The sequence below is a fragment of the Streptomyces sp. NRRL S-646 genome (genome assembly GCF_000720765.1).
Classification (GTDB): Bacteria; Actinomycetota; Actinomycetes; order Streptomycetales; family Streptomycetaceae; genus Streptomyces.
In genome coordinates this window covers 452758-508721 of record NZ_JODC01000003.1, presented here as the reverse complement: position 1 = coordinate 508721, position 55964 = coordinate 452758, and the positions used below count along the sequence as shown (strand labels likewise).

Here is a 55964-nt window from a genome sequence, read left to right as displayed (position 1 = left end):
CGGGCCGGACTTCTTGGCGGCGCGGCGCTTCGGCTTGGCGCCGGCGGCGAGGCCGGTGCGGGCCAGGGACATGCCCAGCGAGGACGGGAGGGAGACCTCCAGGCGCTTGCCGCCGACCTCGACGACGATCGTCTCGCGGTCCGTGTCGTCCTCGGCCTCGGTCTCGGCCGGGGCGGCGAAGGCGGGGATCTCGTTGACGAACTCGGTCTCGATCCAGCGGGTGTGGACCGTGAACGGCTCGGCGCTGCCGGTGAGTTCGGGGGCGAAGGCCGGGTCCTTGACCACGGCGCGGTGGAACGGGATCGCGGTCGCCATGCCCTCGACCTGGAACTCCTCCAGTGCGCGGGCGGCGCGCTGCAGGGCCTGCTGGCGGGTGGCGCCCGTGACGATCAGCTTGGCGAGCAGGGAGTCCCAGGCCGGGCCGATCACCGAGCCGGACTCGACGCCCGCGTCCAGGCGGACGCCCGGGCCGGACGGCGGGGCGAAGGTGGTGACGGTGCCGGGGGCCGGGAGGAAGTTGCGGCCCGGGTCCTCGCCGTTGATGCGGAACTCGAAGGAATGGCCGCGCAGTTCGGGGTCGCCGTAGCCGAGTTCCTCGCCGTCGGCGATGCGGAACATCTCGCGGACCAGGTCGATGCCGGCGACCTCCTCGGTGACCGGGTGCTCGACCTGGAGGCGGGTGTTGACCTCGAGGAAGGAGATCGTCCCGTCGACGCCGACGAGGAACTCCACGGTGCCGGCGCCGACGTAGCCGGCCTCCTTGAGGATGGCCTTGGAGGACGAGTACAGCTCGGCGACCTGCGCGTCCGAGAGGAACGGCGCGGGGGCCTCCTCGACCAGCTTCTGGTGGCGGCGCTGCAGCGAGCAGTCACGGGTGGAGACGACGACCACGTTGCCGTGGCTGTCGGCCAGGCACTGGGTCTCCACGTGCCGCGGCTTGTCCAGGTAGCGCTCGACGAAGCACTCGCCGCGGCCGAAGGCGGCCACCGCCTCGCGGACCGCGGACTCGTAGAGCTCGGGCACCTCTTCGAGGGTGCGGGCGACCTTCAGGCCGCGGCCGCCACCGCCGAAGGCGGCCTTGATGGCGATCGGCAGGCCGTGCTGCTCGGCGAAGGCGACGACCTCGTCCGCACCGGAGACCGGGTCGGGCGTGCCGGCCACCAGCGGGGCGCCGGCCCGCTGGGCGATGTGCCGGGCGGCGACCTTGTCACCCAGGTCGCGGATGGCCTGCGGCGGTGGGCCGATCCAGATCAGCCCGGCGTCCAGGACCGCCTGCGCGAAGTCGGCGTTCTCGGAGAGGAAGCCGTATCCGGGGTGGATGGCGTCCGCGCCGGATTCGCTCGCCGCGTTCAGGATCTTGTCGATCACCAGGTAACTGGTCGCCGGGGTGTCACCGCCCAGGGCGAACGCCTCGTCCGCGGCGCGGACATGCAGAGCGTCGCGGTCCGGGTCCGCGTAGACGGCCACGCTCGCGATCCCGGCGTCCCGGCAGGCCCGGGCCACGCGGACAGCGATTTCGCCACGGTTGGCGATGAGCACCTTGCGCACGATTGAGGCTCCCTCCTTGAAACAAGCCGAGTTTAGGGACTGGCTACACGGCACTACGACCCGTCCCCAGTGGTGAGCTTGCCCACACGGAGCGTGATGCGAGGCTTGCTCGACCCGCGAAATCCCTTGTCGCACCTCGGTACGCAGGACTCCTCCCGGAAACCCTAGCTCTCCCATGTGGTCAAGGTCTCTGTGAGAGCGTGCTGCGGGCCACTCGGTTTCTTTGTGGAGTCCCTACGAATGGCCCAACGAATCTTTGCCGCCCGCAGAACCCTTGTCCCGGGGTTTACCCGTTAGTAGCGTTCGCGATGTCTCGTACGCAGTCGAGACAGCAGCATCCTTGGCCGACCCGCTCGGGCGGCAGTCGAGAGTGGGTGGGGACCGGTGGTGCGCAGACCGGTGGCGTGGATCGTGGCGGTCGTGCTCTTCGTGGAGGCGTTCGGCGTCGCGGCGCTGAACTGGTTCCTTGGGGTCGTCGTCGACCGGCAGGACATGTCGCTGGCGGGCCTCGACCCCGACATGATGTCGGCGTCCTCGAAGATCGGCGGCATCGTCTTCGGCCTGTACTACGCCCTGTGCGGCCTCGTCGCGCTCCTCGTGGCGGTCCGCAACCGCCCGCCGGCCGGCTTCGGGCGCATCCTGCTGATCAGCGCCGCGGTCGTGCACGGGCTGCTGGGGGCGTTCGTGTGGGGGCTGGTGGGCTGGACCGCGTTCCTGTTCATGGTGGTCGTGCTCGCCCTCATCGTGCTGCTTCTGATGACGTACGACAGCCCGGCCGAACCCACCGACGCGGTCCCGCCGACGGCACCCGGTCCCGAAAACGACGGCGGCACCGACGACGGGGGCAGGGACGGCGGCAGCAAGGACGAAGGGGGTTCCCCCGTCACTTCTCCGCCGGCGCCCACAACTCCGTGATGCCGACGCCCAGCTGGGCGAGCAGCCGGCGGACCAGGGGCAGGCTGATGCCGATCACATTGCCGTGGTCCCCGTCGATTCCCTCGATGAACGGTGCGCTGCGGCCGTCGAGCGTGAACGCGCCCGCGACGTGGAGGGGTTCGCCCGAGGCGACGTAGGCGGCGATCTCCTCGTCCGTGGGGTCGCCGAAGCGGACGACGGTGGAGGCGGTGCCGGACGCGTACCGCTTGTTGGCCGTGTCCCAGACGCAGTGCCCCGTCTGCAGGATGCCCGCCCGGCCGCGCATCGACTTCCAGCGGGCCGTCGCCTCCTCGGCGTCCGCGGGCTTGCCCAGGGCCTGGTCGTCCAGCTCCAGTACGGAGTCGCAGCCGATCACCAGAGCGCCGTGTGCCTCCGGCCTGGCGGCGACGACGGAAGCCTTGGCCTCCGCGAGGGCCAGGGCGAGTTCGGACGGGGTGGGGGCGGTCACGGCGTCCTCGTCCACACCGCTGACGATCACCTCCGGTGTGAGGCCTGCCTGGCGCAGGAGGTTCAGCCGGGCGGGGGACTGGGAGGCGAGGATGAGGCGGCGGCGGGGCGCGTCTGTCATGCGGTCAGGGTAGCCGCGCGGCGCCACGCGGCGGAGCCGCACATCGATGCAGCGGGGGCGGTCACCTCAGGCCGATCACGATCATCGCGAGGATCATGGCCAACGCCATGAGGAGGCCGAGCCGCCGCAGCATCTCCTGCATGTCACGGAGTTCTTTGGGCGGCTCGTTCTCAGGGTCGGACCACAGCATGCCACCAGCGTGGGGCTTGGCCGGGGGACGGCGCCTGAGTACGGGTACTCAAAAGGTGCCGGTACTTGTGGTGACGTGCGCGGTTCCTCGCGCCCCTTAAGAAACGCGCAGTTCCCCGCGCCCCTCAAAGACGCCCGCTGCCCCCGCCCCTAAAAGGCTCACCCCGGCCAGTAGGTGCGGGTCCACGCCGTCGGCCCGGGCTGGGGCAGGCGGTGGGACGCGATCCTTGCCGGGTCCGACCAGGAGTCCCTGTCTCGTGCCGCGCCCGGCGGGATCGATGCCTCCGCCGCGGCGCGGGCGCGGACCACCGCCAGGGCGGCGGCCAGCTCCTCCGGGGTCGGGTTGCCCCGTACGACCTTGATCGTCATGGCGGCTCCTAGAGGGGGATGTTGCCGTGCTTCTTCGGGGGCAGGGATTCCCGCTTGGTGCGCAGTTGACGCAGGCCGCGGACGACGTGCCGGCGCGTCTCGGACGGCATGATCACCGAGTCGATGTAGCCGCGCTCGGCCGCGATGTAGGGGTTGAGGAGGGCGTCCTCGTACTCCTGGATCAGACGGGCGCGGGTCGCCTCCAGGTCGCCGTTCGCCTCGGCCTCCGCGATGGTGCGGCGGTGCAGGATGTTGACCGCGCCCTGGGCGCCCATGACGGCGATCTGGGCGGTCGGCCAGGCGAGGTTGATGTCCGCGCCGAGGTGCTTGGAGCCCATGACGTCGTAGGCGCCGCCGAAGGCCTTGCGGGTGATCACGGTGATCAGCGGGACGGTCGCCTCGGCGTAGGCGTAGATGAGCTTGGCGCCGCGGCGGATGATGCCGGTGTGCTCCTGGTCGACGCCCGGGAGGAAGCCCGGCACGTCGACGAAGGTGATCACCGGGATGTTGAAGGCGTCGCAGGTGCGCACGAAGCGCGCCGCCTTCTCGCTCGCGTCGATGTCGAGGCAGCCCGCGAACTGCATGGGCTGGTTGGCGACGATGCCGACCGGGTGGCCCTCCACCCGCCCGAACCCGGTGAGGATGTTCGGCGCGAACAGCGGCTGCGTCTCGAAGAACTCGGCGTCGTCCAGGACGTGTTCGATCACCGTGTGCATGTCGTACGGCTGGTTCGCGCTGTCCGGCACGATCGTGTCCAGCTCGAGGTCCTCGGCGGTGACCGCCAGGTCCGCCTCCTCGGCGAAGACCGGGGCCTCGGAGAGGTTGTTGGACGGCAGGTACGACAGCAGCTGCTTGACGTACTCGATGGCGTCCTTCTCGTCGCCGGCCATGTGATGGGCCACGCCGGACGCGGAGTTGTGGGTGCGGGCGCCGCCCAGCTCCTCGAAGCCGACGTCCTCGCCGGTGACCGTCTTGATGACGTCCGGGCCGGTGATGAACATGTGCGAGGTCTGGTCGACCATGACGGTGAAGTCGGTGATCGCGGGGGAGTAGACCGCGCCGCCCGCGCAGGGGCCGACGACCAGGGAGATCTGCGGGATGACACCGCTCGCGTGCGTGTTGCGGCGGAAGATCTCGCCGTAGGCGCCGAGCGAGGCGACGCCTTCCTGGATGCGGGCGCCGCCGGAGTCGTTGATGCCGATGACCGGACAGCCGGTCTTCAGCGCGAAGTCCATGACCTTGACGATCTTCTGGCCGTAGACCTCGCCCAGCGCGCCGCCGAAGACGGTGAAGTCCTGGGAGAAGACCGCGACGGGGCGGCCGTCGACGGTGCCGTAACCGGTCACCACGCCGTCCCCGTAGGGGCGGTTGTTCTCCAGCCCGAAGTTCGTCGACCGGTGCCGGGCGAACTCGTCCAGCTCGACGAAGGAGCCCTCGTCGAGCAGCAGCTCGATCCGCTCACGGGCCGTCAACTTGCCCTTGGCGTGCTGTTTTTCGACGGCGCGTGCGGAGCCGGCGTGCGTCGCTTCCTCGATACGACGCTGGAGATCCGCGAGCTTGCCCGCGGTGGTGTGGATATCGATCTCTTCCGGCTCGGACATCGGGATCGCGGCTCCCTGCCTGCTCAAAAGGGGGGACGGTTACTCATCCGTAGAGTAGTGGGGGCGCTACGAATCAGCAGTGCGGCGTTTCACACACCTAGGGTGGCTTGCATGACGCCGCGAGATGCTTCAGACGACAGCCGCTGGTCCGACCTGGACCGGCCTCCGCTCAACGCCGCCGCGCTGCGTCGCGGGCTCGTGCAGGAGGGCGGGCTGTGGCGCGAGGTGGAGGTGGTCCAGAGCACCGGCTCCACCAACTCCGACCTGGTCGCCCTGGCGGGCGCGGGCAAGGTAGGCGAGGGGTACGTCCTCGTCGCCGAGGAGCAGATCTCCGGGCGGGGCCGCCTGGACCGCCAGTGGACGGCACCGGCCCGCTCCGGCCTCTTCTTCTCCGTACTGCTGAAACCGGCCGAGGTGCCGGTCGCCCGCTGGGGCTGGCTGCCGCTGCTCACCGGGGTCGCCGTGGCGACCGGACTGTCCCGCTCGGCGGGCGTCGACACGGCACTCAAGTGGCCCAACGACCTGCTTGTTTCCATCGGCGGCGAGGAACGCAAGGCCGGCGGCATCCTCGCCGAGCGGGCGGGGGACGACGGGGTCGTCATCGGGGTGGGCATCAATGTCACGCTGCGGGAGGGCGAGCTGCCGGTGCCGACGGCCGGTTCGCTGGCGCTGGCGGGGGCGGTGAGCACGGACCGCGATCCCCTGCTCAGGGCTGTGCTGCGATCCCTGGAGGAGTGGTACGGCCGCTGGCGCGAGGCGGGCGGCGATCCGTCGGCGAGCGACCTGCAGGAGACGTACGCGGCGGGGTGCGCGACGCTGGGCAGGAGGGTGCGGGCCGAGCTGCCGGGGGACCGGTCGATCACCGGGGAGGCGGTGGCGGTCGACGGCGACGGAAGGCTGGTGATCGCGACGGAGGACGGGGTTCAGGAGCCGGTGGGTGCCGGGGACATCGTGCACCTGAGGCCCCTCTGACCGAGGGTGGATGCACGGCTGCCTGCAGCTGTGCGACTCCCGGGAGTGAGCTAGGGCACACCTGCCGTACAGTTGAGGCCGGTCGATACCTGACCGTGGCAGATCGGAAGGGCAGCAGGCGTGACCGTCGACGACACGGGCTCCGGCACGGGCGCGGACGGCCGGGTGGACCCCCACGCCGCCGATCCCGGCGAGGACCCGCTCGCCCTGCGCCTGGAACACCTGATCCTCGGCGCGGAGCGGCGCTACACCCCCTTTCAGGCGGCCCGCAGTGCGGGCGTCTCGGTGGAGCTGGCCACCCGCTTCTGGCGGGCCATGGGCTTCGCCGACATCGGGCAGGCCAAGGCGCTCACCGAGGCCGACGTACTCGCGCTGCGCCGCCTGTCCGGCCTCGTCGAGGCCGGGCTGCTGAGCGAGGCGATGGCGGTGCAGGTGGCCCGCTCCACCGGCCAGACCACGGCCCGCCTCGCCGAGTGGCAGATCGACTCCTTCCTGGAGGGCCTGACCGAGCCTCCGGAACCCGGGATGACGCGCACCGAGGTCACGTACCCGATCGTCGAACTGCTCCTGCCCGAGCTGGAGGAGTTCCTCGTCTACGTCTGGCGGCGCCAGCTCGCCGCCTCGGCCGGGCGGGTCGTGCAGGCCGCCGACGACGAGGAGATGGTCGACCGGCGCCTGGCCGTCGGCTTCGCGGACCTGGTCGGCTTCACCCGCCTGACCCGCCGTATGGAGGAGGAGGAACTCGGCGAACTCGTCGAGGCCTTCGAGACCACCGCCGCCGACCTGGTCGCCGCGCACGGCGGCCGGCTGGTCAAGACGCTGGGCGACGAAGTGCTCTACGCGGCCGACGACGCCGGGATCGCCGCCGAGATCGCGCTGCGTCTCATAGAGACCATGGCGAACGACGAGACGATGCCGGAACTGCGCGTCGGCATCGCCTTCGGCACGGTGACCACTCGTATGGGCGATGTCTTCGGTACGACGGTGAACCTCGCCTCCCGGCTGACGTCCATAGCTCCTCGCGACGCCGTCCTCGTCGACACCGACTTCGCCCAGGAGCTCATCCGCACCGGGGAGGCGCCGGCCTCCGAGGCCGACGCGGCCGAAGCCGCCGCGGCGGCGGAGAAGGAGGGCGAGGAGCCCCCGGTGTACCGGTTTGCTCTGCAGCCGATGTGGCAGCGGCCGGTGCGTGGGCTTGGTGTGGTGGAGCCGTGGCTGCTCACTCGACGGAGCTAGGCGCTCCGCCGGGATTTGCCGTCTTTCTTCTGCAGCTGCGTTGTGGCTGGTCGCGCCCACGCGGCGGAGCCGCATATCGATACAGCCCCGCGCCCCTAACGGGGCGCTCCTCAGCGGCTGGCTGGTGAGTCCACGCACAGGCCGACGACCGGTACGCACAGGCCGGGCTCGTCCGGCTGTGGTGCGGGCGGAGGCGTCGTCCGCGCGGGTGTCGGAGTCGGGCGTGGGGCGGGAGCCTGTGTCGCAGGCGGGGGGTGAGTGGTCGTGGGCGCCGGGCTGTTCGGTGTGACCGGGGTGGTCGTGGTGCCGAGGGTGGTCGGGAGGCCCGGTGACGTGGTTGCCGTGTGCAGGGGGACGGGGCTCGTAAGTGGCGTCGGTGTCGTGCTTGCCCCGCCCATTGCGGAGGCCGATGACGGGCTCACCCGGGGTGCGGCCGCGACGGCGGCGACGGCATGGTCCGATGCGTCGGCGACGGTATCGGTGCGCGGGTCCTGCCGGGCGTCGGCCTCCGCGGTGCCGACCCCGCTGGTGCCTGAATCGGGTGCCATCCGTACGAGGCTCAGCGCGCCGGCGGCCAGCGCCAGCCCGCCCACCGCGAACAGCACCTTGCGGGGCCGCGGCCTGCGATGGCGGCCGCGCCTCACCGATGTCTCCGCCGTCACCGTCATCTTGTTCCCTCCCCCTTGCGCCCGCGCCCCCTGTGCGCCGTGGCGGACGCACCGTATGCGCTCCCGTGGGCGGTGCGGCGGGAGTTGGGCGGAATGTCACCCGAACGGGGACAACGGAACGAAAGCCTGCGATGATCGGGCCGACGGTTGTTAACCCGCGTTAACCGGAGGGTGTCATGGGCGAGGAGCGGTTCGGCGAGTTCGTGGTGGTGCGGCGGCACGGCGACGGGGACGTCGGGCATGTCGCGGAGCTCGTCCTCGACCGGCCCAAGGCCATGAATGCCGTGTCGAGCGAGATGGCGCGGTCGATCGCGGGGGCCTGCACGGCGCTCGCCGCGGACCGTGACGTACGGGTGGTCGTGGTGACGTCCACGCACGAGCGGGCGTTCTGCGTCGGGGCGGACCTCAAGGAGCGGAACTCCTTCACCGACGCCGATCTGCTCCGGCAGCGGCCGGTCGCGCGGGCCGCGTACACCGGGGTCCTGGAGCTGCCGGTGCCGACGATCGCGGCGGTGCACGGGTTCGCCCTGGGCGGGGGCTTCGAGCTGGCGCTGTCGTGCGACCTGATCGTGGCCGACCGTACGGCCGTGGTGGGGCTGCCGGAGGTGTCCGTGGGCGTCATCCCGGGCGGCGGCGGTACGCAGCTGCTGCCGCGGCGGGTCGGGGCCGCGCGGGCGGCCGAGCTCATCTTCACCGCACGGCGCCTGCAGGCCGCGGAGGCACGGGAGTTGGGGCTCGTGGACGAGCTGGTGGAGGAGGGCCGGGACCGGGAGGCGGCACTGGACCTGGCCGCACGCATCGCCGCGAACTCACCGGTCGGCCTGCGTGCCGCCAAGCGCGCGCTGCGCCTCGGCCACGGGCTCGACCTGCGGGCCGGTCTGGAGGTCGAGGATGCGGCGTGGCGGTCGGTGGCGTTCTCGGGGGACCGGGCGGAGGGCGTGGCGGCGTTCAACGAGAAGCGTCGGCCCAACTGGCCGGGTGAGTGAAACCAGCCTGTCGTGGGGGTCCCCCCGCTCGAGCGAAGCCGAGAGTGGGGGAGTTTGAGGACGAGGCCGTTCAGGCCGACACGGGGGTCTGGGGGCAGTGCCCCCAGGGCCGGTCACCCCACCGCCGTATCAAGAGAACAAACCAGTGGAAACCTCCCTAACCTGGAGTAATGGGTGAGGACAAACGGCTCGCAGCAGTCGTCGCGCTGGCGCAGGGCATGGCGGCAGCCCACGGCTCGCGCGAGGCGTGGCGGGCGGCGGCGGCCGGGGGATGCCGGGCGCTCGGCGGGAGCTTCGCCGCGTTGTCGGTGTGGGAGCGGGAGCTCGGCCGGCTGCGGGTCCTCGCGAACGTGGGGGAGCGGACCGAGGGGGAGGAGGAGTTCCCGGAGGACGAGTCGTACCCCGTGCACCAGTTCCCCGAGATCACCGAGTTCCTGCACGAGCGATGGGCCGGCGGCGGCGAGCCCGACGCCTGGGTCGAGACGGCGCACGGTCCCGCGGCGGGCGGCCGCCCCGGTTACGTCCACCAGCGCGTCGCCGCCCTGCGCCGCCGGGGTCGCGGTTGCTGTGTCGTCGCCCCGATCGTGCTGCACGGGCGCGCATGGGGCGAGCTCTATGTCGCCCGCCCTGCCGGTGCTCCCGTCTTCGACCGGGGAGACGCCGACTTCGCCACCGTGCTGGCCGCCGTCGTCGCCGCCGGGATCGCCCAGGCCGAGCGGCTGGAGGAGGTGAGGCGGCTCGCCTACACCGACGCTCTCACCGGCCTCGCGAACCGCCGTGCCGTCGATACGAAGCTGGACGAGGCCGTCGAGCGGCACCGCGCGGACGGCACGGTCGTCAGCCTCGTCGTCTGCGACCTCAACGGCCTCAAACGCGTCAACGACACCCAGGGTCACGCCGTCGGCGACCGCCTCCTCGAGCGTTTCGGTTCCGTCCTGTCCCTGTGCGGCGCGATGCTCCCGGGCACGCTCGCCGCCCGCCTCGGCGGTGACGAGTTCTGTCTGCTGTCCGTCGGCCCGTCCGCCGACGAGGCCGTGAAGGCGGCCGACGAACTCTGCCGCCGCGCCGCCGAGTTGGAGCTCGGCGACGGGGTCGCCTGCGGGGTCGCTTCCACTGAGGATCCCATCGGGCCCGTGCGGTCCGCCCGGCGGCTGTTCCGGCTGGCGGACGCCGCGCAGTACCGGGCGAAGGCGCTCCGCGCGAGCACTCCCGTGGTGGCGGGGCGGGCGGGGCCCGACGACCCGGTCGTGCGGTTGGCCGACGAGCCGTCGCCGCAGGTTGCCGCGGAGCGGCGGCGGTTCCGGGGGCGGCCGGGGTGACGTGCCGGGGGCTCCGCCCCCAGGCCCCCGTATCGGCCTGAACGGCCTCGTCCTCAAACGCCGGACGGGCTGAAATATGCCGACCGGCGGCTGAAAGGTGCCGACCGGAGTGGGAAGGGCAGCGACTGGCGGCGTAAGGGGCCCACCCGCAACCCGGTAGTGACATCTTCGTCTTCACTGCGTACGCTCCTGAATATGGATATGCACACTGTGGTGGTGGGGACGTCCGGGGTGACCGCGTCCGACGTTCTCGCCGTGGCGCGCGGCGGCGCCCGGGTCGAGCTCTCCGCGGAGGCGGTGGCGGCCCTGGCCGCCGCCCGGGAGATCGTGGATGCGCTGGCGGCCAAGCCCGAGCCCGTCTACGGCGTCAGCACCGGCTTCGGTGCCCTGGCGACCCGGCACATCAGCCCGGAACTCCGCGCTCAGCTGCAGCGCAACATCGTCCGCTCGCACGCCGCCGGCCTCGGGCCGCGGGTGGAGCGGGAAGTCGTACGGGCCCTGATGTTCCTGCGGCTCAAGACCGTCTGCTCGGGGCACACGGGCGTGCGGCCCGAGGTCGCGCAGACCATGGCCGACGTGCTCAACGCCGGGATCACCCCGGTCGTGCACGAGTACGGCTCGCTCGGCTGCTCCGGCGACCTCGCGCCTCTGTCCCACTGCGCCCTCACGCTCATGGGCGAGGGAGAGGCGGAAGGACCGGACGGGGCCGTCCGCCCGGCCGGTGAGCTGCTTGCCGAGCACGGGATCGCCCCCGTCGAACTGCGTGAGAAGGAGGGCCTCGCCCTCCTCAACGGCACCGACGGCATGCTCGGCATGCTGGTCATGGCCCTCGCCGACCTGGACGCCCTCTACAAGTCGGCCGACATCACGGCCGCCCTGTCGCTGGAGGCGCTGCTCGGGACGGACAAGGTCCTCGCCCCCGAGCTGCACGCCATCCGCCCGCACCCGGGGCAGGGTGCCTCCGCCGCCAACATGCTGGCCGTGCTGAAGGGTTCGGAGCTCACCGGGCACCACCAGGACGGCGCGCCGCGCGTCCAGGACGCCTACTCGGTGCGCTGCGCCCCGCAGGTCTCCGGTGCCGGACGGGACACCATGGCGCACGCCCGGCTCGTCGCCGAGCGCGAGCTGGCGTCGGCCGTGGACAATCCCGTCGTGCTGCCCGACGGGCGTGTGGAGTCCAACGGCAACTTCCACGGTGCCCCGGTGGCTTACGTCCTGGACTTCCTCGCCATCGCCGCCGCGGATCTCGCCTCGATCGCCGAGCGGCGCACCGACCGGCTGCTCGACAAGAACCGCAGCCACGGTCTGCCGCCGTTCCTGGCCGACGACGCGGGTGTCGACTCGGGGCTGATGATCGCCCAGTACACGCAGGCCGCGCTGGTCAGCGAGATGAAGCGGCTGGCCGTACCGGCGTCCGCGGACTCGATCCCCTCCTCGGCCATGCAGGAGGACCACGTCTCCATGGGCTGGTCGGCCGCCCGCAAGCTGCGTACGGCCGTCGACAACCTCACGCGCGTTGTCGCCATCGAGTTGTACGCCGCCACCCGCGCGATCGAACTGCGCGAGGGCCTGGCCCCGGCGCCCGCTTCGCAGGCCGCCATCACGGCCGCACGGGCGGCGGGGGTGCAGGGCCCCGGTCCGGACCGGTTCCTCGCCCCCGACCTGGCCGCCGCGGACGCGTTCGTGCGCGACGGGCGTCTGGTCGCCGCGGTGGAGCGAGTGACGGGACCGCTCGCCTGACCGCTCTGGTGGGTACGAGGGCCGCCGCTGTCTCCCCCCGGCGGCGGCCCTCCCTGCACGTCAGCTCCGTGCGAGCTTGGCCGCCTGTGCCTTGACGATCTCGGCGGGGACGCTGTACTTGCCCCCCTTGCCGGCCAGGGCCGCCAGGCTGATCGAGTAGTACGTGGCGATCGTGGAGCCGTGCCGCACCACTTCGCCGTGCACCGTCGTCGTGTCGCCCTCGGTCTTGCCGGTCACGGCGAACGCCACCGACTCGTCACCGCTTCCGGAGGACTTCTCCTCGGCGACCTTCGTGAACTTCTGGGTGTCCTGGCCCTTGGCCGAGACCGTGAAGCCGTTCGCGCAGCCGCTCACCGCGTCCGACACGGACTTCATCGTGTCCTGGGCGCCCCCGCCGCCGTACGAGGACAGCGAGACGATCGTCAACTTGGACTCCAGGACGTCCTGGAGGCCGTTCATCGCGGCGTCGAGGTCCTCGTCCGAGGTGCCCGTGGGCGTGGGCTCGTCGCTCTTCTCCGTGGCCATCCGGTTGACGTACGCGCTCGTGTCGCCCGGCGCGAACCCGGTGAGGACGTAGGCGAGCGGCGCGCACTTCGCGTCGGCCACCGTCACCTGGTCCTTGGAGGCGGCGAACTTGCCGCCGGTGTCCGCGGACTTGACGTCGTAGCCGTCGAGGTCCGCCCCGCTGATGATGAGCTTCTTCAGCTCGGCCGCGCTCAGCGCCTTCGCGGCCGCAGTCGACGAGGAGGACGAGTCCGTGGAGCCGGAGCCCTTGGAGTCGCCGGAATTCCCGCCGCAACCCGTGATGAGGGCGAGCGACAGCACGCTCACGGCAACCGTGGCGCCCGCGCGCACCCTCGATGATCTCTTCATGGCCGGACTATGAAGGTCACGTCAAAGGAACGTCAAGCGAATTCAAAAACCGAGGCGCTCCCGGCGCACCGAATACGCCACGAACCCGGCGCCGATCCCGAGGAACAGAGTGCCGCCGACGACGTAGGGAGTGGTGTCGGGGCTTCCCGTGTCGGCGAGTTGGGCCTGGGGACCGGAGCTGTCCGTGGACTCCGAGACGGCCCGTGCCTGCGCTGTGACCTGCGAGGTCGGGGCCGTCGACGAGGCTGTTCTCGCCGGTTCTTCCCCGGTCGCCTTGGCGGAGGGAACGAACCACAGGGCGCACAGGACGGTGCCTGCGGCGGTGGCGGTCAGCAACGGACGACGAGCGGATGACACGGAATATCGATCCCCTTGTGGCGCTGGCGAATTGGCCGTGTGGAGCGATGTTAGTGAAAGGCGCGGGTCACAGGAAAGTCACGGGAGCCCCGGGCCTTACGCTCCGGGCATGAACATTGAAGAGACATCACGTTTTGTCCGCCTTCGGGTGGAACTAGTCCTCGAAATCGAGGACCCCGGCGCACTGACCAAGGCGGCACTGCGGCGCCTCGCCGCCGAAACCGACATGCCGGCCGACGAGCGGGTGCACGCCGAGGGCGCTGTGACGGAAGACACGGCGGAGGCCCTGGCCTCTCTGATCGACCCGTTCGACCTGGTGAGCGAGGTGCCGGGGGTCGACCTCGCGCAGGCCTCCTGGTCGAGCGAGCCCATCGACTACGACCCCGATTCGCCGGATTGGGACCTGGACGAGGATGATGTCGACGAAGACGACGAAGACGAGGGGGCCGACGGCGTCTCCTGAGCGGCTTGGGAAAACGTGACCCCGGGTGGCAATCGCCGTCCGGGGTTTTTTCGTCTCGCGCCCGCACCAAACGCCTCGGCGGACGTGGTGTGCCCCACACCTACGGGATATGTGGAACGGGACCAACCGGTCGTAGCGTTGAAGTTCGTTAACGGGGACTCTCGGGGTTTTTTGGGGATACGGCAACGATGGAGAAGCGTGTGATGACGAACAGTAAGCGGCGCAAGGGCCTGGCGGCCGCGTCCGCGCTGCTCGGCGGGGTTCTGGTGCTCTCGGCGTGCTCGGGCGGCAGTGACAAGGCCTCCGGCGGGAACAACGACACCTCGCAGGCCAAGGCCGACGAGGCGGCGGCCAAGAAGCCGTCCGAGGCCGACATCAAGATCACGCCCAAGGACGGCTCCGACAACGCCTCCATCAACAACTCCGCGGCCGTCACCGTCAGCAAGGGCACGCTCACGGGCGTGACCATGACGACCGAGAGCGGCACCGCCGTCGCCGGCACGCTCTCCGCCGACAAGACCAGCTGGAAGCCGAACGCCCAGCTGGAGCGCTCGACCACCTACAAGGTCGCGGCGGTGGCGAAGGACTCCGACGGTCGCGTCGCGCACGAGAACGCCTCGTTCACCACGGTCGCTCCGGCCAACAGCTTCATAGGCACCTTCACGCCGGACGACGGCACCACCGTCGGCGTGGGTATGCCGGTGTCGATCAACTTCGACAAGGCGATCGCCAACAAGGCCGCGGTCCAGAAGGGCATCACGGTCTCCTCCAGCAGCGGCCAGGAGGTCGTCGGACACTGGTTCGGCGCCAACCGCCTCGACTTCCGCCCGGAGAACTACTGGAAGGAGAACTCCACCGTCACGCTGAAGCTCGCGCTCGACGGTGTCGAGGGCGCCTCCGGTGTCTACGGCGTGCAGCAGAAGACGGTCACCTTCCACATCGGCCGCAACCAGGTCTCGTACGTCGACGCCAAGACCAAGCAGATGAAGGTCACGCAGGACGGCAAGACGATCAAGACCATCCCGATCTCGGCCGGTTCGCCGGAGCACACGACGTACAACGGCGTCATGGTGATGTCTGAGAAGTACAAGCAGACGCGGATGAACGGCACGACCGTCGGCTTCACGGACAACGACGGCAAGGCCGAGTACGACATCAAGGACGTGCCGCACGCCATCCGCCTCACCAACTCCGGCACCTTCCTGCACGGCAACTACTGGGGCGCGAAGTCCATCTTCGGCTCCGTGAACACCAGCCACGGCTGCGTGGGCCTCTCGGACACCAAGGGCGCCAACGACACGGGCACGGCCGGCTACTGGATGTACAGTCACTCGATCGTCGGCGACGTCGTGGTCATCTCCAACACCGGCGACAAGACGGTCCAGCCGGACAACGGCCTCAACGGCTGGAACCTCAGCTGGGCGGACTGGAAGGCCGGTTCGGCGGTCTGACACCGCAACCTCGTTGAGCCTCGCTCGATTTCACCGACACAAGGCGGCCGCCCTCGGGGCGGCCGCCTTTGCGTTGCCGACGCACCTCAAGCGCGGCACCGGAGTTGTGCGTCGAGCTGGGCGGCGGTCCTGGGGCCGTCGTACGTCCAATAGCGTCCCTCGGGGACATGGGCGGCCCTGACCTCGCGGAGGTCGAAGGCGTCTCCCGTGCCGTCCCCGTCCGTGTAGGTGACGGAGACATCGAGGTTCGTCGGGAAGCGGGCCGGTGGTGTCCGTGGAGCCGCCTGCCGGAAGTCGTCCGCCTTCCAGAGTGTCAGCGAGCCCCGGATCCCCTCGGGCGTCTTGGGACCGTGGGCCCGCCAGAGGAGCCGCTCGGAGCCGCTGTCGTACACCTCGACCGTGGTCACCTCGTCCGTGGGGCAGGTGGGAGCCTTGACCGAGATGCGGGAGCCGTCGACCCGGATGCCGAACAGGAGGGACGTGGCCGGGTCGGACATGCTGTAGACGCCGTACACCCACAGGCCGGCGGCGGCGAGGACCACCAGGCCGCACACCGTGCCGAGCAGCACAACGGGCCACACCGGCCGTCTTCGGTACGGGTACTGGTATGCGTATCGGTGCTGCACGCGGCGAGTCTGACACCTGGCTGCGTCTGCTGACAGCCCCGTGCGGGCTCACTCCTGGCCTGCGGACAGCCTTCTCATGCAGCTCTTATGCCGGGCTTATCGAGTCATCACGGGGCGTCCCTAGCTTGCGGCGCATGTTCTTCACCTACCTGAGGCGCGAACTGCGCCGCCGCAGAAAGGCGGCCCTCGTCGTCGCCTCCGGTCTTGCCCTCGGCATCGCCCTCGTCATCGTGGTCAGCTCCGTGTCGTCCGGCATGGGCAAGGCGCAGGACAAGGTCCTCCAGTCGCTGTACGGGCTGGGCACGGACATGACGGTCACCAAGGCGGCGACGCCGACCGCGAGCAACTCCCAGCGTCCGCGCTTCCAGTTCGACGCGCGGGGCAACGACGACGACTCGACGCAGAGCAGCGACCGGGTCCTGGTGCAGGGCTTCACGACCCTGGCCTCCTCGACCGTCACCAAGGTCGGGGACCAGAAGGGCGTCTCCTCCGCAGTGGGCGGACTGAGCCTCAACGTGGTGAAGGTCGACGGCCAGTTCACCCGCGGGCAGTTCCAGCAGAACCAGAACTCCGGCAACGGTCAGGGCGGTCGTGGGGCGGGCGGCGGCACCGGGCTCCCGCAGGGCGAAGTCCGGGGCGGCGGCGCCGACTTCGACATCAACCAGTACACGGTCTACGGCACCGACGTCACCAGGACCGCGCTCGGCCCGCTGACCTCGTCGAAGATCACCAGTGGCCGTACCTTCAAGACGACCGAGACGAACGCCAAGGTCGTCGTGGCGGACTCCGCGTACGCCAAGGAGAAGAAGTACAAGGTCGGTTCGACCGTCACCATCAAGAGCGTCAAGTTCAAGGTGATCGGCATCGCGACCGCGGACAGCGGTGACGCGGCGGCCAACCTGTACATCCCGCTGCAGCAGGCGCAGACGCTGGCCGGCGAGAAGAACAAGGTCACCACGGTCTACGTGAAGGCGACCGACTCGCAGCAGATCGACTCCGTCAAGTCGACCATCCAGAAGAACGTCTCGGGTACGACGGTCACGACGTCGGCCGACCTTGCGAAGACGGTCTCCGGGTCGCTGTCCACGGCGTCGTCCCTGGCGACCAACGTCGGCAAGTGGCTGTCGATCGCGGTGCTGGTGGCTGCGTTCCTGGTGGCGGGTCTGCTGACGTCCTCTGCCGTCTCGCGGCGCGTGCGGGAGTTCGGCACGCTGAAGGCGCTGGGGTGGAAGTCGGGGCGGGTGACCCGGCAGGTCGTGGGTGAGGCCATGGTCAACGGACTGTTGGGCGGTGCGCTGGGGATCGGGCTCGGTCTGGCGGGGGCGTATGCCGTGACCAGCGTCAGCCCTACGCTGCAGGCGCAGTTGGGGGGCGGTACGGGCGGTCCCGGTGGCCCTGGGGGCGGCTTCGGCGGGCCCGGGCGACGGGCGGCGAAGACCCTGGAGGTCGCCCTCACGGCCCCGGTGAACCTCACGACCATTGCGCTGGCGGTGGCTCTGGCGGTGGCCGGCGGTTTGATCGCAGGCGCGTTCGGCGGCTGGCGGGCGTCGCGGTTGCGTCCGGCGGATGCATTGAGGCGCGTCGAGTAGCCGGCGCCGGCTGCGCTGGGGGAGGGCGGTGTGCGGCCCGCACTTGCGGGGTGCCGCTCTCTTTGGGTCGGGAGCCGCCCCAAGCGGCACGACTGCCCGCAGCCACGCGAGACGGCGGCTTGCGGCTGCCGGCAGCAAGGCGACTTTTAGGGGCGCGGGGCTGTATCGATATGCGGCTCCGCCGCGTGAGCGCGACCAGCCCCCACTCACCCGCAGCCGAAAAGCAACCCGCACCACCCCCGAACCGATCCCAGGAGCCCCCATGTACGAACTGAGAAATCTCACCAAGCGCTACACCCGAGGCAAGGACACCGTCCACGCCCTCGACGGCGTCGACCTCTCCATCGCCGACGGCGACCGCCTGGTCATCCAGGGCCCCACCGGCGGCGGCAAGTCCACCCTCCTCCAGATGCTCGGCGGTCTGGACCGCCCCACCTCCGGCGAAGTCGTCCTCGACGGCACCGATTTGGCCAGGCTCTCCGAGGCCAAGCTCACAAGGGTCCGCAGCGAGAACATCGGCTTCGTCTTCCAGTCCTTCAACCTCATCCCGACCCTCACCGCCCAGGAGAACGTCGAGACCGCTCTCGTACCCCTCGGAGTGAAGGTGAAGGAGCGGCGCGAGCGGGCCGCCGAGGCGCTGACCTCGGTCGGTCTCGGCGAGCGGCTGGGGCACCTGCCCGGCGAGATGTCCGGAGGACAACAGCAGCGCGTCGCCATAGCCAGAGCACTCGTCAAACAGCCGAAGGTGCTGCTCGCCGACGAACCCACCGGAAATCTCGACGAGTCGATGCGCGACGAGATCATGGAGGTGCTGGAGCGCATGTGGAAGGAGCTCGGGCTGACCTTCATCATGGTCACCCACGACTCCGCGATCGCGAGGAAGGCCCCGCGGCTGGCGACGATCCGCAAGGGCAAGCTCACCGTCAAGGAGAATGCGGGCGCGTAACCACGCGGAACGGCAACGGCTTTGGGACCGGCTCGTAACAGTCCTCGGGCCCGCCTCTTACCTTCTTCTCATCTATTGAGGTGCCTGATCACCCCCCGGCATACTGCGTATCCCGGGGGGTGCATGCGTTCATGCGTGCGTGACTGCCCCCGGCCGGGTGACAGGGGAAAACACCCGGTACTTCATCTCCAGGGGGAGACTTGCGCAGACAAGTGAAAAGAGCATGCGCGGGAACCGTTGCCACGGCGGCCGCCGTGGCCCTTGCGGCGGGCATGACCAGCCCGGCGTCCGCGAAGCCGGAGCAGTCGACGACTGCTCCGCAGACTCAGCTCACGTCCAAGCACCGCATCACCCTGATCACCGGCGACCGCGTGGTCGTCGACTCCAAGGGCCGTGTCGTCGGCCTGGAGCGGGCGAAGGGACGCGAGCACATACCGGTTCAGTTCCGCAAGGCCGACGGGCACACTCTCGTCGTACCGGCGGACGCGGCCCGGCTGGTCGCCACCGGCAAGCTCGACCAGCGGCTGTTCGACATCACCGAGCTCGACAAGTCCGCGACCCGCAGGTCCCAGGCCAACGGCCTGAAGGTCATCGTCGGCTACCAGGGCGCGGCAACCGGAGCGAAGGCCGACGTCCGTGACGCGGGCACGCTCCGCAGGACCCTCAAGTCCCTGAACGCGGACGCCGTTCAGACCCCGCAGAAGGAAACGCCCGAGCTGTGGGACGCCGTCACCAACGGAGGCAGGACCGCCTCGGGCATCGCGCACGTCTGGCTCGACGGCACCCGCAGGGCCAGCCTCGACAAGTCCGTCCCGCAGATCGGCGCACCGAAGGCATGGGCCGCCGGCTACAACGGCAAGGGTGTCAGGATCGCCGTACTGGACACCGGTGTCGACGCGACCCACCCGGACCTGGCGACCCAGGTCATCGAGTCCAAGAACTTCTCCGCCGCCGCCGACGCCACCGACCACTTCGGGCACGGCACGCACGTCGCGTCGATCGCGGCGGGCACCGGCGCCAAGTCGGGCGGCAAGTACAAGGGCGTCGCGCCCGGCGCGAAGATCCTCAACGGCAAGGTCCTCGACGACACCGGCTCCGGTGACGACTCCGGCATCCTCGCCGGCATGGAGTGGGCGGCCGAGCAGGGCGCCGACGTCGTGAACCTCAGCCTCGGCGGCCAGGACGCGCCCGGCATCGACCCGCTCGAGGCCGAGGTGAACAAGCTGTCCGAGCAGAAGGGCATCCTCTTCGCGATCGCCGCGGGCAACGCCGGCCCGGAGTCGATCGGCTCGCCCGGCAGCGCCGAGGACGCGCTCACCGTCGGCGCGGTCGACGACCACGACAGGCTGGCCGACTTCTCCTCGACCGGGCCGACCGTCGACGGCACCATCAAGCCGGACGTCACTGCGCCCGGCGTGGACATCACGGCGGCCGCGGCCAAGGGCAGCGTCATCGACCAGGAGGTCGGCGAGAACCCGCCCGGCTATCTGACCATCTCGGGTACGTCGATGGCGACCCCGCATGTGGCGGGCGCCGCGGCGATCCTGAAGCAGGAGCACCCGGACTGGAAGTTCAGTGAGCTCAAGGGCGCGCTGACCGGTTCCGCGAAGGGCGGCAAGTACTCGGCGTTCCAGCAGGGTGCGGGCCGTATCGCCGTCGACAAGGCCATCAAGCAGACGGTGATCGCCGACCCGGTGTCGGTGAGCTTCGGTGTGCAGCAGTGGCCGCACACCGACGACAAGCCCGTCACCAAGCAGCTGACGTACCGCAACCTCGGTACGAAGGACGTCACGCTCAACCTGTCCGCCGCTGCCACGAACCCCAAGGGCCAGGCGGCCCCGGCGGGCTTCTTCAAGCTCGGCGCGACGAAGGTGACCGTCCCGGCGGGCGGCAAGGCCTCCGTGAATCTGACGGCCAACACCAAGCTGGGCGGCACGCTCGACGGCGCGTACTCCGCGTATGTGAAGGCAACCGGCGGCGGCCAGACCGTGCGGACCGCGGCCGGTGTGCAGCGCGAGATCCAGTCGTACAGCGTGACGTTCAAGCACATCGGGCGTGACGGGCAGCCGACCGGAAACTACAGCGACCTCCTGCTCGGCTACTCGGGCCTGGCCAACGGCCGCGGCTACCAGGTGACCGTCTCGGACTCCGGTACGACGACGATGCGTCTGCCCAAGGGCGACTACCTGCTGGACGCCTGGATCGCCAAGGACCTCGTGAACTTCGAGGGCGGCCTCGACTGGCTGGTCCAGCCGAAGCTGAGCGTCACCAAGAACACCACGGTGACGATCGACGCCCGTAAGACGAAGGCGGCCGACATCACGGTGCCGGACGCGCGGGCGAAGCAGCAGCTCGGCACGGTCAGTTACACCTATGATCCCGTGGGCTTCCCCTTCGGCTTCGAGGCGAAGTCCTTCGCCGACATACGCATGGCGCCGCTCGGCGGCGAGGTCTCGGGCCTGCACCAGACCTGGAACGGCCAGTGGACCAAGGGCGACGACGCCGAGTACGACGTGGCCACCACCGCCAAGGTCAAGAAGATCCAGGGCGGCAAGGTCCGCCACTTCAAGGCGAGCGAGCTCGCCACGGTGAAGAACAACCTCGGTTCGGGCGCCCCCGGCAAGACCGGCGCCCTGCTGCCCGTCGGGCTGTTCCCGGAGGACGCCGCCATCGCGGGCGGCATCGAGCAGAAGCTGCCGGGCGTACGCACGCTGTACCTGTCGACCTCCGACAAGATCCAGTGGACGTGGGACTTCGTGCAGATCAAGGGCCATGACGCGAGCGGTCTCCCGATCCCGGAGGCGTCCTCCACGCTCGGCGACCCGCAGACCTTCAAGGCGGGCCAGAAGTACACGAAGACCTTCAACACGGCGGTCTTCGGCCCGCACCTGAACAAGTACTTCGGGCTCTTCCGCGACGGCAACAGCATCTACGGCTCCCTGCCGCTGTTCACCGACGGGGCGGGGCACGCCGGCTCCTCGGACCTCACCGCGGTCGCCACGACCCTGTACCGCAACGGCACCAAGGTCGGGTCCAACGACGACCCGCTGTTCGGTGAGAAGGAGTTCAAGGTCCCGTCCGCCGAGGCCGAGTACAAGCTGACGACGTCCGTGAAGCGCAGCGGCATGGTCGCGGAGGCCTCGACCCGCATCGACGCGAGCTGGACGTTCCGCTCGAAGAAGACCTCCGACCCGGCGACCCTGCCCGCGTCCACGGTCCGCTTCAACGCGGCCACCGGCCTGGACAACAAGGTGGAGGCCGGCAGGACGGTGTCGATCCCGGTCACCGTCGAGGGCGCGGCCAAGGGCAGCAACCTCAAGTCGCTGTCCGTGTACGTGTCGTACGACCACGGCCGGACCTGGACGAAGCTCGACGTCGTGGGCGGCAAGATCAAGGTGAAGAACCCGGAGAAGGGGAAGGCCATCTCCTTCCACGCCAAGATCACCGACAAGAAGAACAACAAGTCGACGATCTCGATCTACAACGCGTACTACGCGAAGTGAGCCGCAGGTTCGCTGAGCGCTGAGCAAACCGCCCGCCGGAAGTGCAGCTTCCGGCGGGCGGTCCGTGTTTCCGTGGGCGCATGACCACACACACCGTCGAGTACATCCGCTACCGCATCCCGGAAGACCGCTCGGCGGAGTTCCTCGCCGCCTACACGCGAGCCGCGGTCCAGCTGGCCGCGGCACCGCAGTGCGTGGACTACGAACTCGCGCGCTGCGAGGAGGACTTCGAGCACTACGTCCTGCGCATCACCTGGACGTCGACCGAGGACCACATGAAGGGTTTCCGCAGCTCGGACCTGTTCTCCGACTTCCTCGCGGAGATCCGCCCGTACGTGGAGAACATCGAGGAGATGCGCCACTACAAGCCGACGACGGTACGAGGCACGGGCTCGTCGGTGCCGACGCTGTACGACTGGGCGGGTGGCGCCGAGGCCTTCTCCCGTCTGACGTCGGTCTTCTACGACAAGGTCCTCAAGGACGACCTCCTCGCCCCGCTCTTCGCCGACCTCGCCCCCGACCACGCCGAGCACGTCGCCCTCTGGCTCGGCGAGGTCTTCGGCGGCCCCGCCACCTACTCCCTGACCCAGGGCGGCCACGGCCACATGGTCGCCAAGCACTTCGGCAAACACATCACCGAGCCGCAGCGCCGCCGCTGGGTGAATCTGATCGAGGACGCGGCGGACGAGGCGGGCCTCCCGACGGATGCCGAGTTCCGGTCGGCGTTCGTGGCGTATGTGGAGTGGGGGACACGGCTCGCCGTCTATTTCTCCAGCCCGGATGCAAAACCGCCGGCGGAGCAGCCGGTGCCGCGATGGACGTGGGGGACGATGCCGCCGTATCAGGGGTGACATCTACTAGCGCCGGCTGGGGCTAGATCTTTCAGCGCGGGCTTGGGCTAGATCTTTCAGCGCCGGCTGGGGCTCGATCTTTCAGCGTCGGCTGGAGTTTGATCTTTCAGCCCGTCCGGCGTTTGAGGACGAGGCCGTTCAGGCCGAAAGCGGGGGTCTGGGGGCGGAGCCCCCAGCAGGGCTGCGCCGACCGCCGGGCAACGGTTCAGGAAGACGGCGCCGAATGCCCCGCCCGAGTAGCATCCGCGCCCCAGCTGGCCAGCAACCGCAACGCCTCCGCCGACGCAGACCCCGGCTCGGCGTGGTACGTCGTCAGCGCCTGCCCGTCGTCGTCGGCCGACCGGAACGACTCGAAGCTGAGCGTCAGATCACCGACCAGAGGATGGTGCAGACGCTTGACGCCGTACCCCTTCTCCTTGACGTCGTGCGTGGCCCACAGCCGCCTGAACTCCTCGCTCTTCACGGAGAGTTCGCCCACCAGGGCGGACAGCCGCGGGTCGTCCGGGTAGCAGCCCGCGTCCATCCGCAGGTAGCTCACGACGTCGCTGGCCTTCTGCTCCCAGTCGAGGAACAGCTCCCGGTACTCCGGCCTCAGGAACACCAGCCGCGCCCAGTTCCGCTCCTGTGCCGGCAGCTCCTCCCAGTCGCCGAAGACGGCCGAGGCCATCCGGTTCCACGCGAGGATGTCCGAACGCCGCCCGGAGACGTACGCGGGCACCCCGTCCATCGAGTCCAGCAGCTGCCGCAGCGCGCCCCGCACCTGCTGCGACCGCGCCGCCGGCTTCTTCTTGTGCTGCTTCGGCTTCGCGAGGTGCGTGAGGTGGGCATGCTCGGCGTCCGTCAGCCTGAGCGCCCGCGCGATGGCGTCGAGCACCTCCACCGACACGTTCCGCCCGTTGCCCTGCTCGAGCCGCGTGTAGTACGCCACCGAGACACCCGCCAGCTGCGCCAGCTCCTCGCGGCGCAGCCCGGGCACCCGCCGGTGCCGGCCGAAGTCCGGCAGCCCCACGTCCTCCGGCTTCAGCCGGGCGCGCCGGGTGCGCAGGAACTCGCTGAGCTCGGCACGCCGGTCCAGAGCCCCGGCGGGCTCGTGTACGGCATCGGGCTGTTCGTCCATGTCTCAAGTATTCACTGTCGTACGCACACCATCCTGACCCCGCCAGTGGTAGGCACAGTGGACGTATGCAGAAGCGTGGCCTGGGTGAAGCGCGTACGGTCCGGCATGCTGAGCAACATGCCCGGTCAGAAGGCAGCCGGGCGCGTAACCACAGCTAGGAGACCCCTCGGCATGACCACTGTTGCCGCTTACGCCGCCCCCGCCGCGAAGGCTCCGCTGGAGCGCACCACCATCGAGCGCCGCGAGGTCGGCGAGTTCGACGTCCTGATCGACATCAAGTTCGCCGGTATCTGCCACTCCGACATCCACCAGGCACGGGAGGGCTGGGGCGAGGCGATCTTCCCGATGGTCCCCGGTCACGAGATCGCGGGCATCGTCTCCGAGGTCGGCGCGGGCGTCACCAAGTACCAGGTCGGCGACCGCGTGGGCGTCGGCTGCCTGGTCGACTCCTGCCGTGAGTGCGAGAGCTGCAAGGCCGGCGAGGAGCAGTACTGCACCGGCGGCAACGTCGGCACGTACAACGCCGTCGGCAAGGACGGCGAGCCCACCTACGGCGGCTACTCGGAGAAGGTCGTCGTCGACGAGAACTTCGTCGTCCGCATCCCCGACGCCCTGTCGCTGGACGTGGCCGCGCCGCTGCTGTGCGCCGGCATCACCACCTACTCCCCGCTGAAGCACTGGAACGCCGGCCCCGGCAAGAAGGTCGCCGTCCTCGGCATGGGCGGCCTCGGCCACATGGGCGTCAAGATCGCGCACGCCCTGGGAGCCGAGGTCACCGTGCTCTCGCAGTCCCTGCGCAAGAAGGACGACGGCCTCAAGCTGGGCGCCGACCACTACTACGCGACCAGCGACGAGCAGACCTTCAAGGACCTGCAGGGCTCCTTCGACCTGATCCTCTCCACGGTCTCGGCCCCGCTCGACTTCGGCGCGTTCCTGTCGCTGCTGAAGAGGGACGGCGCGCTGGTGAACGTCGGCGCCCCCGAGGAGCCGATCGCCCTCAACCTCTTCTCGGTGATCGCCGGCCGCAAGACCCTCGCCGGCTCCATGATCGGCGGTATCGCCGAGACCCAGGAGATGCTCGACTTCTGCGCCGAGCACGGTTTCGGCGCCGAGATCGAGGTGATCAGCGCGGACCAGATCAACGAGGCGTACGAGCGGGTGCTGGCGAGCGACGTCCGGTACCGCTTCGTGATCGACACGGCGACGATCTGACAGGTCTGCAGGTCTGCAGGTCTGCAGGTCTGCAGGTCTGGCAGGTCTGGCAAGTGGGGCCCCGGCGGAAGGCGACGCCGGGGCCTCCCGCCGTTGTGAGGCGAGGCTTACCTGGTCTGCCCTTCGGAGTATCTTGGGCATGAGGAGGCCCACACGATGAACGTGCAGCTGAACCACACCATCGTCGCCGCTCACGACAAGAAGGCGTCGGCCCAGTTCCTCGCCGACATCCTGGGGCTGGAACCCAGCCCGCCGTTCGGCCCCTTCATCCCCGTCCAGATCCCGAACGGCGTGACCCTCGACTACATGGAGACGGACGGCGACATCACGCCGCAGCACTACGCGTTCCTGGTGTCCGAGGACGACTTCGACATCATCTTCAGCCGCATCCAGGACGCGGGACTGACCTACTGGGCGGACCCGTACCACCACCGCGGCGGCGAGATCAACCACAACGACGGCGGCCGGGGTGCGTACTTCGACGACCCCAACGGCCACAACCTGGAGATCATCACCAGGCCGTACGGCAGCGGGAGTTGATCTGCCGCTTCACCCGGCGGGAATGAACCCGCCACCCCCGATCAGGAACGTACGACTGCTGCCACCGTCCATCAGTGCCCCCACCTTCTTCCCGTCAGGCCCGCAGTCCCACGAGACCGTCGTAGGCGGACATGACGATCTCCAACCCCCGGTTGTCGTCGGCGGGTTCGCGCATCTGGTTCGTCACGTACGCCACCACCATCCGGGCCTCGGGTTCGATCATCACCAGCGAGCCGCCCCAGCCGCCCCAACCGTAGGTGTTGCCGAACAGTCCATAGCCCAGGCCCCAGCGCACCGGCATGCCCAGCACCCGGTCGTCGCCGCTGAACTGCTCCTCCCAGGCCCGGTCGCACCCCGCCTGCGACAGCAGCCGCACTCCGTGCAGCGCCCCTGAGCAGGCCATCGCCGACTGCACCAGCGCAACCGACCTGGCGTTGCCGAACCCGCTCGCCGCGGGGATCTGCGCACGGCGCCAGGCCACGCTGTTGCCGTCCCGGACCCGCAGGGCGGTCCCCGCGGCAGGCGTCGAACCCCTGCCGGGCGCACTCGCGGTGTACTCCTCGTCCCGTCCCGGCGGCGGCACCGTGAGCGCCACGCGCCGGTCGTGCTCGGCGGCCAGCCCGATATGGAAGTCGGCCCCCAGCGGGCCTGCGATCTCGTCCGCGAAGAACTCACCCACGCTCCGCCCGCTGACCCGCCAGATGACCTCGCCGACGAGGAACCCCTGGGTGAGCGAGTGATACCCGGCCGCGCTGCCCGGCTCCCACTGCGGAGCCTGCGCCACCAGCCGCGCCGTGGCGGACGGCCAGTCGTAGATCTCCTCGACCGGCCCGTCCCAGTCGGGCAGACCCGCGGTGTGCGAGAGCAGATGCCGGACCAGGACCCGCTCCTTGCCCGCCGCGGCGAACTCCGGCCAGTACCGGGCCACGGGCGCGTCCAGGTCGAGCTCGCCACGGTCGGCCAGGACGAGCGCACACAGCGCCGTCATGGTCTTGGTGACGGAGAAGACGTTGACGATCGTGTCCCGCTCCCACGGCACGGTGCGCTCGGCGTCGGCGAACCCGCCCCACACGTCCACCACCGGCTCGCCATCCACGAAGACGGCCACCGAGCCGCCCGTGTCCCCGGCGTCCAGCAACTCCGCCAGCCGGTTGGGCACCGCGGTGAACAGACCGTCGTACGAGCCCTGAATGTCAGCCATGCGTGGCATTAGCCCGCATCGGCACGCGCTGCGGCAACCGAATTTGCGGCCGTGCGCCGTTGCCCGTCGAGCGGGCGGCCGGATCCGGCCGCCGGACGCAGATGGGCCAGGAGCTCGTCCGCCGCAGGGTACGGGCGCTCCTGCGGGAGCAGCCGGGCCGCCGAGTCGAGGTCGCCGCTGCCCACATACGCGCGTATCTCCTGGGCCGGCGGGGGCACATCACTGACGGCGACCGTCCACTCGTCCGCATACCGTCGTACGGCCTCACCGGAGAGGCCGAGCTGCAGCGACCGGTACGGCAGAGGCTGCAGCCGCAGATCCCGCTCGGGGTCCCACTGCACACGAGCCGGCGCCGTCCTCAACTCACGCTGCCAGGCGGCACGGTCGGCGTGCACCGCGGGGACATGGCTCGACAGACACGCGTGGCGCAAGGCCCACTCGAAGCCGTCACGGGCGATCTCGACAGCCGGCACGGTCTCCTGACCGGCCTTCGTGCCCCAGCCGCAGCGGTACATCATCCACAGGAACGACGGCTTGATCCATGTCAACCAGCGCTCACAGTCCTCTGACAGCCGCTCAAAGCCTGCGTTCCGCGGTCGAGCAGCCTGTCACAGCAGACTCTCGTCCCGGACGATCCAGCCCGCCCCCAGCTCGCGGCGCAGCACGTGCAACGCGGCGAGGGCCTGCTGCTTGAACAGTTGCAGTTCGTCGTCGGACCATGGCGACGGACCCGACGGATTCTTCCAGTCGAGGGAGGACTGGTACCACTCGCTCAGCCTCGCCAACTCGGCCCGGGTGTCCGGGCTGACGGGCAGGCGTGCGAGGTCGGTGGGGTAGCCGTATGGGCTGTCCATGTCCTCCGGCCACAGCGGAGTGTCCACACCGAACTCGAAGAAGAACCGCAGATAGTGGATCATGCGGCACCTTTTCACAGACTTGCTCATTCTCACCTGGTGAAAACGTAGCCGGGCCGCCGGGCCGGCAATGTCGTTGAGGACTGTGAGCGCGGCTTGATGACCCACGTCATCCGATCCCGCTTCCACGCGGCGGGGAAACGTCCCTTGCGGACCGCGGGCCCGCCGATTTCCGGCGCGTACGCCTGGTAGACGGTGATCGTGGACTCTGCCCCGCACGGATGCCGCGCTGTGGATCTTCCATGGCATGCAGCGTGGGGGACGGCCGCCCCGGACGGCGACCGGTTTTCGACCGGAGGGCCGGCGGGGCGGGCACGGAATCGCCTGGAACCCTCGCGCGTTGAGGAGGGTGGGCACGGGATGCCGATGGTGTGCGAGCAGCGTCGCCCGAGTGACCGAGCTGACAGATATGGGAGGACTGCAATGGCTGCGCAGACGCAGAGGGCCGTGCTGGCGGGCGGATGCTTCTGGGGGATGGAGGAGCTGATCCGCCGACTTCCGGGCGTGACGGCGACCCGGGTGGGATACACCGGGGGCGACGTGCCGAACGCGACGTACCGCAACCACGGCACGCACGCGGAGGCCATCGAGATCCTTTTCGACCCCGAGAAGACCGACTTCCGCGCGCTCCTGGAGTTCTTCTTCCAGATCCACGACCCGAGCACGAAGAACCGCCAGGGCAACGACATCGGCCTCAGCTACCGCTCGGCGATCTATTACGTGGACGACGAGCAGAAGCGGATCGCCGAGGAGACGATCGCGGACGTGGACGCCTCCGGCCTGTGGCCGGGCAAGGTCGTCACCGAGGTGGAGCCGGTCGGCCCCTTCTGGGAGGCCGAGCCCGAGCACCAGGACTACCTGCAGCGTTACCCGGACGGCTACACCTGCCACTTCCCGCGCCCGGGATGGCGGCTGCCCGCCCGCACGCAGGGCTGACCGACAGGCCTCGACGCCCGGGCGGGCCTCAGTGCGGCAGCGTCGCCGGGCTGCCGCCGTTCGCCTCGTAGCCCGCAACCGCCAGCGCCCGGTAGACCGCGAACTCGGCTGCCGGGTCGGCGGACAGGGTCCAGGGGAGGGCGCCGACATGGCCGTCGATGTATATGAGCTGGTTCATGGCCTCCGCCCAGCGCTCCGCGCGGACCAGGAAGAAGACCAGCAGGTGGCGTACGTGCGCGAGCATCGGGTCGTCGGGGCGGGCCGAGTGGACGGCGTGCAGCGCTCCGTGGATCGCCTTCGTCACGGCCTCGCTCCGGTAGAAGCTGCTGACCAGGTTCACCTCGGGGAGGTGCTCGAAGACCGCGAACAGGGGCATCGCGGCGAGGAGGGAACCCTGGGGTGCGCGCGCTGCCGCCGCCTCTGCGAAGGAGTTCGCCAGCTCGCGCGAGCCGTGCCACTTCTCGCACCAGTAGTGCAGGGCGGCCAGGTGGGCGCCCATGTGGGCGGGGGCGCGGTCCAGGATCCTCAGCCAGAGCTCCTCGAACTCCGGCCGGGGGTACGCCAGCCCGCGGGCCACCGACAGCTCGATGATGTACGGGACCGGGTCACCGGGGGCGAGCAGCGCCGCATCGCCGCACGCCGCCTTCGCCTCCTCCATGATGATCCGGAACTCGTCCGTGCCCGGCGTCGACGTCCGCCACGCCTGTTGGACCAGGAACTCCGCGTGCACCGCGGCGCCGCCCGCGTCCTTGGGCTGCTCGGCCCGCCACACCCTGAGCCACTGGCCGCCCGGGGTCTCGCTGACCCCGCCGGGCCGCTGCTGCAGCTCCAGCGACGCGGCGCCCGCGAAGGCCTGCACGCGCTGCCAGCGCAGCTCGCCCTCCGCCTCCGTGCCCGCCAGCAGCTGCGAGGCCGCGCGGTAGTCCTGCGTGCGCTGCACCAGGTCCAGGACGTCCAGCAGGTCCTGGTCGGGGCCGGGCATGCGGACATCCAGCTCCTCCTCCCGCACGAATCCGTAGTTCGCGGGGTCGGCGGCGTCCGGGTGGCCGGCCGGGACCTGCTCGATCATGCCCCGCCTGCGCCGCAGGACGGGGAGCAGCACGAAGCCCAGCATGACGGCGGCGATCAGGACCCAGAGAAATTCCATGGCTCAAGCGTTCCAGACGCCGGTGACAATTGGCGAACCCGGTCGGCGGCCTGTGGAAAACTCCGTGAACCCGGTGCCGGGACCGAGGGAAAACCCGGCAGTACGGCCTCCCGCGCCTCACCGTCCGGCGCGCGCCCCGCAAGCGCACTACCCTCGGTGCCCATGAGCGACAGGCACATCAGTCAGCACTTCGAGACTCTCGCGATCCACGCGGGCAACACCGCCGATCCCCTCACCGGCGCGGTCGTCCCGCCGATCTACCAGGTCTCGACCTACAAGCAGGACGGCGTCGGCGGACTGCGCGGCGGCTACGAGTACAGCCGTAGCGCCAACCCCACCAGGACCGCCCTGGAAGAGAACCTCGCAGCCCTCGAGGGCGGCCGCCGCGGCCTTGCGTTCGCGTCCGGACTGGCGGCCGAGGACTGCCTGTTGCGTACGCTGCTCAGCCCCGGCGACCACGTGGTCATCCCCAATGACGCGTACGGCGGCACGTTCCGTCTGTTCGCGAAGGTCGTCGCCCGGTGGGGGGTCGAGTGGTCGGTCGCCGACACCAGCGATCCGTCCTCCGTACGGGCCGCCATCACCCCGAAGACCAAGGCCGTGTGGGTGGAGACCCCCTCCAACCCGCTGCTCGGCATCACCGACATCGCCGCGGTCGCCCAGATCGCCCGGGACGCGGGCGCGAAGCTCGTCGTCGACAACACCTTCGCCACGCCGTACCTGCAGCAGCCGCTGGCGCTCGGCGCGGACGTTGTCGTGCACTCGCTGACCAAGTACATGGGCGGCCACTCCGACGTCGTCGGCGGTGCGCTGGTCGTCGCGGACGAGGCGCTCGGCGAGGAGCTCGCGTTCCACCAGAACGCGATGGGCGCGGTCGCCGGGCCCTTCGACTCCTGGCTGGTGCTGCGCGGCGCGAAGACGCTGTCGGTGCGCATGGACCGGCACAGCGAGAACGCCACCAAGGTCGCCGACATGCTCACCCGGCACGCACGCGTGACGAACGTTCTCTACCCGGGCCTGCCCGAGCACCCCGGTCACGAGGTCGCAGCCAAGCAGATGCGGTCCTTCGGCGGCATGGTCTCCTTCCGGGTGGAGGGCGGCGAGGAGGCGGCCGTCGAGGTCTGCAACCGCGCCAAGATGTTCACGCTCGGCGAGTCCCTGGGCGGCGTCGAGTCCCTGATCGAGCACCCCGGTCGCATGACGCACGCGTCCGTGGCCGGCTCCGCCCTGGAGGTGCCCGCCGATCTCGTACGCCTCTCCGTCGGCATCGAGAACGTCGACGACCTCCTGGAGGACCTGCAGCAGGCGCTCGGCTAGTCGCTCCGCGGGCTGTGTCCATGTGCAGCTCCGCTGCGCGGGCCATCATGGCCCATACGAGGAACGCGACGCTTGCGGCGCACAGGAGCAGCCACATCAGTCGGCGGGCGGGCCATCATGGCCCATACGAGGAACGCGACGCTTGCGGCGCACAGGAGCAGCCACATCAGTCGGCGGGCGAGGGTCCTGCGACGCAGGCTGCGGGCACCGCGGCGCACGACCTCCCCGTACAGGTCCGGCGGCACCGGCGGCGGCACCTGCTCCATGATCCGCCGTGCGGCGGCCTCGCGCTCGGCCCGGTTCATGAGCGTCCCCCTCCGCCTGCGCGCCTCATGACGGCGCCACCTTCGCCCCGCCGACCGCCGGTGCCTGCTTCCGCGGCGGATGCAGCAGCGCCACCGTGGCCCGTTCGCAGATCGCGCGGACACGTTCCGCCGGCAGGCCGAGCAGCGCCGCCGTCTGCTCCTCGCCGACCCCCTCGTACAGCCTGAGGACCAGGATCAGACGCTCCTGCGGCGCCAGCCGGGCCAGCGGGCTGCCGGGGTGCGGGCGGGCCCGCCCCAAACCGCCGTACTGGTGCCATGCCCCGCGCGCGAAGCGGGTCGCCAGGTACTGGCGGGCACGGTCGTACGGGTCCTCCCCGCGCAGCCGGTCCCAGCACGCGTACGTGTGCGCGAGGGCCAGCGTCAGCAGGCGCCGCGCGCGGGGGTTGTCGTCCGGTGCCTCCGCCGTGAGCAGCGTGGCGGCATGCAGCAGCCGCCCTGCCGCGCCCGCGACGAACGCCTCGAACTCCCGGGCCCGGCGGGCGCCTTGGAACGCCTGCCGCTGTCGCACCGCGCCTCCCGCCCTGACGCGACCCTGACCGATCGGGACCCGGCCGCGTACGGGGTGCAGAACCGCGTACGACGGGGCCCGGTCTCATCTGAGGCCAGGGGTGGCCTTTCGGTCAAGAGCTGCGCGGCACGCGCGCGTACCGAGCATGGCGGCCACGCGTGCGGACGGCGGCTACGAGGCCGACGACGCCTCCGGCCCCGGCATCCCCTGGGCCGCCATCCGCGAGGAGAGCGCGCTGTTGAAGCGCGTGAGGAGCGTGCAGAACGCCTCGCGCTCCTCCGGCGCCCAGTCGTGTGTCAGCTCGGCCATCAACTGACGCCTCGAGGAGCGCACTTCCTCCAGCCGCGACTGCCCTCGCGGGGACAGCTGAAGCACCACAGCGCGCCCGTCCTCGGGGTGCGAGGTGCGCTTGACGAGCCCGGTGTCCACGAGCGGAGCCACCTGCCGGGTGACCGTCGACGAGTCGATGCCCATGCTCGCCGCGAGCGCCTTGACGCCCATGGGGCCTTCCTTGTCGAGGCGGTTGAGCAGCAGGTATGCGGCGCGGTCCATGGAGTTGCGCACCTGCCCGACGCCGCCGAGCCGGGTCTGTTCGGCACGGCGGGCGAAGACCGCCACCTCGTGCTGCAGCGTGTCGAGGAGGCCGGTGTCACCGACGGTCGTCATGTCCATCGACATTTCAGGTGTTGTGGGCATGGCCGGAGGCTCACTTCATGAAGGGGGGCTGTCTGGAATGGGGGACAGAGTACGCGGCCGGGGGGCAAGCCGTACCGGCGCTGCGCAAACCAGTCTCGGACGTTGGTCACAGCGACCGTGCGCGCCTGTGAACTGCGATGCTGGAGTCATGAGCTACAGCACGGCTGACTCCTTTCGGCCCGTGACCCTCGACGACGTGCGGGGCGCCCAGAAGATGCTCTCGGGCGTGGCGCGGGTGACGGCGATGGAGGGCAGCAGGCATCTGTCCCAGCTGGTGGGCGCCCCGGTGCACTTCAAGTGCGAGAACCTTCAGCGCACGGGTTCGTTCAAGCTGCGCGGCGCCTACGTCCGGATCGCCGGACTGCTGCCCGAGGAGCGGGCCGCCGGGGTGGTGGCGGCGAGCGCCGGCAACCACGCGCAGGGCGTCGCGCTGGCGTCCGCGCTGCTCGGCGTGCGGGCGACGGTGTTCATGCCGCAGGGCGCCCCGCTGCCGAAGATCAGCGCCACCCGCGAGTACGGCGCCGAGGTGCGCCTGCACGGGCAGGTGGTCGACGAGACGCTGGCCGCCGCGCAGGCGTATGCGGCCGAGACCGGCGCGGTGTTCATCCACCCCTTCGACCACCCGGACATCATCGCGGGCCAGGGCACGGTCGGGCTGGAGCTCCTGGAGCAGTGCCCGGAGGTGCGCACCGTCGTCGTCGGCATCGGCGGGGGAGGCCTCGCGGCCGGTATCGCGATCGCGGTGAAGGCGCTCCGGCCGGACGTGCGGATCGTGGGTGTCCAGGCGGACGGTGCGGCGGCTTACCCGCCCTCGCTCGCGGCCGGGCGCCCGGTGTCGGTCGAGCACCCGGCGACCATGGCCGACGGCATCAAGGTCGGGCGGCCCGGCGACGTGCCGTTCGGCATCGTCCGCGAGCTGGTCGACGAGGTCCGCACGGTCTCCGAGGACGCACTGTCCACCGCGCTGCTGCTGTGCCTGGAGCTGGCCAAGCTGGTCGTCGAACCGGCCGGTGCGAGCCCGGTGGCGGCGCTGCTGAGCGAGCCGGAAGCCTTCGAGGGCCCGGTGGTGGCGGTGCTGTCCGGCGGGAACGTCGACCCGCTGCTGATGCAGCGCGTCCTGCGCCACGGCATGGCGGCGCAGGGCCGCTACCTGGCCGTACGGCTGCGCCTGACGGACCGGCCGGGGGCGCTCGCGACGCTTCTCGGGGTGCTGTCAGTGGTGGACGCTAACGTCCTCGATGTGAGTCACGTACGGACCGATCCACGGCTCGGGCTCACGGAGGCGGAGGTCGAGCTGCACCTCGAGACGAAGGGGCGGGAGCACTGCGCCGAGGTCGGCCGGGCGCTGCGCGAGGCGGGTTACACAGTCATCGACTGAGCCGCCGGGCGGCCCGGACTGAGAAAGAAGACCAGCTCAGGGGCTCTTCGTTGCCCGATCGAGTAAATGCGTTGAGAGACGCGATACATCGCGTTATGGTCTGTGTCGTGGCCGCCTGCCACGCCACCCGACAGGCGGAGCAAGTGCGCAAACCAAGGCTTTCCGAAGAATCCCCGACGACGTGGAGACTCATATGCCAGGCGCCATCTATGCCGAAGGCCTGGTCAAGACCTTCGGCGACGTAAGGGCTCTGGACGGCGTCGACCTCGATGTCCCCGAGGGCACCGTGCTGGGCCTGCTCGGGCCGAACGGCGCGGGCAAGACGACGGCGGTCCGCTGCCTGACCACTCTGCTGCGCCCCGACAGCGGCAGGGCGGTCGTGGCCGGCCTCGACGTCCTCAAGCAGCCCAACGAGGTGCGGCGCTCCATCGGCCTGTCCGGCCAGTTCGCCGCGGTCGACGAATACCTGACCGGCCGCGAGAACCTCCAGATGGTCGGCCAGCTCTACCAGATGAAGGCCAGGGCCGCGAAGGCCCGGGCCGGCGAGCTGCTGGACCAGTTCGACCTCGCGGACGCCGCCGACCGGCCCGCGAAGACCTACTCCGGAGGCATGCGCCGCCGCCTCGACCTCGCGGCGGCCCTGGTCGTCTCACCGCCCGTGATGTTCATGGACGAGCCGACGACCGGCCTCGACCCCCGCAACCGCCAGCTGCTGTGGGAGGTCATCAAACAGCTCGTCTCCGGCGGCACGACCCTGCTGCTCACCACCCAGTACCTGGAGGAGGCCGACCACCTCGCGCACGACATCGTGGTCGTCGACCACGGCCATGTCATCGCCCGCGGCACCTCCGACCAGCTCAAGGCCCGCACCGGCGGCGAGCGCGTCGAGGTCGTGGTGCACGAGCGCGAGCACATGACGACCGCCGGCGAGGTCCTCACCGGCTTCGGCAAGGGCGAGCTCACCGTCGAGGAGCACACCCGCAAACTCACCGTGCCTGTCACCGGCGGCGCGAAGCTGCTCGCCGAGGTCATCCGGGAGCTGGACACCCGCGGCATCGAGATAGACGACATCGGCCTGCGCCGCCCCACCCTCGACGACGTCTTCCTGTCCCTGACGGGACACGTGGCAGAGGCCGAGGCCGAGGAGAACGGCACGACGACGGACACCAAGGACCGCAAGCAGAAGAAGGAGGCAGCCAAGTGAGCGCCGTCACCGACGCCGTGCGGGTCGCGCCGCCTGCGAACCCGGTCAGCCAGTCGATCCGCGACTCGCTGGTCGTCGCCAAACGCAATCTGATCCGCATGTCCCGGATCCCGAATCCTGTTCGCTCGTATCGGCCAGGATCCATCTCGTCGCGGACCCGAGATCTGCACGTGAGCGCTGGGAAGGAGCGGGCGGAGTGAGCATGATGAGCGACTCCCTGGTCATTGCCCGGCGGAACTTGATTCGGATGTCCCGGATTCCCGAGATGGTTCTGTTTGGCCTGATCCAGCCGGTGATGTTCGTGGTGCTCTTCACCTACGTCTTCGGCGGCTCGATGAAGATCGGTGACACCACAGATCCGCAGGTCTACAAGAACTTCCTGATGGCGGGCATCTTCGCGCAGACGGTCACCTTCGCCACGGCGGGCGCGGGTGCCGGTATCGCAGACGACATGCACAAGGGCCTCATAGACCGGTTCCGCTCGCTGCCGATGGCGCGCGGTGCGGTGCTGACCGGTCGCACGGTCGCGGACCTCGTGCAGACGGCCCTGACGCTGCTCGTCCTCGCGGTGGTCGCGCTGCTCGTGGGCTGGCGCCCTGGCTCCGTGGAGCCGACCAACTTCGGCAAGATCTTGGGCGGTTTCGCCCTGCTGCTCTTTCTGGGGTACGCCTTCACGTGGATCGGCGCCTTGATCGGCCTGACTGTGCGCACCCCGGAGGCGGCAACCTCGGGGGGACTGATCTGGCTCTTCCCGGTGACGTTCATCTCGAACGCGTTCGTGGACTCGGGGCAGATGACGCCCTGGCTGCGACACATCGCAGAGTGGAATCCCTTCAGCGCGACCGTGCAGGCATGCCGCCAGCTCTTCGGCGACCCGGGCCTGTCCCATTCCGGCGCTTGGCCGATGCAGCACCCGGTGTGGGCGTCGCTGATCTACTCGGCACTGATCGTCGTCATCTTCCGCACGCTCGCGGTCCGCAAGTACCGCCGGGCAGACGGTTGATGCGCCGCCTTCCCGCTGGCCCCCGCTCCCATGGGCGGGGGCTTGTTCATGTTCCGGGGCCTCTCACTGGAGGAACAACTTCCAGTAGGCCCAGCGTCGTACGCTGAACTGGAGGTGATTCGATGTCGTCGCTCGGAGAGAACGTCAAGAACTACCGCCGCCTGAAGGGCTGGACACAGGAGCAGCTTGCCGAAGCTGCGGGTGCCTCGGTCGGTACCGTCCGCATCGTCGAGCAGGGCGGGAACGCTTCCGTCGAGATGCTGAACTCCTTCGCCCGTGCGCTGGACACCACGACATCGAGCCTGTTCGCCACGGAGGTGCCGTCACCGATTGAGGTGGACTCCAGCGAGGGCCCCAGGCTCATGGAGCTACGCCGTGCCCTCATGCCGCCGGTTGGCCTGTCGGAGACGATCATGGAACCGGACCAAGCCGTCGCGCTGTCCATGATCGAGCGGGACATTGACGACCAGCACGCTCTCTACCGCACTGACCGCTATGACAGCGTGGCGAAGAAGCTGCCGGGGATCCTGCGCGCCGCCGAGACTGCGGTAGCAACCAGCGACGACGGAGAGGACCGCCAGCGCGCCGTCATCGTGCGGGCCAGGGCCTTCCTGCTCGCGGGCAAGTACCTAACCCAGGTGAGGCGCTACGACATGGCGTACCACGCCCTCTCGCGCGGCATCCAGGACGCACGGGAGACCGGTCAGGTCCAGCTCGCCACGAACGGTGTCGTCGGCATGGGCTGGCTGCTTCTGCGGCAGGACCGCTTCGACGAGGCTGAGCAACTGGCTACCCGAACCGCTGACAGTGTCGAGCCGCGCATGTCGAAGGCCACGCCTGGCGAACTGGCCGTCTGGGGTGAACTGCTTCAGCGCGTGGCGTCCGCCTCGCTCCGCAACAACCGTCCGGATGTCGCCAGGGAGGCCCGCCGTATGGCGACGACGGCCGCGAGTGCGCTGGGACGGGAGCACATGGACTTCCGGGAGCACTGGGCTACGTTCGGGCCGGTGACTGCTGAGACCAAGGTGATTGAGGATCTGGCGCTCATCGGTGACGCGCGGGGTGTCCTCAGCCGGGCCGACGATGGCCCCGTGGGTGGCAAGGCGCTGAAGAAGCTCGGTCGGCCGAGTTCAAACAATTGGGACAGGCATCGCTTGGACGTTGCGAAGGCTCACGTCCTGCTCGGGTCGCACCAGGATGCGATGGACGAGCTGACCGGTATCAAGGCGTCGTCTCCGGAGTGGCTGAAGCATCAGTCCATGGCCCGGCGAATCATGCGGGAGATCCTCGGCAACCGGAAACGGACGCTGACTCAGGACATGCGCGACATGGCCTCCCACCTGGGAGTTGCGGGGTAACTACCAAGCAAATTGGTAGTACTTGACGGGACGTCGGGTAACTACCAACGTTGCTGTCTGGAGCTGGGTGGTTGCGGCTCGTAGTTTCGAGACATGGCCACGACGGAGAGAGACCAGACGGCCGTGGACCCGGAAAGCTGCGCGCTCGACAGCCTGGTGATGGACATTGAGACCGGCAAGGTCGGCGTAGTGATGGGGCATCACGGCCCGGATCGCGTACAGCTCCGCCCCGCTCGCGGGGGGCGGGAGTGGGATGCCTTCCGAGTGAGGCGTCTGACCCCACGCGAGGAGCTATCGGTTCGCAACGACATACGAAATGCCATGTCCAAGGCGGGTCTGTGATGTGCAGCCCGATCATCACCCGTTTATGGCGCACTTGGCGGCAGACGTGATGGGCCGCGCGGTGGGCTGGTTAGCCCGCTTCACAGGTCCGCTGCTGATCGTCATGGTTTCGGGCTCGTGCGGCTTTCTGCTGGGCGTTGCTGTCGCATCCGGAGCCGCGCTCCCCAAGTAGCTGTTCCCCCCACTACCGGATTCGTTCTGGTCGTCGCGTACGTGACGGCGAATCCCTGAGACTGGCCTTGCCCGAGCAGCGTTCCCCCGTGCGCTCGGGCGAGGCCGCCCAACCCCCGCCTCGCCGCTCCTGTTCGTCTTTATGCGAGGCGGGTCGGCAAGTGCAGAGCACCATCCCTACGGAATCGAGGAGTGTCACATGCGCGACGAGCGCCCCTGGATCGTGCGCGGCGGCGAGGACGACAGCAACTCGGGCAACAAGCACGGTGGTGGAGGCAGCGAGGGTGACGACTCGGGCCACAGCGACACGAACGGCGGCTCCAGCCGGTGACTGAGCACGAACTGAGGGAGGCCAGCCTTCACGGGCTGGCCTCCCGGCTCAAGGAGTCGGGCGCGCTGACCTCGGACTGGCTACCGGCCTTCGCCGCCGTGCCGCGTGAGTTGTTCGTGCCTGATCTGATGTGGCCGGGCCAGAGCAAGGGCACGGGACAGGGCGATGCGATCGACCGCAATGAGGACCCAGAGGCGTGGTTCCGTGCGGTCTACTCGGACGTGTCCCTGACGACTCAGTGGGATGACGGCCAGCACTCGGGCACCGGTAAGGGAAGGGTGCCGACGTGCTCGAACTCGCAACCATCCATGGTGTTTTCGATGCTTGCGGCCCTTGACGTCCAGGAGACCAGTCGAGTCCTGGAGATCGGTACCGGCACGGGGTGGAATGCCGCGCTCCTGTCTGAGCGTGTCGGTCCGGGCAACGTCTGCTCTGTCGAGGTCGACGAGGAGAACGCGAAGTCGGCGCGGGAGCGAATCGAGTCAGCGGGCTACCACCCGACACTCGTCGTGGGCGACGGCTTCGAGGGGTACCGCGAGGGCGCGCCTTATGACCGTGTCCTGGTCACGGCTGCGCTGACCGAAGTGCCGCACCGAGTGATCAGCCAGGTTCGGACGGGAGGGGTCATCGTCGCCCCGTACGCCACGACGTACGGGGGCGAAGGCGTGGTGCGGCTGACCGTGCAACGTGACGGGTCCGCTGTGGGGCCATTCGTCGGCTCGTCGGCATTCATGCGGCTACGTCGGCAACGCCAGAAGCGGCGGCATGTGCGTGAGTACCTGGGCGGCGAGCCTTGGCCGTCCGACGGCGTGAAGTCCATGACGTCTCTCTCGCCCGAGGACATCGGGGACTGGCTGCCGATGTTCGCGATCGGTCTCCAGACCCAGGGAGTCTTCCCGTGGGCAGAGACCTACGACGACGGCTCATACACCCTCTGGCTGCGTGATACGGCGGTCACCTCGTGGGCCACGGTCGACTACGAGCCGGGCCGAGAGGAGTTCGAGGTCTACCAGTCCGGTCCCCGGAAGCTCTGGGATGAGGTCACCGTTGCGTACCTGCACTGGGATGCCATGGGCAAGCCCGGGTGGGAGAGGTTCGGCCTGACGGTCGACGGCGAGACCGGCGAACATACGCCGTGGCTCGATCATCCGAGCAGCCCCTGTACTCGATCGGCTGACTAGCTGCCGAGTCCCCAACCACTCAACAGACATAGCCAGTTGGGGTGGTTGGGGATTCGCATTTCCGCTGGTAGTGGCGCGGTTTGGGCACGCCGCCGGCCGTAGAGGCTTTGGGCGGGAGCTGCCATGGGGCGAGTGAACAGGGGGCCTTACGCTCGCCAGCGGATCGGGCAGGTTTTGGAGCCTGCCCGCAATAGCCCGATCGGCCCCCTGTTCTTCGAGGCTCGCCCCATGGTGGCTGCCTAAAGCCTCGTAGGCCGTCGGCCCCAGCCAAAGAGGGTTGCGAGCATTCCCGGCCGAGGCTCGGGTGAGTGCTGGCCGGTGAGGGCGCCGTGGTCCGGATCGGTGGCTGTGGTGCTGGGGCCGTGAGCCACGGGCCAGAGCCCATGGGAGCGGAGCGGGTGAGGTGGGCTGTGGGGACGTTGGCTCACTTCTGGTGCCGCCTGGTGTGCGCCGGGGCGGCGGCGCCCCGGACCGGACCCGCCGAAGGCGGCACGCCGGGCCGGGGTGCGGCAAGCCGCCCCGGCGGCGCGCCGAAGGCGCGCCTTCAAAGAAGTGAAGACAAATTACTCCCCATGCTTCACACCTACGTCTGCTCCGCATCCGGTGAGTACCTGGACCCGCGACGCAACCGGCTTCCCGGCACCTCAAGATCACCGCATCTGGCTCGCTGCGCACTCGTCCCGGCTGCTTACGCTGATGCGGCTCGTCGGCGGGTGGCGTGCTTGGCGGGGGCTTTGGTCGGCGTCAGTGAGTAGCTGAGCTGGCATGCGTCGGCGGGGGCCTTGAGTTCCTCGCACAGTAGGGGGCGGCCCTGGTGGGCGTCGGCGGTGATGCGGTAGGTGACCAGGAGGGGGCTGGCGTCACTGGTGATCGACAGAGAGGTGCGCTCGTCTGGGTAAGGAGGACGGGCGGTGACGTGCTCGGTGAACTCCAACGACAGTCCGGCGTCGGCAAGCTGCTGGTACAGGTCGCTGACTTCGGCGTCGGGCTGTTCGGCGAGGGAGGGAACGTCGGCTGCGGTCGCCATCGGGATCAGGACCCGGTGGGCCATCCGGGCGCCGGTCTCCTGGTCGTAGAGCACGCGGTCGACGCTGATGGCGTCCTGGTCCTGCTGGTCCAGCAGCATTGCCGGGGGGCCGTCGAGTGAGACCCGGCTGACGGCGGTCGCCTCGCTCTGCGATACCTCAGGCAGGCTCCAACTCCCCTTGCTGGTCTGGCGGATGGAGCGGTCAACAGAGGCGGCGGGGAGGAACCCGCCCCCGGTGGAGAGCACGATGGTCCCCTTGCCCTGGCGGGACTCGACCAGTCCCATGCGGCGCAGCTCGGCGACGGCGGACCGTGCGGTGTGCTTGCCGATCCCGTACATGATGACCATGTCCGCCTCGGACGGCAGAAGCTCGCCGGACTTGTAGCGGCCTCGGCGGATGTCATCGGCCATGCGTTGGGCTACCTGCATGTACATGGACGGGGCGCGTTCGATGTGCTCTCGGACTGGCATAGCTGGTGCCCTTCTCAGGCCGCCCGGTCGGGTGCTGGCGGGGATTCGCAATCATGAGGATAAGTGGCTGACCACTCATCGGGCCATCCCTTACACACTCATCCGAATAAGTGGTTGACCTGGCCGGATCGACGGGTTGACCATGAACCCTCCAACCCATCCGCATAAGTGGATGGGTCACATTCTGGAGGCGCCTTGTGTTCAACACTCCGCACGAGCCGACCATGTCGGACGGCCGCTCTGCCGAGCTGGAGCGTGAGAAGCGGCTCCTGTCGCTCTCCGATGCCGACCGTGACCTTGCCCGACTGGTCAATGACCCGAAGTTCTCGCGCTGGCTAGCGCAGATCAAGGCCATCGGCGGGTGCGCCCATCCGATCTACCTGTCCGGCTCCACGGTCACCAGCAACGCCGTAACCGGTGAGGTGATCTCGTCCTACTCGACCGCCGACGAACCCGGCGAGCGGCTACCCGTGCGCTGCGGCAACCGCCGGGCCTCGGTCTGCCCGACCTGCTCCTACCTGCACGCCGGGGACACCTATCAACTGGTCCGTGCGGGCCTGACGGGCGGCAAGGGCGTGCCCGGTGCCGTGGCGGAGCGCCCCCGTCTGTTCGTGACGCTGACGGCCCCCTCGTTCGGCCTAGTGCACCATGCCATCGAGGGCGAACGCTGCCGACCGCGCCGGGATGATCCGGTCTGCGAGCACGGCAAGCCCCTGGGGTGCAGTCGTATCCACGGCGAGGATGACCGCCTGGTGGGGCTGCCGCTTTGCCCGGACTGCTACGACTACGTGGGCCACGTGCTGTGGCACGCGCACGCCGGGCGGCTGTGGAACCTGTTCACCACCGCCGTACGGCGTCGCCTCGCCTCCGCCGGGGGCATACCGCGCTCCAAGCTCCGTGAGCACCTGGTGGTGTCCTTCGCCAAGGTCGCCGAGTACCAGAAGCGCGCGGCCATCCACTTTCACTGCGTGGTGCGTCTCGACGGACCGGACGGCCCCGGTTCCGTGCCCGCCTCCTGGGCGAGTGAAGGGCTGCTGGTCGATGCCGTCACGCGTGCGGTGGCGTCGACCTTCGTCACGGTCCCCGAGTCGGACGCGTACGGCACCGAACGGCTCGGCTGGGGCGGGCAGTTCGACGCACACCCGATCTATCCGACCCCAGGTACTGACGGCCCGTCAGGATCGGCGGTCGCCGGATATGTGGCCAAGTACGTCACCAAGGGAGCGGCCGAAACCGGCGCCGGACTCGACTACCGCGTCACCAGCCTGGACGACATCCGTGCGGCGGCCGTGACGACCCACGTAAGGGCGCTCATGGCGACCTGCTGGCGCTTGGGCGGCCTGGTCGAGCTGGAGCACCTCCGAATACGGAGGTGGGCTCACAGTCTCGGCTTCCGGGGCCACATCCTCACCAAATCCCGCCGCTACTCCACCACCTACGGCGCCCTGCAAGAGGAACGGGCCGACCATCGCCGGGGCGACACCAAGCCCGAGAACGGCCCCACGGTCACGCAATCGAACTGGCGCTACGCCGGATCCGGCTACACCCCCGGAGAGGCTGACATCGCTCTCGGTATTGCCGAAGACCTGGCAAGCCTGCGCGAGATCAAACGGGACATGATCGCTGAAGGGTGGCGATATGCCGGGTGAGGAGCGTCCTAAGGAGAAAGCAAGGGAACCGCGTCCCGGTGAAGTGAGTTCCCGCTGGCGGGCCGTTGAGTGGACCGAGGCGCAACGGAGCCGCCTAGCTGCCCTCTTGATCGGGTCGACGCCCAACGACCCATATTGTCAAGGCAGTTGAGCGATTCGCGCTAGATCGTGAGGCCACCTCACGAGTTACCATGTGCAAAAACAACGCGACCCCGGCGGGAGATTAGGGCCTGCCGCTGGGGTCGCTGGCCAGTCGTGGAGGACTGACTATGGCGAAGCGTACCGTTGCGCGGTCCGTTCAGAGGACCCTTCGGGTAGCCATCTATCTGCGGGTATCGACGGCGCAGCAGCTCGAAGGCTACGGGCTGAAGGTCCAGGAGGAGCAGTGTCGCGCCTGGCTGGCCTATGCCCTGCGCAAAGTGCGCCACACCATCGTTGACGTCTACGTGGACGGGGGTGTGTCGGGCAAGCTTGCCAGCCGCGAAGACCTCGACCGCCTCACCGCTGACGCTCTCGGCGGCCGTCTGGACTTGATCGTCTTCGGCAAGCTGGACCGCATCGGGCGCACGATGAAGAACATCCACCGTTGGGTCTACGACGTGACCGACAAGGGTGTCCGCGTGGCCACGGCGGACGGCCGAATCGACTCCGACGACGACATGTTCGGCATCCAGCTCTCTTTGCTTGCCTACCTGGCCGAGGTGGAGCATGCCCTGATCTTGGAGCGTACGTCGGGCGGTCGGATACAGAAGGCTGCCGTCGGGGGCTGGCCCCTGGGTGAGCCGCCCTTCGGTTACATGCTCGCCTCTGACGGAAACCCCGTGATCAACCCGGCAGAGGTCGAGCAGATCGAGAAGTTCGCAGACTTCATGATCGACTCGCCTGAGCCCGTGACGCGGGAGGACGGCGCTCGCCACCTCAACGCCCTCGGGTACCGAACACGTCGAGGCAAGGAGTGGGAGGGCGGAAACCTCGTCGCCCGTGTCATGGCTGCACTCAAGGGTTACGTGGACTTCGTCTTCGCCGGAGAGAACGAGGACGGCGAGGAGATCACCACCACCTTCCGCATCGACCTGCCCAAAGCCCTGAGTGACCAGCGAGCCGAGGAGTTGAAGACTGCTCTTGCACGAGGTGCCCGCGTCAAGGGCAAGGCCAGCAAGTACCTGCTCTCCAATCGACTCATCAGCGTGTGCGGGGTGCATCGGACTGGAGCCGACGCCGGTGAACACGGGCGGTACTACCGCTGCATGGCGGGTAAGCAGGGCAACCCTGTGAACGAGCGCCACGAGGACTGCTGGGAGATTCCTGTTGATGAGGTCGAGGTCGCAGTCTGGGCTGAGGTCAAGAAGCTGATGTCTGACAAGGACAAGCTGCGCAGGCTGGTTGAAGAGTCTTTGGGGACTGCGCCCCAGCGCGCACAGTCCTACCGCCGACGGCTGGCAGAGCTTGACGAGCAGATCGACAAGAAGCGGAGCAGCCGGAAGCGCAAGATCAGTCTTCTGTTGGCATCCGTCGACGACGACAGTGAAGACGATGCTCAGCTTGTCGCGGAGTTGAAGGACGAACTGCACAAGCAGGAAGCCGACCTGGTGGCAGAACGGGAACGCGTCGCTGAGTGGCTGTACGACGTCGAGAGGCAGGCAGACGGCGCCAAGGGCCTGCTCGCCAGGATCGAGAAGGTTGACGCCCGTCTGGACGACTTCACCTTCGAGCAGAAGCAGGACCTGTTGGAGCTGCTTGACGTGCGTGTGCAGATCACCGGCAAGGGTGAGCCTCGCCACAAGGGGCTGACAGACCCGATCGCCGAATGGCACCGGGAGACCGGCGTGACGATCCCTGTCGAGATCACAGACGAGCAGTGGTCGAAGATCGGGGACATCGTCTCGCCCAGTCGCCAGTGGAAGGACGTCCGGGACGGGTTCGAGGCGATGCTCGACAAGATCCGCACCGGAAAGAATTGGACGGACTACGACCGCTCCGAGCGAATCGGCGGACGAGGCTGGGCGGCCCTGTATCGACGTGCACAGCACTGGTGGGGCAGTGGGGAGTACGAACGAGCGCTAGAGGCCCTGGCGCCCTTTGAGGGCGTCGCGCCGCCGCCCCTCTACGTGCTTCCGCCTATGGAGGTGACGGGCGATGCTGACCCGAACTACAGCGCCGAGCGGGCAGGCCAGGGCGGTAGCGGCCTGAAGTGCAACCAGGCGAAGACCGCCGAACATGTTTCCCCGAGATGGTGATCTTCGGCCTCATCCAGCCGATCATGTTCGTGGTGCTGTTCAGCTATGTGTTCGGCGGTTCCATGAACATCGGCGGCACCACGGACCCCGTCGTCTACCGCAATTTCCTGATGGCCGGCATCTTCGCCCAGACGGTCACCTTCGCCACCGCGGGCGCAGGGGCGGGCATCGCCGACGACATGCACAAGGGCCTCATCGACCGTTTCCGCTCGCTGCCCATGGCACGCGGCGCGGTGCTGACCGGACGGACGCTGGCCGACCTCGTGCAGACGGCGCTGACGCTGTTCGTACTGGCCCTGGTCGCCCTGCTGGTCGGATGGCGTACCCACACCAGCGTGGGTGAGGTACTCGGCGCCTTCGGCCTGCTGCTCCTGACCGGGTACGCGTTCACCTGGATCGGCGCTGTCATCGGCCTGTCCGTCCGCACGCCCGAGGCGGCCACCTCCGGCGGTCTGATCTGGCTGTTCCCCGTCACGTTCATCTCGAACGCGTTCGTGGACTCCAGCCGCATGACCCCCTGGCTGCGCCACATCGCCGAGTGGAACCCCTTCAGTGCGACGGTCCAGGCCTGCCGCAAGCTCTTCGGCAATCCCGGCGTCTCGCCCTCGGACGCCTGGCCCATGGCGCACCCCGTGTGGGCCTCGTTGATCTACTCGGTCCTGATCATCGTCATATTCAGGACGCTGGCGGTACGGAAGTACCGCTCGGCGACGGCATGACCGACGGAATGACGACGCCCCCGGCGTCACCAGGACGCCGGGGGCACCACAGGACGTGCAGACCGGTTCAGCCGGTGTAGGGCTCGGCCTTCAGGATCGTCACCGAGGCCTTCTTGCCGTTCGGCAGCTCGTACTCCGCGTCCTCGCCGACCTTGTGGCCGATCACGCCGGAACCCAGCGGGGACTGCGGCGAGTACGTCTCGATGTCCGAGCTCGCGTACTCGCGCGAGGCGAGCAGGAAGGTCATCGTGTCGTCCTCGTCGCCGTCGAAGGCGATCGTCACGACCATGCCGGGTGCCACGGCGCCGTCCGCCGACGCCGGGGCCTCGCCGACCTTGGCGTTCTCCAGAAGCTGGGTCAGCTGGCGCACTCGGAGCTCCTGCTTGCCCTGCTCTTCCTTGGCCGCGTGGTACCCGCCGTTCTCACGCAGGTCGCCCTCCTCGCGCGCGGCCGCGATCTTGGCGGCGATCTCCGTGCGCGCAGGACCAGACAGGTACTCCAGCTCGGCCTTGAGCTGGTTGTACGCCTCCTGGGTCAGCCAGGTGACGTTCTCGCTGGTCTGGGTCACAGGTGCTCCTCGTAGGTACTGGGAATACAAAGCATCGCCCTACCCAGAAGAATGTTCCTTCACGGATGGGCGAAACCACGAGCCTAACAATTCAGCGGCTGAAGGGGGAGGACATAAGCCATCAGAATTGCATCAACGCAGGTCACGGCCCATGTATTCCGACCGGGGCCGGACGGGGCGGGGTCAGTCGGCGTGGCAGCCGAGCAGTTCCGCGGTGGTGCCCTCGGATGTCGTACGGAGCGTGACGACCCGGTCGATGCGTGTGGCGTGCCCGCCGAAGCGGAAGTCGGCCCGGCCCACCTCGGCCCCGTCCTTCGACTGGGAGCGGATGGTGCAGTAGCCGGAGGCGTCGGCGTCCTTGCGGACCTCCAGATGCACCTTCACGGAGTCCTTCTGCGCATCGAAGGTGATCACCTCGGCGCTGATCTTGTTCTCGGCGACGTAGTGGTAGGCGAAGTAGCCGACGAGGGCGAGCAGCGCCGCGGCGAGAATGGCACCGATGACCTTGAGCTTGCGGTCGGCGCGCTCGTCCGAGGAACGGCCGTAGCGGCCCTCGGGCAGCCGCGTGCTCGCCGTACTCATGATCGTCCTCTCCGAAACCGGACCCCGGAATTTTTCGCCCCCCGATTCGGTCACTATAGAAGCCGCCGATCGCGCCGGTTCACACCGGGCGCCGACTTACCGAGGATTGAGTCTTGACTGACCAGCTGCGACTGATGGCCGTGCACGCCCACCCCGACGACGAGTCGAGCAAGGGCGCGGCCACCATGGCGAAGTACGTGTCCGAGGGGGTGGACGTGCTGGTCGTGACCTGCACGGGCGGGGAGCGCGGCTCCATCCTCAATCCCAAGTTGCAAGGCGACAAGTACATCGAGGAGCACATCCACGAGGTACGCAAGAAGGAGATGGACGAGGCCCGCGAGATCCTCGGGGTGAGCCAGGAGTGGCTCGGCTTCGTGGACTCCGGTCTGCCGGAGGGTGACCCGCTGCCCCCGCTGCCCGAGGGCTGCTTCGCCCTGGAGGACGTCGACAAGGCGGCCGGCGAGCTGGTGAAGCAGATCCGTTCCTTCCGTCCCCAGGTGATCACCACCTACGACGAGAACGGCGGTTATCCGCACCCCGACCACATCATGACCCACAAGATCTCGATGGTGGCGTTCGAGGGCGCGGCGGACACCGAGAAGTACCCGGAGTCCGAGTTCGGCCCGATCTACCAGCCGCTCAAGCTCTACTACAACCAGGGCTTCAACCGCCCCCGCACCGAGGCGCTGCACAACGCGCTGCTCGACCGCGGCCTGGAGTCGCCGTACGGGGAATGGCTCAAGCGCTGGAGCGAGTTCGAGCGCGTCGAGCGCACGCTGACCACGCATGTTCCGTGCGCCGAGTTCTTCGAGATCCGCGACAAGGCGCTGATCGCCCACGCCACGCAGATCGACCCCGACGGCGGCTGGTTCAAGGTCCCGATGGAGATCCAGAAGGAGGTCTGGCCGACGGAGGAGTACGAGCTCGCGAAGTCCCTCGTCGATACCTCCCTCCCCGAGGACGACCTCTTCGCGGGCGTCCGCGACAATGCCTGACATGAGCGCAAGCGTGAGCCTGGCAATGACGCACCTCGTCCCCCTCGCCAAGGAGGTGGACGAGAACAAGGTCACCCCCGGCGTCCTCGGCTTCATCGTCTTCGCGGCGATGGCCCTGGCGGTGTGGGCCCTGATGAAGTCCATGAACCGGCACATGGGCAAGGTGAAGTTCAAGGAGTCGGCCGAGGCGGACGCCGGGTCCGCGGAGTCCGCCGCCGACTCCGAGGCGCGCCGGAGCTGACGCAGTGGGGCCGGGGGTGGCCGGCGGTCAGTGACTGGCCGGTACCGCCACCCCCATCACCTCCCGTGCATGCCGGCTCGGCACCATGCCCAGCCGCCAGGCCTGCCAGCCCTCCTCCAGGTTCACGCCCCGCTCCAGCAGCAGCTGATACGCCTCCACGTAGTCGTCGAGCTTGCGGTCCCGCAGGGGATGGCCGGTGCGGGAGAGCTGGGCCAGTTCCTCCTGGGCGACCGCCGTGCCGATCTCCACGCCGCCGGGGGCCGCGTAGGGCAGCAGGGTGCAGCGCAGGAAGCGGGCCCAGTCCGCGCCGCGATGGTCGCCGTAGGACGTGAACAGGTCCACCGCGTCGTCGCACAGCGCCAGCGCCTGCTGGTTACGGGCATTACCCGCGTCCACGACCGCGAGTTCCAGGCAGGTCCATGCCTCGCCGTGGGCGACGCCGATGCGCTGGAAGTCGGCCCGGGCGTCGACCAGCAGCTGGCGGGCGAAACCGGAGTTCCTGAGGGAGCCCGTCTGGGCGGCACGCTGGTCGCGGGTGACTCTCGCCGAGTGGTGCCGGGCGCACGCCAGGCCGTAGACGTCCCGCATCCGCGAGAACATCGTGCGGGAGCGTTCCAGTTCACGGACCGCGTGGTCGAGGTTGCCGGTCTCCTCCAGGGCCTGGCCCAGGTAGTAGACCGTCCAGGCCTCACCGCGGGCGTCCTCGTTGTCGCGGTGCCGGGACGCCGCCTGCCGCAGGCCGTCCACCGCCTGGGAGGGGTCGCCGGCGACGAGGCGGGCGCGGGCCAGCTGGGTGAGGGCCCAGGCCTCGCCGCGGGCGTCACGGGTGCGGCTGTAGCGGTCGAGGGCCGCGTTCAGCTCGGCCTCCGCGCGCGGGACGTCGCCCATGCGCAGGGACAGCTGGCCGAGCTGGAAATGGGCCCAGGCCTCGCCGTGCACGGACTCGCCGGCGCGGTGCAGGACCAGGGACTCGGCGAGCAGGCGCAGTGACTCCTGGACATGGCCGCGGTCCCGTTCCACCGCGGCCAGGGCGTGCATCGTCCAGCCGCGGTCGGTCGCCAGCTCGGGGGCCGCCTGGAGGTCCAGCGCCTCGCGGAGCTTCGCCGCCGCCTCCGTGAGATTGCCCTGGTGGTGCAGGGTGATGCCCAGGGAGCACAGGGCACGGGCCGCGCCCGCGTCGTGGTGGGCCTCCATGTACAGGTCGACCACCGAGGTCAGCGTCGTCCGCGCCTTGTCCAGTTCGCCCAGCTGACGGGCCGCGATGCCGGTGCGCCACTGCACCGAGCGGAGCAGCAGACCCTGGTCGACGGCCTGCGCCAGCTCGCTGATCTCGCCCAGGCGGTAGAGGTCGCCGCGCAGCAGGCAGTAGTCGCACAGCGCGCCCAGCAGGTTCAGCACCGCCGCCTGGTTCACGCCCTCCGCGTGCCGCAGCGTGGAGGTGATGAAGCTCGACTCGTCGTCCAGCCAGCGCAGCGCCTCGTCCAGGGACGTGAAGCCGTGCGGGCTGAAGCGGTCCGAGCGGGTCGACATATTGCCGTCGACCAGCCGCAGCACGGAGTCGGCGAGGTCGGCGTAGTTCACGATCAGGCGTTCCTGCGCGGCCGTGCGCTCGCCCGCCTCCTCCTCGTCCAGCAGGCGGGCGTGGGCGAAGGCACGCACCAGGTCGTGGAGGCGGTAGCGGCTGCCGCGCACATGGTCGATCAGGCCCGCCCGGGAGAGCGCCACCAGATGGCGGGTCGCCTCTGTCTCGTCCGTCGCGAGCAGGGAGGCGGCCGCGGCGGCACCGAGGGAGGCGCGCCCGGCCAGGGCCAGCCGGCGCAGCAGCCGGCGGGCCGCCTCCGACTGGTCCGTGTAGCGCAGCCACAGCACGCGCTCGATCGGTTCCACGGGGCCGTACGCCGCCAGATCCGTGGCCAGCTGCCGCGGTGAACGCGGGCCCAGCGACGAACCCGCGATGCACAGCGCCAGCGGCAGGCCGCCGCACAGATCCCGGATCCGGTCCGCCGAATCGGCGTCGTAGGGGCCCGAGTTGTCCTGCGCCGCCGCGTCCAGCAGTTCCTCCGCGCCCGCCGGGTCCAGCGCCTCGACCGGCAGTGCATGGACATGGGCCTGCAGGTCGGAGGGGAGTTCTAGGGGCTCGCGGGCGGTGACCAGGACGAGGCTGTCGGAGCGCTCGGGGACGAGCGTACGGATCTGTTCCGGGTCCGAGGCGTCGTCCAGGACGACCGTGACCGGCACGCCCGTCAGATGCTGGTGATACAGCTCGCTCAGCCGCTTGACCTGCTGGTCCGGGGAGGAACGCTCACGGAACAGCAGCTGTTCGCGGGGCGCGCCGAGCCGGTTCAACAGGTGCAGCAGGGCGTCCCGGGTGGACAGCGGCGGCTCCTCCGGGCTGCCGCCGCGCAGGTCCACCACGCAGGCGCCACGGAAGTAGTCCTTCAGGTCGTGCGTGGCGCGCATCGCTAGGGTCGTACGGCCGCTGCCGGGTGTGCCGTGCAGGATCACCACCGTCGGGCGGGTGTCCGTACTCGCGCGGGACGCCTGCACCCACTGCCGGATCCGCGCCATCTCCTGCCGCCGCCCCGCGAATGCCCCCGCGGGCTCCGGAAGCTGGGCGAACGACTGGGCCAGCACACTCCGCCCGCGGGCGGCCGCGCTCTTGTCCGTGCCGCGCAGCTGAGGTCCCGGCTTCTTCGGGCCGGTGGACGCGGCACGCACCCGCTGCTGGTCGAGGAACGGCCGGATGCCGCGCACCTCCAGCGCAGTCAGCCACTGCAGCCGCAGCTGTTCCGGCCCGCCGGGCTGGCTCGCGGCGCCGGCCCGGTGGTGCGCGGCGGGCAGATGGGAACCGGCCACCTTGAGCACGGTCGCCGCGGCACCGACCACGCCGACCGTCACGCCGACTCCCACCGCCGTGCCGGTGTCCGTGCCGAAGGCCAGGTCGGCCACCGCCGCCGCGACCGCGGCAACGGCCGCCACCAGCAAGGGAGTCCCGGAGCCCTCCTTCGCATACCTCTGCCCGAAGGTCAGCCGGTCGCCCTCCGCCTCGTCCAGCGCCCGCGTATAGGCCTCGTACTCCTCGGCGGCCGTCTGAGCCATCGCGTCCAGCGCGCCGCGCGACCGCGACAGCAGCACCGTCCCGTCGGTGCGTCCGCCGGAGCGTCGCACCTCTTCCTCCACGGCCCGGGCCAACAGCCGTTCGGCATCCGCCCGATGGCTGTCCCGCATGTCACGTCCCCCTCCGGCGGCAACTCCTTTGCCTACGAGTGTCCTTCGGGGAAGCCGTCAGCGCGAGAGGGCAGCGATCACTCGTGCCGGGCGTGGCGGTCGCTCACGGCGAGGCAGATGCAGATGCAGGCGAGCGCTCCCTCCGCCACCGCGCAGGCCACCGCCTGAGTGAGGTCGGTACCGGGCTGTGCCGTCGTTATGTCGAACCACGCGTCCAGCACCGCCACAGCCGCCGTTGCCGATGCCGTGAGACGGGCCCTCGGGTCGCCCCGCAAGCCCAGCAGGGCCGTCGTCGCGCAGCCCGTCGCCATCAGGACGTCCAGGCCGATCCAGGCCAGTGACCAGTTCCGTACCTCGGTGTCGGCCTGGAGGGTCAGGCCCAGCACCACCATCCACGGCACCAGCAGCACGGCCGCCGCGCTCAGGACGACCAGCATCCACCTCTTCAGCAGCACGACCGCCGTGCCCACGGCCATGCCCAGCAGGAGCAGCGTCCACCCCATCAGCTGCCTCTTGTACGACTGCTTCCTCACCAGATGCCCCCATTCCGTTCCGACGCCTCCATGCTAGACTGCAGAGAAAATTCTGCAAAGAAAAATCGGCAGACATCAGGGACGAGTCAGGGTTCTCAGGGTTACCGTGGCCGCATGACCGACGGCCCGCCCGAGATGACCAGCCTCGAACGCACCGCCCTCTACAAATCCCTGGGCAACCCCCTGCGCCGCCGGATCCTCGACTACCTGGGCCGGCACGGCGAGGCGAACTCCACCGTGCTCGCCAGGGAGCTCGGCGAGAGTTCCGGCACCACCAGCTACCACCTGCGCAAACTGGCCGAGCAGCGGCTCATCGAGGAGATCCCGGAGAAGTCGGGCGGCCGGGAGCGGTGGTGGCGGTCGCTGGCGTTCAGCCACACCACGCCCGACCCGGAGACCATGGCCCCGGAGGAGTACGCGGCCGCCGAGCAACTCGCCCTGCTGAAGATCGAGCTGGACACGAGGCTGTTCCGGCGAGCCCACGAGGAGTACCGGGGGCCGGAGGGCTGGGCCCAGGTGCAGCGCACCGGCACGTGGATGACCAAGGAGGACCTGCTCGACTTCGTTCGCGCCTACCAGGCCCTCCTCGACCGGTACGGCCACCCCGAGGGCGACGTCCCCGAGGGGGCCCGCCGAATGAACCTCCGCTTCTACGCCGCCCCCGCCCCCGTGGGAGAGTGGAACGGTGAACCGACTGGCCCATGAGACGTCCCCATACCTCCTCCAGCACGCCGAGAACCCCGTCGACTGGTGGCCCTGGTCGGCCGAGGCCTTCGAGGAGGCACGCAAGAGCGGCAAACCGGTGCTGCTGAGCGTCGGGTACTCCAGCTGCCACTGGTGTCATGTCATGGCCCACGAGTCCTTCGAGGACCAGGCCACCGCCGACTTCCTCAACGAGCACTTCGTCAACATCAAGGTCGACCGCGAGGAACGCCCCGACGTCGACGCCGTCTACATGGAGGCCGTCCAGGCCGCCACCGGGCAGGGCGGCTGGCCCATGACCGTGTTCCTCACGCCCGACGCCGAGCCCTTCTACTTCGGCACCTACTTCCCGCCCGCCCCCCGCCACGGCAGCCCCTCCTTCCGGCAGGTCCTGGAGGGCGTCCGCTCGGCGTGGTCCGACCGGCGGGACGAGGTCGCCGAGGTCGCCGGGAAGATCGTGCGGGACCTCGCCGGACGGGAGATCTCGTACGGCGACGCACAGGTCCCGGGCGAGGAGGAGCTCGCGCAGGCGCTGCTCGGGCTGACCCGCGAGTACGACCCGCAGCGCGGCGGCTTCGGCGGCGCGCCGAAGTTCCCGCCGTCCATGGTGATCGAGTTCCTGCTGCGCCACCATGCCAGGACCGGCGCCGAGGGCGCCCTGCAGATGGCTGTGGACACCTGTGAGCGCATGGCCCGCGGCGGCATCTACGACCAGCTCGGCGGCGGCTTCGCCCGTTACTCCGTCGACCGTGAGTGGGTCGTTCCGCACTTCGAGAAGATGCTCTACGACAACGCTCTGCTGTGCCGGGCGTATGCGCACCTGTGGCGCTCCACGGGCTCCGAGCTCGCCCGCCGCGTCGCGCTGGAGACCGCGGACTTCATGGTCCGTGAACTGCGCACCGGCGAGGGCGGGTTCGCCTCCGCGCTCGACGCCGACAGCGACGACGGGACGGGCAGGCACGTCGAGGGCGCGTACTACGTGTGGACGCCGCAGCAGCTGACCGACGTCCTCGGCGAGGAGGACGCCCAGCTCGCCGCCCACTACTTCGGCGTCACCGAGGAAGGCACCTTCGAGCACGGACAGTCCGTTCTCCAACTCCCGCAGCACGACGGCCTGTTCGACGCCGGGAAGATCGCCTCCATCCGCGAGCGGCTCCTCGACGAGCGGAGCGAGCGCCCCGCCCCCGGCCGCGACGACAAGGTGGTCGCCGCCTGGAACGGTCTCGCCATCGCCGCCCTCGCCGAGACCGGTGCCTACTTCGACCGCCCCGACCTGGTCGAGGCCGCGGTCGGCGCCGCCGATCTCCTCGTACGGCTGCATCTGGACGAGCAGGCCCGCCTCGCCCGCACCAGCAAGGACGGCCGCGCCGGTGCCAACGCGGGTGTGCTGGAGGACTACGCCGATGTCGCCGAGGGCTTCCTCGCACTCGCGTCCGTCACCGGCGAGGGCGTCTGGCTCGAATTCGCCGGGTTCCTGCTCGACCATGTCCTGGCCCGTTTCGTCGACGCGGAGTCCGGCAGCCTCTACGACACCGCCGCCGACGCCGAGCAGCTGATCCGCCGGCCGCAGGACCCCACCGACAACGCCACGCCATCCGGCTGGACCGCGGCCGCGGGCGCCCTGCTGAGCTACGCCGCGCACACGGGAGCCGAGCCCCATCGCGCCGCCGCCGAAAGGGCGTTGGGCGTGGTCAAGGCGCTCGGGCCGCGGGTGCCGCGCTTCATCGGCTGGGGGCTCGCGGTCGCCGAGGCCCTTCTCGACGGGCCGCGGGAGGTCGCGATCGTCGGCCCTGCGCTGGACGATCCCGCCACAAAAACCCTGCACCGAACGGCACTTCTGGGCAGCGCCCCGGGCGCGGTGGTGGCCGTAGGGCCTCCGGAGAGTGACGAGTTTCCGCTCCTCGCCGACCGGCCGCTGCAGCAGGGTCAACCTGCGGCTTACGTCTGCCGTAACTTCACCTGCGATGCCCCGACCACCGATCCGGAATGGTTGCGGAACGCGCTGACCAGCTGAAACGACAGCGGGCGAGGGGCAGTTACGTAACCGGTGTTCGAATTGTTCACTCTCGGGACCCGTTGTGAAGAAATGCGTTCTTCATGGAAACGGCCTACGGACTTCACAGATCACCCTTAATGTCTACACAGTTCCGCGACAGATGTGACGTCTGTCGCGACTGGGGGCATTGGGGATCTGGGGGGATCTGTTGCTGACGTCTGTCTTCATCGCTGCCGTTTCACTGGCCCTGTTCTGGATGGCTGCCTTCACCCTGTGGTGGCAGATGCACGCGTGGCGAACGCCCGAAGTGCTCGCCTCCACCCGGTTCAGCAGTCCGGACGGGGCCGAGCACGTCTCCTTCTCGTTGCTGCTGCCCGCGCGGCACGAGCAGGCCGTGCTGGACCACACGATCCAGCGGTTGCTGGAGTCCACGCACACCGACTTCGAGATCATCGTGATCGTCGGGCACGACGACCCCGAGACCACGGCGGTCGCCGAAAACGCGGCCGCGCGCGATCCGCGCGTGAGAGTCGTCGTCGACACCCACGAGAAGAAGAACAAGCCGAAGGCCATGAACACGGCGCTGCCGCACTGCCGCGGCGATGTCGTCGGGGTCTTCGACGCCGAGGACCAGGTCCATCCCGAGCTCCTCGCGCACGTCGACCACGCCTTCCGCACCACGCACGCGGACGTGGTGCAGGGCGGCGTCCAGCTCATCAACTTCCACTCCAGCTGGTACTCCCTGCGCAACTGCCTGGAGTACTTCTTCTGGTTCCGCTCCCGGCTGCATCTGCACGCGCAGAAGGGGTTCATCCCGCTCGGCGGCAACACCGTCTTCGTACGGACGGATGTGCTGCGGGAAGCGGACGGCTGGGATCCCAACTGCCTCGCCGAGGACTGCGACCTGGGCGTCCGGCTCTCCAGCATCGGCAAGAAGGTCGTCGTCGCCTACGACTCCGCCATGGTGACCCGGGAGGAGACCCCGGGCTCGCTGATGTCGCTGCTCAAGCAGCGCACCCGCTGGAACCAGGGCTTCCTCCAGGTCTACCGGAAGAAGGACTGGAAACAGCTCCCCGGCTTCGGGCAGCGGCTGCTCGCCCGGTACACGCTCATGACCCCGTTCCTGCAGGCCTTCTCCGGGGTGATCATCCCGCTCAACGCGGCGGTCGCGCTCTTCCTGGACGTGCCCGTCGGGATCGCCTTCCTCACCTTCCTGCCGCTGGTCACCGCGGCGGTCACCTTCGTCTTCGAGGTCGTCGGACTGCACGACTTCGGCAAGCAGTACGGGCTTCGCGTCCGCCTGGTCCACTACCTCAAGCTGGTCGTGGGCGGCCCCTTCTACC

At 69.4% G+C, this 55964-nt stretch carries 54 protein-coding genes and 1 pseudogene (2 of these 55 only partly in view); 32 read left to right on the top strand and 23 right to left on the bottom strand.

Translation table 11 applies throughout. The features are described 5' to 3' along the window. On the bottom strand, positions 1 to 1548 hold the 5' portion of the coding sequence (locus IH68_RS0106740) for an acetyl/propionyl/methylcrotonyl-CoA carboxylase subunit alpha (RefSeq protein WP_030929891.1). Its footprint begins 225 nt before the window's first position; only the first 1548 of its 1773 coding nucleotides appear in the window; its start codon is at positions 1546 to 1548; its stop codon lies beyond the left edge, outside the window. Between the two features lie 384 nt (positions 1549 to 1932). Here IH68_RS0106740 and IH68_RS0106735 point away from each other — a divergent pair, with 384 nt between their 5' ends. Continuing rightward, a complete protein-coding gene (locus tag IH68_RS0106735; RefSeq protein ID WP_030929888.1) occupies positions 1933 to 2463 on the top strand; it encodes a hypothetical protein in 531 nt (176 codons plus the stop codon). On the opposite strand, the gene IH68_RS0106730 is transcribed toward IH68_RS0106735, so the two are convergent. The 4 genes from IH68_RS0106730 to IH68_RS0106715 form a co-directional block, all read right to left on the bottom strand. After that, positions 2432 to 3052, bottom strand: coding sequence for a Maf family protein (locus tag IH68_RS0106730; RefSeq protein ID WP_030929885.1), 621 nt, complete (start codon positions 3050 to 3052; stop codon positions 2432 to 2434). The two genes, IH68_RS0106735 and IH68_RS0106730, sit on opposite strands and share 32 nt — an antisense overlap. Positions 3053 to 3113: 61 nt before the next feature. Further along, positions 3114 to 3242: a morphogenic membrane protein MmpB gene (mmpB, locus tag IH68_RS59090; protein WP_099930981.1), complete on the bottom strand. Its 129-nt coding sequence runs from the start codon at positions 3240 to 3242 to the stop codon at positions 3114 to 3116. A 158-nt stretch (positions 3243 to 3400) separates the two neighbouring features. Next, positions 3401 to 3610 carry an acyl-CoA carboxylase epsilon subunit gene (locus IH68_RS0106720; RefSeq protein WP_030929882.1) on the bottom strand — a complete coding sequence of 70 codons (210 nt, stop codon included), beginning with the start codon at positions 3608 to 3610 and terminating at the stop codon, positions 3401 to 3403. An 8-nt stretch (positions 3611 to 3618) separates the two neighbouring features. Then, positions 3619 to 5211: an acyl-CoA carboxylase subunit beta gene (locus IH68_RS0106715; protein WP_030929879.1), complete on the bottom strand. Its 1593-nt coding sequence runs from the start codon at positions 5209 to 5211 to the stop codon at positions 3619 to 3621. A 111-nt stretch (positions 5212 to 5322) separates the two neighbouring features. On the opposite strand from IH68_RS0106715, the gene IH68_RS0106710 reads away from it, so the two are divergent. Both IH68_RS0106710 and IH68_RS0106705 read left to right on the top strand, forming a co-directional pair. Continuing rightward, positions 5323 to 6183: a biotin--[acetyl-CoA-carboxylase] ligase gene (locus IH68_RS0106710; protein WP_030929876.1), complete on the top strand. Its 861-nt coding sequence runs from the start codon at positions 5323 to 5325 to the stop codon at positions 6181 to 6183. A 120-nt stretch (positions 6184 to 6303) separates the two neighbouring features. Next, positions 6304 to 7419 carry an adenylate/guanylate cyclase domain-containing protein gene (locus tag IH68_RS0106705; protein WP_030929873.1) on the top strand — a complete coding sequence of 372 codons (1116 nt, stop codon included), beginning with the start codon at positions 6304 to 6306 and terminating at the stop codon, positions 7417 to 7419. Between the two features lie 110 nt (positions 7420 to 7529). On the opposite strand, the gene IH68_RS52820 is transcribed toward IH68_RS0106705, so the two are convergent. Next, positions 7530 to 8087, bottom strand: a complete 558-nt coding sequence (locus tag IH68_RS52820) for a hypothetical protein (protein ID WP_234341256.1) — start codon at positions 8085 to 8087, stop codon at positions 7530 to 7532. Between the two features lie 176 nt (positions 8088 to 8263). Here IH68_RS52820 and IH68_RS0106700 point away from each other — a divergent pair, with 176 nt between their 5' ends. From IH68_RS0106700 to hutH, 3 genes are all read left to right on the top strand, one after another. After that, on the top strand, positions 8264 to 9073 hold the full coding sequence (locus IH68_RS0106700) for an enoyl-CoA hydratase/isomerase family protein (RefSeq protein WP_030929870.1): 810 nt from the start codon (positions 8264 to 8266) through the stop codon (positions 9071 to 9073). A 170-nt stretch (positions 9074 to 9243) separates the two neighbouring features. Beyond that, the gene (locus IH68_RS0106695) at positions 9244 to 10392 is read left to right on the top strand and encodes a GGDEF domain-containing protein (protein WP_030929867.1); all 1149 of its coding nucleotides are present in this window, start codon (positions 9244 to 9246) and stop codon (positions 10390 to 10392) included. Between the two features lie 201 nt (positions 10393 to 10593). Beyond that, a complete protein-coding gene (hutH, locus tag IH68_RS0106690) occupies positions 10594 to 12132 on the top strand; it encodes a histidine ammonia-lyase (protein WP_030929864.1) in 1539 nt (512 codons plus the stop codon). A 60-nt stretch (positions 12133 to 12192) separates the two neighbouring features. On the opposite strand, the gene IH68_RS0106685 is transcribed toward hutH, so the two are convergent. Beyond that, entirely contained in the window at positions 12193 to 13005 is an 813-nt protein-coding gene (locus IH68_RS0106685; RefSeq protein ID WP_030929861.1) for a hypothetical protein, read from the bottom strand. A 42-nt stretch (positions 13006 to 13047) separates the two neighbouring features. Further along, entirely contained in the window at positions 13048 to 13362 is a 315-nt protein-coding gene (locus tag IH68_RS0106680; protein WP_030929859.1) for a hypothetical protein, read from the bottom strand. A gap of 109 nt (positions 13363 to 13471) precedes the next feature. On the opposite strand from IH68_RS0106680, the gene IH68_RS0106675 reads away from it, so the two are divergent. Together IH68_RS0106675 and IH68_RS0106670 are read left to right on the top strand one after the other, a co-directional pair. Continuing rightward, complete coding sequence (locus IH68_RS0106675) at positions 13472 to 13825, top strand: hypothetical protein (protein ID WP_030929856.1); 354 nt, start codon at positions 13472 to 13474, stop codon at positions 13823 to 13825. A gap of 188 nt (positions 13826 to 14013) precedes the next feature. Continuing rightward, positions 14014 to 15276 (top strand): L,D-transpeptidase, encoded by a 1263-nt coding sequence (locus IH68_RS0106670; protein ID WP_030929852.1) that lies wholly within the window; start codon positions 14014 to 14016, stop codon positions 15274 to 15276. A gap of 86 nt (positions 15277 to 15362) precedes the next feature. Here the strand turns inward: IH68_RS0106670 and IH68_RS0106665 are convergent, their stop codons facing one another. Continuing rightward, positions 15363 to 15902, bottom strand: coding sequence for a hypothetical protein (locus tag IH68_RS0106665; protein ID WP_159403650.1), 540 nt, complete (start codon positions 15900 to 15902; stop codon positions 15363 to 15365). Positions 15903 to 16036: 134 nt separating this feature from the next. Between IH68_RS0106665 and IH68_RS0106660 the strand changes: the two genes are divergently transcribed. The 4 genes from IH68_RS0106660 to IH68_RS0106645 all read left to right on the top strand — a co-directional run bounded on the left by IH68_RS0106660 (position 16037) and on the right by IH68_RS0106645 (position 22791). Then, on the top strand, positions 16037 to 17491 hold the full coding sequence (locus IH68_RS0106660) for an ABC transporter permease (protein ID WP_030929845.1): 1455 nt from the start codon (positions 16037 to 16039) through the stop codon (positions 17489 to 17491). A 262-nt stretch (positions 17492 to 17753) separates the two neighbouring features. Beyond that, positions 17754 to 18437: an ABC transporter ATP-binding protein gene (locus IH68_RS0106655; RefSeq protein ID WP_030929843.1), complete on the top strand. Its 684-nt coding sequence runs from the start codon at positions 17754 to 17756 to the stop codon at positions 18435 to 18437. Between the two features lie 212 nt (positions 18438 to 18649). Continuing rightward, positions 18650 to 21940, top strand: coding sequence for a S8 family peptidase (locus IH68_RS0106650; protein WP_234341253.1), 3291 nt, complete (start codon positions 18650 to 18652; stop codon positions 21938 to 21940). 80 nt (positions 21941 to 22020) lie between these two features. Continuing rightward, positions 22021 to 22791: a group II truncated hemoglobin gene (locus tag IH68_RS0106645; RefSeq protein ID WP_030929837.1), complete on the top strand. Its 771-nt coding sequence runs from the start codon at positions 22021 to 22023 to the stop codon at positions 22789 to 22791. 205 nt (positions 22792 to 22996) lie between these two features. On the opposite strand, the gene IH68_RS0106640 is transcribed toward IH68_RS0106645, so the two are convergent. Further along, positions 22997 to 23908, bottom strand: coding sequence for a helix-turn-helix domain-containing protein (locus IH68_RS0106640; protein ID WP_030929835.1), 912 nt, complete (start codon positions 23906 to 23908; stop codon positions 22997 to 22999). A gap of 171 nt (positions 23909 to 24079) precedes the next feature. On the opposite strand from IH68_RS0106640, the gene IH68_RS0106635 reads away from it, so the two are divergent. Together IH68_RS0106635 and IH68_RS0106630 are read left to right on the top strand one after the other, a co-directional pair. After that, on the top strand, positions 24080 to 25120 hold the full coding sequence (locus IH68_RS0106635) for an NAD(P)-dependent alcohol dehydrogenase (RefSeq protein WP_030929832.1): 1041 nt from the start codon (positions 24080 to 24082) through the stop codon (positions 25118 to 25120). Positions 25121 to 25276: 156 nt separating this feature from the next. Further along, positions 25277 to 25660, top strand: a complete 384-nt coding sequence (locus IH68_RS0106630) for a VOC family protein (RefSeq protein ID WP_030929829.1) — start codon at positions 25277 to 25279, stop codon at positions 25658 to 25660. Between the two features lie 94 nt (positions 25661 to 25754). Here IH68_RS0106630 and IH68_RS0106625 read toward each other — a convergent pair whose 3' ends face one another. From IH68_RS0106625 to IH68_RS59700, 4 genes are read right to left on the bottom strand one after another with little or no spacing between them, the layout of a single operon-like run. Beyond that, positions 25755 to 26861: an EstA family serine hydrolase gene (locus tag IH68_RS0106625; protein ID WP_030929826.1), complete on the bottom strand. Its 1107-nt coding sequence runs from the start codon at positions 26859 to 26861 to the stop codon at positions 25755 to 25757. A gap of 8 nt (positions 26862 to 26869) precedes the next feature. After that, positions 26870 to 27433 carry a DUF4291 domain-containing protein gene (locus tag IH68_RS0106620; RefSeq protein WP_234341269.1) on the bottom strand — a complete coding sequence of 188 codons (564 nt, stop codon included), beginning with the start codon at positions 27431 to 27433 and terminating at the stop codon, positions 26870 to 26872. Between the two features lie 36 nt (positions 27434 to 27469). Further along, positions 27470 to 27778, bottom strand: coding sequence for a hypothetical protein (locus IH68_RS0106615; RefSeq protein ID WP_030929821.1), 309 nt, complete (start codon positions 27776 to 27778; stop codon positions 27470 to 27472). Between the two features lie 29 nt (positions 27779 to 27807). Beyond that, positions 27808 to 28305 (bottom strand): DUF4291 family protein, encoded by a 498-nt coding sequence (locus IH68_RS59700; protein ID WP_420718975.1) that lies wholly within the window; start codon positions 28303 to 28305, stop codon positions 27808 to 27810. Between IH68_RS59700 and msrA the strand changes: the two genes are divergently transcribed. Beyond that, the gene (msrA, locus tag IH68_RS0106610; protein WP_030929818.1) at positions 28199 to 28711 is read left to right on the top strand and encodes a peptide-methionine (S)-S-oxide reductase MsrA; all 513 of its coding nucleotides are present in this window, start codon (positions 28199 to 28201) and stop codon (positions 28709 to 28711) included. The two genes, IH68_RS59700 and msrA, sit on opposite strands and share 107 nt — an antisense overlap. Before the next feature lie 28 nt (positions 28712 to 28739). On the opposite strand, the gene IH68_RS0106605 is transcribed toward msrA, so the two are convergent. Further along, complete coding sequence (locus IH68_RS0106605; RefSeq protein ID WP_030929814.1) at positions 28740 to 29858, bottom strand: hypothetical protein; 1119 nt, start codon at positions 29856 to 29858, stop codon at positions 28740 to 28742. 162 nt (positions 29859 to 30020) lie between these two features. Here IH68_RS0106605 and IH68_RS0106600 point away from each other — a divergent pair, with 162 nt between their 5' ends. After that, positions 30021 to 31175: a cystathionine gamma-synthase gene (locus IH68_RS0106600; RefSeq protein WP_030929811.1), complete on the top strand. Its 1155-nt coding sequence runs from the start codon at positions 30021 to 30023 to the stop codon at positions 31173 to 31175. An 80-nt stretch (positions 31176 to 31255) separates the two neighbouring features. Here IH68_RS0106600 and IH68_RS57015 read toward each other — a convergent pair. The 3 genes and pseudogenes from IH68_RS57015 to IH68_RS0106590 form a co-directional block, all read right to left on the bottom strand. Further along, positions 31256 to 31480, bottom strand: a pseudogene (locus tag IH68_RS57015) (hypothetical protein); the annotation flags it as partial. Positions 31481 to 31505: 25 nt separating this feature from the next. Continuing rightward, entirely contained in the window at positions 31506 to 32009 is a 504-nt protein-coding gene (locus IH68_RS57010) for a sigma factor-like helix-turn-helix DNA-binding protein (protein WP_030929808.1), read from the bottom strand. Between the two features lie 171 nt (positions 32010 to 32180). After that, on the bottom strand, positions 32181 to 32687 hold the full coding sequence (locus IH68_RS0106590; protein ID WP_030929805.1) for a MarR family winged helix-turn-helix transcriptional regulator: 507 nt from the start codon (positions 32685 to 32687) through the stop codon (positions 32181 to 32183). A 166-nt stretch (positions 32688 to 32853) separates the two neighbouring features. Between IH68_RS0106590 and ilvA the strand changes: the two genes are divergently transcribed. The 8 genes from ilvA to IH68_RS0106545 all read left to right on the top strand — a co-directional run bounded on the left by ilvA (position 32854) and on the right by IH68_RS0106545 (position 39673). Further along, entirely contained in the window at positions 32854 to 34083 is a 1230-nt protein-coding gene (gene ilvA, locus IH68_RS0106585; RefSeq protein ID WP_030929802.1) for a threonine ammonia-lyase, read from the top strand. 193 nt (positions 34084 to 34276) lie between these two features. Further along, positions 34277 to 35287 carry a daunorubicin resistance protein DrrA family ABC transporter ATP-binding protein gene (locus tag IH68_RS0106580; protein ID WP_030929799.1) on the top strand — a complete coding sequence of 337 codons (1011 nt, stop codon included), beginning with the start codon at positions 34277 to 34279 and terminating at the stop codon, positions 35285 to 35287. After that, positions 35284 to 35487: a hypothetical protein gene (locus IH68_RS59695; protein ID WP_030929796.1), complete on the top strand. Its 204-nt coding sequence runs from the start codon at positions 35284 to 35286 to the stop codon at positions 35485 to 35487. The genes IH68_RS0106580 and IH68_RS59695 overlap by 4 nt, the downstream gene beginning before the upstream one ends. Before the next feature lie 5 nt (positions 35488 to 35492). Then, on the top strand, positions 35493 to 36290 hold the full coding sequence (locus IH68_RS0106570; protein ID WP_234341268.1) for an ABC transporter permease: 798 nt from the start codon (positions 35493 to 35495) through the stop codon (positions 36288 to 36290). 122 nt (positions 36291 to 36412) lie between these two features. After that, positions 36413 to 37648, top strand: a complete 1236-nt coding sequence (locus tag IH68_RS0106565) for a helix-turn-helix domain-containing protein (RefSeq protein WP_030929788.1) — start codon at positions 36413 to 36415, stop codon at positions 37646 to 37648. Positions 37649 to 37741: 93 nt separating this feature from the next. Beyond that, complete coding sequence (locus tag IH68_RS0106560) at positions 37742 to 37990, top strand: hypothetical protein (protein ID WP_030929784.1); 249 nt, start codon at positions 37742 to 37744, stop codon at positions 37988 to 37990. A 370-nt stretch (positions 37991 to 38360) separates the two neighbouring features. Next, positions 38361 to 38492 carry a hypothetical protein gene (locus IH68_RS59085; RefSeq protein WP_267883715.1) on the top strand — a complete coding sequence of 44 codons (132 nt, stop codon included), beginning with the start codon at positions 38361 to 38363 and terminating at the stop codon, positions 38490 to 38492. Continuing rightward, complete coding sequence (locus IH68_RS0106545; protein ID WP_030929778.1) at positions 38489 to 39673, top strand: methyltransferase domain-containing protein; 1185 nt, start codon at positions 38489 to 38491, stop codon at positions 39671 to 39673. Before IH68_RS59085 ends, IH68_RS0106545 begins: the two co-directional genes overlap by 4 nt. A gap of 688 nt (positions 39674 to 40361) precedes the next feature. Here IH68_RS0106545 and IH68_RS0106540 read toward each other — a convergent pair. After that, positions 40362 to 41129, bottom strand: coding sequence for a GntR family transcriptional regulator (locus tag IH68_RS0106540; protein ID WP_267883719.1), 768 nt, complete (start codon positions 41127 to 41129; stop codon positions 40362 to 40364). A 239-nt stretch (positions 41130 to 41368) separates the two neighbouring features. Here IH68_RS0106540 and IH68_RS0106535 point away from each other — a divergent pair, with 239 nt between their 5' ends. The 3 genes from IH68_RS0106535 to IH68_RS0106525 all read left to right on the top strand — a co-directional run bounded on the left by IH68_RS0106535 (position 41369) and on the right by IH68_RS0106525 (position 45776). Then, the gene (locus tag IH68_RS0106535) at positions 41369 to 42820 is read left to right on the top strand and encodes a replication initiator (RefSeq protein ID WP_234341250.1); all 1452 of its coding nucleotides are present in this window, start codon (positions 41369 to 41371) and stop codon (positions 42818 to 42820) included. Positions 42821 to 43089: 269 nt separating this feature from the next. After that, positions 43090 to 45057: a recombinase family protein gene (locus tag IH68_RS0106530; RefSeq protein WP_051833239.1), complete on the top strand. Its 1968-nt coding sequence runs from the start codon at positions 43090 to 43092 to the stop codon at positions 45055 to 45057. Further along, the gene (locus IH68_RS0106525) at positions 45051 to 45776 is read left to right on the top strand and encodes an ABC transporter permease (RefSeq protein WP_107057408.1); all 726 of its coding nucleotides are present in this window, start codon (positions 45051 to 45053) and stop codon (positions 45774 to 45776) included. Before IH68_RS0106530 ends, IH68_RS0106525 begins: the two co-directional genes overlap by 7 nt. Before the next feature lie 67 nt (positions 45777 to 45843). Here IH68_RS0106525 and greA read toward each other — a convergent pair whose 3' ends face one another. Beyond that, a complete protein-coding gene (gene greA, locus IH68_RS0106520; RefSeq protein WP_030929763.1) occupies positions 45844 to 46344 on the bottom strand; it encodes a transcription elongation factor GreA in 501 nt (166 codons plus the stop codon). A gap of 183 nt (positions 46345 to 46527) precedes the next feature. Further along, positions 46528 to 46926 (bottom strand): DUF4307 domain-containing protein, encoded by a 399-nt coding sequence (locus IH68_RS0106515; RefSeq protein WP_030929760.1) that lies wholly within the window; start codon positions 46924 to 46926, stop codon positions 46528 to 46530. A 113-nt stretch (positions 46927 to 47039) separates the two neighbouring features. Here IH68_RS0106515 and mca point away from each other — a divergent pair, with 113 nt between their 5' ends. Continuing rightward, a complete protein-coding gene (gene mca, locus IH68_RS0106510; RefSeq protein ID WP_078912347.1) occupies positions 47040 to 47921 on the top strand; it encodes a mycothiol conjugate amidase Mca in 882 nt (293 codons plus the stop codon). Next, complete coding sequence (locus IH68_RS0106505; protein ID WP_078912346.1) at positions 47914 to 48162, top strand: hypothetical protein; 249 nt, start codon at positions 47914 to 47916, stop codon at positions 48160 to 48162. The genes mca and IH68_RS0106505 overlap by 8 nt, the downstream gene beginning before the upstream one ends. A gap of 27 nt (positions 48163 to 48189) precedes the next feature. Here the strand turns inward: IH68_RS0106505 and IH68_RS0106500 are convergent, their stop codons facing one another. Next, a complete protein-coding gene (locus IH68_RS0106500; protein ID WP_030929752.1) occupies positions 48190 to 51390 on the bottom strand; it encodes a tetratricopeptide repeat protein in 3201 nt (1066 codons plus the stop codon). 77 nt (positions 51391 to 51467) lie between these two features. Next, positions 51468 to 51923 (bottom strand): hypothetical protein, encoded by a 456-nt coding sequence (locus tag IH68_RS0106495; protein ID WP_051833238.1) that lies wholly within the window; start codon positions 51921 to 51923, stop codon positions 51468 to 51470. A 114-nt stretch (positions 51924 to 52037) separates the two neighbouring features. Between IH68_RS0106495 and IH68_RS0106490 the strand changes: the two genes are divergently transcribed. The 3 genes from IH68_RS0106490 to IH68_RS0106480 all read left to right on the top strand — a co-directional run. Next, positions 52038 to 52628, top strand: coding sequence for an ArsR/SmtB family transcription factor (locus IH68_RS0106490; RefSeq protein ID WP_051833236.1), 591 nt, complete (start codon positions 52038 to 52040; stop codon positions 52626 to 52628). Then, positions 52609 to 54639, top strand: a complete 2031-nt coding sequence (locus IH68_RS0106485) for a thioredoxin domain-containing protein (protein ID WP_030929744.1) — start codon at positions 52609 to 52611, stop codon at positions 54637 to 54639. Before IH68_RS0106490 ends, IH68_RS0106485 begins: the two co-directional genes overlap by 20 nt. 190 nt (positions 54640 to 54829) lie before the next feature. Continuing rightward, a protein-coding gene (locus IH68_RS0106480) for a glycosyltransferase (RefSeq protein WP_030929741.1) crosses the window boundary here: on the top strand, positions 54830 to 55964 show its 5' portion. 134 nt of this gene lie beyond the right edge of the window; 1135 of the gene's 1269 nt are visible here — the first part of the coding sequence; the start codon lies at positions 54830 to 54832; its stop codon lies off the right edge, out of view.

Excerpts from the sequence above, each read along its gene's own strand:
- IH68_RS0106730 (WP_030929885.1), bottom strand. The coding sequence starts at position 3,052 with ATGACAGACGCGCCCCGCCGCCGCCTCATCCTCGCCTCCCAGTCCCCC.
- mmpB (WP_099930981.1), bottom strand. The coding sequence starts at position 3,242 with ATGCTGTGGTCCGACCCTGAGAACGAGCCGCCCAAAGAACTCCGTGAC.
- IH68_RS0106720 (WP_030929882.1), bottom strand. The coding sequence starts at position 3,610 with ATGACGATCAAGGTCGTACGGGGCAACCCGACCCCGGAGGAGCTGGCC.
- IH68_RS0106715 (WP_030929879.1), bottom strand. The coding sequence starts at position 5,211 with ATGTCCGAGCCGGAAGAGATCGATATCCACACCACCGCGGGCAAGCTC.
- IH68_RS0106710 (WP_030929876.1), top strand. The coding sequence starts at position 5,323 with ATGACGCCGCGAGATGCTTCAGACGACAGCCGCTGGTCCGACCTGGAC.
- IH68_RS52820 (WP_234341256.1), bottom strand. The coding sequence starts at position 8,087 with ATGACGGTGACGGCGGAGACATCGGTGAGGCGCGGCCGCCATCGCAGG.
- IH68_RS0106700 (WP_030929870.1), top strand. The coding sequence starts at position 8,264 with ATGGGCGAGGAGCGGTTCGGCGAGTTCGTGGTGGTGCGGCGGCACGGC.
- IH68_RS0106695 (WP_030929867.1), top strand. The coding sequence starts at position 9,244 with ATGGGTGAGGACAAACGGCTCGCAGCAGTCGTCGCGCTGGCGCAGGGC.
- hutH (WP_030929864.1), top strand. The coding sequence starts at position 10,594 with ATGCACACTGTGGTGGTGGGGACGTCCGGGGTGACCGCGTCCGACGTT.
- IH68_RS0106685 (WP_030929861.1), bottom strand. The coding sequence starts at position 13,005 with ATGAAGAGATCATCGAGGGTGCGCGCGGGCGCCACGGTTGCCGTGAGC.
- IH68_RS0106675 (WP_030929856.1), top strand. The coding sequence starts at position 13,472 with ATGAACATTGAAGAGACATCACGTTTTGTCCGCCTTCGGGTGGAACTA.
- IH68_RS0106670 (WP_030929852.1), top strand. The coding sequence starts at position 14,014 with ATGGAGAAGCGTGTGATGACGAACAGTAAGCGGCGCAAGGGCCTGGCG.
- IH68_RS0106660 (WP_030929845.1), top strand. The coding sequence starts at position 16,037 with ATGTTCTTCACCTACCTGAGGCGCGAACTGCGCCGCCGCAGAAAGGCG.
- IH68_RS0106655 (WP_030929843.1), top strand. The coding sequence starts at position 17,754 with ATGTACGAACTGAGAAATCTCACCAAGCGCTACACCCGAGGCAAGGAC.
- IH68_RS0106645 (WP_030929837.1), top strand. The coding sequence starts at position 22,021 with ATGACCACACACACCGTCGAGTACATCCGCTACCGCATCCCGGAAGAC.
- IH68_RS0106640 (WP_030929835.1), bottom strand. The coding sequence starts at position 23,908 with ATGGACGAACAGCCCGATGCCGTACACGAGCCCGCCGGGGCTCTGGAC.
- IH68_RS0106635 (WP_030929832.1), top strand. The coding sequence starts at position 24,080 with ATGACCACTGTTGCCGCTTACGCCGCCCCCGCCGCGAAGGCTCCGCTG.
- IH68_RS0106630 (WP_030929829.1), top strand. The coding sequence starts at position 25,277 with ATGAACGTGCAGCTGAACCACACCATCGTCGCCGCTCACGACAAGAAG.
- IH68_RS0106625 (WP_030929826.1), bottom strand. The coding sequence starts at position 26,861 with ATGGCTGACATTCAGGGCTCGTACGACGGTCTGTTCACCGCGGTGCCC.
- IH68_RS0106615 (WP_030929821.1), bottom strand. The coding sequence starts at position 27,778 with ATGATCCACTATCTGCGGTTCTTCTTCGAGTTCGGTGTGGACACTCCG.
- msrA (WP_030929818.1), top strand. The coding sequence starts at position 28,199 with ATGGCTGCGCAGACGCAGAGGGCCGTGCTGGCGGGCGGATGCTTCTGG.
- IH68_RS0106605 (WP_030929814.1), bottom strand. The coding sequence starts at position 29,858 with ATGGAATTTCTCTGGGTCCTGATCGCCGCCGTCATGCTGGGCTTCGTG.
- IH68_RS0106600 (WP_030929811.1), top strand. The coding sequence starts at position 30,021 with ATGAGCGACAGGCACATCAGTCAGCACTTCGAGACTCTCGCGATCCAC.
- IH68_RS0106590 (WP_030929805.1), bottom strand. The coding sequence starts at position 32,687 with ATGTCGATGGACATGACGACCGTCGGTGACACCGGCCTCCTCGACACG.
- ilvA (WP_030929802.1), top strand. The coding sequence starts at position 32,854 with ATGAGCTACAGCACGGCTGACTCCTTTCGGCCCGTGACCCTCGACGAC.
- IH68_RS0106580 (WP_030929799.1), top strand. The coding sequence starts at position 34,277 with ATGCCAGGCGCCATCTATGCCGAAGGCCTGGTCAAGACCTTCGGCGAC.
- IH68_RS0106570 (WP_234341268.1), top strand. The coding sequence starts at position 35,493 with ATGAGCGACTCCCTGGTCATTGCCCGGCGGAACTTGATTCGGATGTCC.
- IH68_RS0106565 (WP_030929788.1), top strand. The coding sequence starts at position 36,413 with ATGTCGTCGCTCGGAGAGAACGTCAAGAACTACCGCCGCCTGAAGGGC.
- IH68_RS0106560 (WP_030929784.1), top strand. The coding sequence starts at position 37,742 with ATGGCCACGACGGAGAGAGACCAGACGGCCGTGGACCCGGAAAGCTGC.
- IH68_RS59085 (WP_267883715.1), top strand. The coding sequence starts at position 38,361 with ATGCGCGACGAGCGCCCCTGGATCGTGCGCGGCGGCGAGGACGACAGC.
- IH68_RS0106540 (WP_267883719.1), bottom strand. The coding sequence starts at position 41,129 with ATGCAGGTAGCCCAACGCATGGCCGATGACATCCGCCGAGGCCGCTAC.
- IH68_RS0106530 (WP_051833239.1), top strand. The coding sequence starts at position 43,090 with ATGGCGAAGCGTACCGTTGCGCGGTCCGTTCAGAGGACCCTTCGGGTA.
- IH68_RS0106525 (WP_107057408.1), top strand. The coding sequence starts at position 45,051 with ATGGTGATCTTCGGCCTCATCCAGCCGATCATGTTCGTGGTGCTGTTC.
- IH68_RS0106515 (WP_030929760.1), bottom strand. The coding sequence starts at position 46,926 with ATGAGTACGGCGAGCACGCGGCTGCCCGAGGGCCGCTACGGCCGTTCC.
- IH68_RS0106505 (WP_078912346.1), top strand. The coding sequence starts at position 47,914 with ATGCCTGACATGAGCGCAAGCGTGAGCCTGGCAATGACGCACCTCGTC.
- IH68_RS0106500 (WP_030929752.1), bottom strand. The coding sequence starts at position 51,390 with ATGCGGGACAGCCATCGGGCGGATGCCGAACGGCTGTTGGCCCGGGCC.
- IH68_RS0106490 (WP_051833236.1), top strand. The coding sequence starts at position 52,038 with ATGACCGACGGCCCGCCCGAGATGACCAGCCTCGAACGCACCGCCCTC.